This is a genomic window from Pseudomonas sp. NY15356 (genome assembly GCF_048068175.1).
GTDB classification, from domain to species: domain Bacteria; phylum Pseudomonadota; class Gammaproteobacteria; order Pseudomonadales; family Pseudomonadaceae; genus Aquipseudomonas; species Aquipseudomonas putida_K.
This window is the reverse complement of record NZ_JBLUPW010000013.1, coordinates 1-57,058: the sequence shown is the minus strand read 5'-3', so window position 1 is coordinate 57,058 and position 57,058 is coordinate 1. Positions and strand designations below refer to the sequence as shown.

The 57,058-nt window shown below is 63.7% G+C and carries 49 protein-coding genes and 2 pseudogenes (1 of these 51 cut by a window edge); 27 read left to right on the top strand and 24 right to left on the bottom strand.

Annotation, left to right across the window (positions count from 1 at the left end; all coding sequences use genetic code 11):
* The 4 genes from ACNFCI_RS12750 to ACNFCI_RS12735 all read right to left on the bottom strand — a co-directional run.
* Positions 1-685, bottom strand: partial view of a type II toxin-antitoxin system HipA family toxin gene (locus tag ACNFCI_RS12750; RefSeq protein ID WP_368829535.1) — the 5' portion only. The gene continues 584 nt to the left of window position 1, outside the view; only the first 685 of its 1,269 coding nucleotides appear in the window; it begins with the start codon at positions 683-685; its stop codon lies off the left edge, out of view.
* On the bottom strand, positions 682-1,224 hold the full coding sequence (locus tag ACNFCI_RS12745; RefSeq protein WP_368829561.1) for a helix-turn-helix domain-containing protein: 543 nt from the start codon (positions 1,222-1,224) through the stop codon (positions 682-684). Before ACNFCI_RS12745 ends, ACNFCI_RS12750 begins: the two co-directional genes overlap by 4 nt.
* A gap of 296 nt (positions 1,225-1,520) precedes the next feature.
* Positions 1,521-1,991: a cyanase gene (gene cynS / locus ACNFCI_RS12740; RefSeq protein ID WP_368829536.1), complete on the bottom strand. Its 471-nt coding sequence runs from the start codon at positions 1,989-1,991 to the stop codon at positions 1,521-1,523.
* Positions 1,992-2,020: 29 nt separating this feature from the next.
* Positions 2,021-2,680 (bottom strand): carbonic anhydrase, encoded by a 660-nt coding sequence (locus ACNFCI_RS12735; protein WP_224458109.1) that lies wholly within the window; start codon positions 2,678-2,680, stop codon positions 2,021-2,023.
* 112 nt (positions 2,681-2,792) lie between these two features.
* Here ACNFCI_RS12735 and cynR point away from each other — a divergent pair, with 112 nt between their 5' ends.
* From cynR to ACNFCI_RS12720, 3 genes and pseudogenes are all read left to right on the top strand, one after another.
* Entirely contained in the window at positions 2,793-3,683 is an 891-nt protein-coding gene (cynR, locus tag ACNFCI_RS12730) for a transcriptional regulator CynR (protein WP_368829537.1), read from the top strand.
* A gap of 308 nt (positions 3,684-3,991) precedes the next feature.
* Positions 3,992-4,219, top strand: a pseudogene (locus tag ACNFCI_RS12725) (type II toxin-antitoxin system RelE/ParE family toxin); the annotation flags it as partial.
* Between the two features lie 118 nt (positions 4,220-4,337).
* On the top strand, positions 4,338-5,354 hold the full coding sequence (locus ACNFCI_RS12720; protein ID WP_084855883.1) for a DUF4917 family protein: 1,017 nt from the start codon (positions 4,338-4,340) through the stop codon (positions 5,352-5,354).
* Between the two features lie 75 nt (positions 5,355-5,429).
* Here the strand turns inward: ACNFCI_RS12720 and ACNFCI_RS12715 are convergent, their stop codons facing one another.
* Positions 5,430-6,647, bottom strand: coding sequence for an SAM-dependent methyltransferase (locus ACNFCI_RS12715; RefSeq protein WP_368829538.1), 1,218 nt, complete (start codon positions 6,645-6,647; stop codon positions 5,430-5,432).
* Positions 6,648-6,745: 98 nt separating this feature from the next.
* Entirely contained in the window at positions 6,746-7,363 is a 618-nt protein-coding gene (locus tag ACNFCI_RS12710; protein ID WP_084855880.1) for a TPM domain-containing protein, read from the bottom strand.
* Positions 7,364-7,586: 223 nt separating this feature from the next.
* On the opposite strand from ACNFCI_RS12710, the gene bglX reads away from it, so the two are divergent.
* The 6 genes from bglX (at position 7,587) to ACNFCI_RS12680 (ending at position 16,058) form a co-directional block, all read left to right on the top strand.
* Positions 7,587-9,878, top strand: a complete 2,292-nt coding sequence (gene bglX / locus ACNFCI_RS12705; RefSeq protein WP_368829539.1) for a beta-glucosidase BglX — start codon at positions 7,587-7,589, stop codon at positions 9,876-9,878.
* A 156-nt stretch (positions 9,879-10,034) separates the two neighbouring features.
* Entirely contained in the window at positions 10,035-11,792 is a 1,758-nt protein-coding gene (locus ACNFCI_RS12700) for an ATP-binding protein (RefSeq protein WP_368829540.1), read from the top strand.
* Positions 11,786-13,120 carry a sigma-54-dependent transcriptional regulator gene (locus tag ACNFCI_RS12695; RefSeq protein ID WP_416768006.1) on the top strand — a complete coding sequence of 445 codons (1,335 nt, stop codon included), beginning with the start codon at positions 11,786-11,788 and terminating at the stop codon, positions 13,118-13,120. The genes ACNFCI_RS12700 and ACNFCI_RS12695 overlap by 7 nt, the downstream gene beginning before the upstream one ends.
* Before the next feature lie 266 nt (positions 13,121-13,386).
* On the top strand, positions 13,387-14,706 hold the full coding sequence (locus tag ACNFCI_RS12690) for an MFS transporter (RefSeq protein WP_084855875.1): 1,320 nt from the start codon (positions 13,387-13,389) through the stop codon (positions 14,704-14,706).
* 333 nt (positions 14,707-15,039) lie between these two features.
* Positions 15,040-15,327, top strand: a complete 288-nt coding sequence (locus ACNFCI_RS12685) for a hypothetical protein (RefSeq protein ID WP_084855874.1) — start codon at positions 15,040-15,042, stop codon at positions 15,325-15,327.
* 119 nt (positions 15,328-15,446) lie between these two features.
* Positions 15,447-16,058, top strand: a complete 612-nt coding sequence (locus tag ACNFCI_RS12680; RefSeq protein ID WP_084855873.1) for a flavin reductase family protein — start codon at positions 15,447-15,449, stop codon at positions 16,056-16,058.
* On the opposite strand, the gene ACNFCI_RS12675 is transcribed toward ACNFCI_RS12680, so the two are convergent.
* Both ACNFCI_RS12675 and ACNFCI_RS12670 read right to left on the bottom strand, forming a co-directional pair.
* Entirely contained in the window at positions 16,059-16,292 is a 234-nt protein-coding gene (locus tag ACNFCI_RS12675; protein WP_084855872.1) for a hypothetical protein, read from the bottom strand. It lies immediately after the preceding gene.
* A 66-nt stretch (positions 16,293-16,358) separates the two neighbouring features.
* Entirely contained in the window at positions 16,359-16,652 is a 294-nt protein-coding gene (locus tag ACNFCI_RS12670; protein ID WP_084855871.1) for a putative quinol monooxygenase, read from the bottom strand.
* A 198-nt stretch (positions 16,653-16,850) separates the two neighbouring features.
* Between ACNFCI_RS12670 and ACNFCI_RS12665 the strand changes: the two genes are divergently transcribed.
* Entirely contained in the window at positions 16,851-17,759 is a 909-nt protein-coding gene (locus ACNFCI_RS12665) for an AraC family transcriptional regulator (protein ID WP_084855870.1), read from the top strand.
* A 124-nt stretch (positions 17,760-17,883) separates the two neighbouring features.
* Here ACNFCI_RS12665 and ACNFCI_RS12660 read toward each other — a convergent pair whose 3' ends face one another.
* Positions 17,884-19,521: a 5-guanidino-2-oxopentanoate decarboxylase gene (locus tag ACNFCI_RS12660; RefSeq protein WP_368829541.1), complete on the bottom strand. Its 1,638-nt coding sequence runs from the start codon at positions 19,519-19,521 to the stop codon at positions 17,884-17,886.
* A gap of 114 nt (positions 19,522-19,635) precedes the next feature.
* Here ACNFCI_RS12660 and ACNFCI_RS12655 point away from each other — a divergent pair, with 114 nt between their 5' ends.
* Complete coding sequence (locus ACNFCI_RS12655; protein WP_084855868.1) at positions 19,636-20,511, top strand: LysR substrate-binding domain-containing protein; 876 nt, start codon at positions 19,636-19,638, stop codon at positions 20,509-20,511.
* A 69-nt stretch (positions 20,512-20,580) separates the two neighbouring features.
* Here the strand turns inward: ACNFCI_RS12655 and ACNFCI_RS12650 are convergent, their stop codons facing one another.
* Positions 20,581-21,456 (bottom strand): MBL fold metallo-hydrolase, encoded by an 876-nt coding sequence (locus ACNFCI_RS12650; protein ID WP_084855867.1) that lies wholly within the window; start codon positions 21,454-21,456, stop codon positions 20,581-20,583.
* 104 nt (positions 21,457-21,560) lie between these two features.
* Between ACNFCI_RS12650 and ACNFCI_RS12645 the strand changes: the two genes are divergently transcribed.
* Positions 21,561-22,466 carry a LysR family transcriptional regulator gene (locus ACNFCI_RS12645; RefSeq protein WP_368829542.1) on the top strand — a complete coding sequence of 302 codons (906 nt, stop codon included), beginning with the start codon at positions 21,561-21,563 and terminating at the stop codon, positions 22,464-22,466.
* Between the two features lie 56 nt (positions 22,467-22,522).
* Here the strand turns inward: ACNFCI_RS12645 and ACNFCI_RS12640 are convergent, their stop codons facing one another.
* On the bottom strand, positions 22,523-23,392 hold the full coding sequence (locus tag ACNFCI_RS12640; protein WP_084855865.1) for an isocitrate lyase/PEP mutase family protein: 870 nt from the start codon (positions 23,390-23,392) through the stop codon (positions 22,523-22,525).
* A 385-nt stretch (positions 23,393-23,777) separates the two neighbouring features.
* Between ACNFCI_RS12640 and ACNFCI_RS12635 the strand changes: the two genes are divergently transcribed.
* Positions 23,778-25,229 (top strand): MDR family MFS transporter, encoded by a 1,452-nt coding sequence (locus ACNFCI_RS12635; protein WP_368829543.1) that lies wholly within the window; start codon positions 23,778-23,780, stop codon positions 25,227-25,229.
* An 85-nt stretch (positions 25,230-25,314) separates the two neighbouring features.
* Here the strand turns inward: ACNFCI_RS12635 and ttgR are convergent, their stop codons facing one another.
* The gene (gene ttgR / locus ACNFCI_RS12630) at positions 25,315-25,947 is read right to left on the bottom strand and encodes an efflux transport transcriptional regulator TtgR (RefSeq protein WP_084855863.1); all 633 of its coding nucleotides are present in this window, start codon (positions 25,945-25,947) and stop codon (positions 25,315-25,317) included.
* A 255-nt stretch (positions 25,948-26,202) separates the two neighbouring features.
* Between ttgR and ttgA the strand changes: the two genes are divergently transcribed.
* The 4 genes from ttgA (at position 26,203) to ACNFCI_RS12610 (ending at position 32,677) form a co-directional block, all read left to right on the top strand.
* Complete coding sequence (gene ttgA / locus ACNFCI_RS12625; protein WP_084855862.1) at positions 26,203-27,357, top strand: toluene efflux RND transporter periplasmic adaptor subunit TtgA; 1,155 nt, start codon at positions 26,203-26,205, stop codon at positions 27,355-27,357.
* Positions 27,358-27,360: 3 nt separating this feature from the next.
* Positions 27,361-30,513 (top strand): multidrug efflux RND transporter permease subunit TtgB, encoded by a 3,153-nt coding sequence (ttgB, locus tag ACNFCI_RS12620; RefSeq protein WP_084855861.1) that lies wholly within the window; start codon positions 27,361-27,363, stop codon positions 30,511-30,513.
* Positions 30,510-31,964 carry an AdeC/AdeK/OprM family multidrug efflux complex outer membrane factor gene (locus tag ACNFCI_RS12615; RefSeq protein ID WP_084855860.1) on the top strand — a complete coding sequence of 485 codons (1,455 nt, stop codon included), beginning with the start codon at positions 30,510-30,512 and terminating at the stop codon, positions 31,962-31,964. The genes ttgB and ACNFCI_RS12615 overlap by 4 nt, the downstream gene beginning before the upstream one ends.
* Before the next feature lie 188 nt (positions 31,965-32,152).
* Positions 32,153-32,677 carry a DUF962 domain-containing protein gene (locus ACNFCI_RS12610; RefSeq protein WP_324812857.1) on the top strand — a complete coding sequence of 175 codons (525 nt, stop codon included), beginning with the start codon at positions 32,153-32,155 and terminating at the stop codon, positions 32,675-32,677.
* A 154-nt stretch (positions 32,678-32,831) separates the two neighbouring features.
* Here ACNFCI_RS12610 and pcaD read toward each other — a convergent pair whose 3' ends face one another.
* The 6 genes from pcaD to pcaR form a co-directional block, all read right to left on the bottom strand.
* Positions 32,832-33,623 carry a 3-oxoadipate enol-lactonase gene (gene pcaD, locus ACNFCI_RS12605; protein WP_368829544.1) on the bottom strand — a complete coding sequence of 264 codons (792 nt, stop codon included), beginning with the start codon at positions 33,621-33,623 and terminating at the stop codon, positions 32,832-32,834.
* Between the two features lie 112 nt (positions 33,624-33,735).
* Positions 33,736-35,025 (bottom strand): MFS family transporter, encoded by a 1,290-nt coding sequence (locus ACNFCI_RS12600; protein WP_324812862.1) that lies wholly within the window; start codon positions 35,023-35,025, stop codon positions 33,736-33,738.
* A gap of 81 nt (positions 35,026-35,106) precedes the next feature.
* Positions 35,107-36,318 (bottom strand): 3-oxoadipyl-CoA thiolase, encoded by a 1,212-nt coding sequence (gene pcaF, locus ACNFCI_RS12595; protein WP_368829562.1) that lies wholly within the window; start codon positions 36,316-36,318, stop codon positions 35,107-35,109.
* Positions 36,315-37,094: a CoA-transferase subunit beta gene (locus ACNFCI_RS12590; RefSeq protein ID WP_084855855.1), complete on the bottom strand. Its 780-nt coding sequence runs from the start codon at positions 37,092-37,094 to the stop codon at positions 36,315-36,317. The genes pcaF and ACNFCI_RS12590 overlap by 4 nt, the downstream gene beginning before the upstream one ends.
* A complete protein-coding gene (locus ACNFCI_RS12585) occupies positions 37,091-37,951 on the bottom strand; it encodes a CoA transferase subunit A (protein ID WP_084855854.1) in 861 nt (286 codons plus the stop codon). Before ACNFCI_RS12585 ends, ACNFCI_RS12590 begins: the two co-directional genes overlap by 4 nt.
* 164 nt (positions 37,952-38,115) lie before the next feature.
* Positions 38,116-38,985, bottom strand: a complete 870-nt coding sequence (pcaR, locus tag ACNFCI_RS12580) for a pca regulon transcriptional regulator PcaR (RefSeq protein ID WP_084855853.1) — start codon at positions 38,983-38,985, stop codon at positions 38,116-38,118.
* A gap of 562 nt (positions 38,986-39,547) precedes the next feature.
* On the opposite strand from pcaR, the gene ACNFCI_RS12575 reads away from it, so the two are divergent.
* Positions 39,548-39,748 carry a hypothetical protein gene (locus ACNFCI_RS12575; RefSeq protein WP_084856120.1) on the top strand — a complete coding sequence of 67 codons (201 nt, stop codon included), beginning with the start codon at positions 39,548-39,550 and terminating at the stop codon, positions 39,746-39,748.
* 317 nt (positions 39,749-40,065) lie between these two features.
* The gene (locus ACNFCI_RS12570; RefSeq protein ID WP_084855852.1) at positions 40,066-41,538 is read left to right on the top strand and encodes an inorganic phosphate transporter; all 1,473 of its coding nucleotides are present in this window, start codon (positions 40,066-40,068) and stop codon (positions 41,536-41,538) included.
* A gap of 110 nt (positions 41,539-41,648) precedes the next feature.
* Here ACNFCI_RS12570 and ACNFCI_RS12565 read toward each other — a convergent pair whose 3' ends face one another.
* Positions 41,649-43,124 carry a helicase HerA-like domain-containing protein gene (locus tag ACNFCI_RS12565; RefSeq protein ID WP_324812873.1) on the bottom strand — a complete coding sequence of 492 codons (1,476 nt, stop codon included), beginning with the start codon at positions 43,122-43,124 and terminating at the stop codon, positions 41,649-41,651.
* A gap of 167 nt (positions 43,125-43,291) precedes the next feature.
* Between ACNFCI_RS12565 and ACNFCI_RS12560 the strand changes: the two are divergent.
* The 5 genes and pseudogenes from ACNFCI_RS12560 to ACNFCI_RS12540 all read left to right on the top strand — a co-directional run.
* Positions 43,292-44,308 (top strand): annotated as a pseudogene (locus ACNFCI_RS12560) (cache domain-containing protein); the annotation flags it as partial.
* Positions 44,309-44,401: 93 nt separating this feature from the next.
* Positions 44,402-45,166, top strand: a complete 765-nt coding sequence (locus ACNFCI_RS12555) for a methyl-accepting chemotaxis protein (protein ID WP_416768010.1) — start codon at positions 44,402-44,404, stop codon at positions 45,164-45,166.
* Between the two features lie 316 nt (positions 45,167-45,482).
* Positions 45,483-46,604, top strand: a complete 1,122-nt coding sequence (locus ACNFCI_RS12550) for a glycosyltransferase family 4 protein (protein WP_084855849.1) — start codon at positions 45,483-45,485, stop codon at positions 46,602-46,604.
* The gene (locus tag ACNFCI_RS12545; RefSeq protein ID WP_084855848.1) at positions 46,597-47,361 is read left to right on the top strand and encodes a DUF2334 domain-containing protein; all 765 of its coding nucleotides are present in this window, start codon (positions 46,597-46,599) and stop codon (positions 47,359-47,361) included. Before ACNFCI_RS12550 ends, ACNFCI_RS12545 begins: the two co-directional genes overlap by 8 nt.
* Positions 47,358-48,350, top strand: coding sequence for a lysylphosphatidylglycerol synthase transmembrane domain-containing protein (locus ACNFCI_RS12540; RefSeq protein ID WP_368829546.1), 993 nt, complete (start codon positions 47,358-47,360; stop codon positions 48,348-48,350). The genes ACNFCI_RS12545 and ACNFCI_RS12540 overlap by 4 nt, the downstream gene beginning before the upstream one ends.
* 65 nt (positions 48,351-48,415) lie before the next feature.
* Here the strand turns inward: ACNFCI_RS12540 and purU are convergent, their stop codons facing one another.
* A complete protein-coding gene (purU, locus tag ACNFCI_RS12535; protein ID WP_084855846.1) occupies positions 48,416-49,267 on the bottom strand; it encodes a formyltetrahydrofolate deformylase in 852 nt (283 codons plus the stop codon).
* Between the two features lie 305 nt (positions 49,268-49,572).
* Between purU and mvaT the strand changes: the two genes are divergently transcribed.
* Positions 49,573-49,950 carry a histone-like nucleoid-structuring protein MvaT gene (gene mvaT / locus ACNFCI_RS12530; RefSeq protein WP_084855845.1) on the top strand — a complete coding sequence of 126 codons (378 nt, stop codon included), beginning with the start codon at positions 49,573-49,575 and terminating at the stop codon, positions 49,948-49,950.
* Between the two features lie 67 nt (positions 49,951-50,017).
* Here mvaT and sbcB read toward each other — a convergent pair whose 3' ends face one another.
* From sbcB to ACNFCI_RS12515, 3 genes are all read right to left on the bottom strand, one after another.
* A complete protein-coding gene (sbcB, locus tag ACNFCI_RS12525) occupies positions 50,018-51,448 on the bottom strand; it encodes an exodeoxyribonuclease I (protein ID WP_324817788.1) in 1,431 nt (476 codons plus the stop codon).
* Between the two features lie 88 nt (positions 51,449-51,536).
* On the bottom strand, positions 51,537-51,896 hold the full coding sequence (locus tag ACNFCI_RS12520) for a PilZ domain-containing protein (protein ID WP_084855843.1): 360 nt from the start codon (positions 51,894-51,896) through the stop codon (positions 51,537-51,539).
* A gap of 117 nt (positions 51,897-52,013) precedes the next feature.
* On the bottom strand, positions 52,014-52,400 hold the full coding sequence (locus tag ACNFCI_RS12515) for a tol-pal system YbgF family protein (protein ID WP_368829547.1): 387 nt from the start codon (positions 52,398-52,400) through the stop codon (positions 52,014-52,016).
* Between the two features lie 182 nt (positions 52,401-52,582).
* Here ACNFCI_RS12515 and pyk point away from each other — a divergent pair, with 182 nt between their 5' ends.
* Positions 52,583-54,037, top strand: a complete 1,455-nt coding sequence (gene pyk, locus ACNFCI_RS12510) for a pyruvate kinase (RefSeq protein WP_084855841.1) — start codon at positions 52,583-52,585, stop codon at positions 54,035-54,037.
* 136 nt (positions 54,038-54,173) lie between these two features.
* On the opposite strand, the gene ACNFCI_RS12505 is transcribed toward pyk, so the two are convergent.
* On the bottom strand, positions 54,174-55,094 hold the full coding sequence (locus ACNFCI_RS12505; protein WP_324817783.1) for an iron-sulfur-binding ferredoxin reductase: 921 nt from the start codon (positions 55,092-55,094) through the stop codon (positions 54,174-54,176).
* Between the two features lie 365 nt (positions 55,095-55,459).
* On the opposite strand from ACNFCI_RS12505, the gene ACNFCI_RS12500 reads away from it, so the two are divergent.
* The gene (locus ACNFCI_RS12500) at positions 55,460-56,983 is read left to right on the top strand and encodes a fumarate hydratase (protein ID WP_084855838.1); all 1,524 of its coding nucleotides are present in this window, start codon (positions 55,460-55,462) and stop codon (positions 56,981-56,983) included.
* Positions 56,984-57,058: the final 75 nt, after the last annotated feature.

Sequence of the window (57,058 nt, the reverse complement as noted above, 5' to 3'; positions counted from 1 at the left end):
AACCGTTGGCCAAGGCATTGACCACCATTTCCCATCCACCGACATCATAGCTATCCCGTGTGCTTGGGAATTTGGCGATGTACAGGCGCCCCGCGTCGTCCGCGACGCTCGCTTTGGGCCTGGCACCGCCAAGCGAACCGCCTGGCGCGATGAGCATACGCAGCCAGTCCTGCCCTTGAGCAGCGACGTTGTCGGGATCCTGTTCAAGCGCACGACTGGCCTGTTCCAGAGCACGGATTTCAGTAAAAGGCGGAGCCGCGACGTTGATTCGGTTGTCGAGAAAATCCCCGGCATCCTCCAGTCGGTACCGTAGCGCGCCCACTCGATACATATCGTGTACCCCGAGCAGGTAATCCGACTCGTAGAGTCTTGTATCCACGGGCACCAGGCCCGCCCGCTTGTCACGCTCAAATCGCCTATCCATCAGCAGGCGTCCCCAGCGGTCGGGACTGGAGTCATCGAAGACCCCGAACTTGTCCCTGGGTGGGGTGGGGTACTGCGGACCGCCGAAAGGTTGAATGCTCGGGTCCAACTGAAGCCCGGCCAGATCAGGATCTGCCAGCGCAGCATCGTCGTATTCGAACTCGAATCGCTCTGTCGCTCTGGTCCTGCGGCTGTGCAAGAAACCAAGGCGTCGGGGGCCAGACAGTCCATCCCAGTCCGCATATACGGCAATCATGCTCATGATGGCGCATTCCCTTTGCGTTTCGGCTTGCGAAGCATAGAGGTCAAACTGTCGGTGCTCACCACATCGGTGAGCAATTCCGTTTTTTCGTCACGGGCATGCTTCCATGCATCTTCAGCCGTCGACTTGTCGCCCTTCACGTCCGCTTTTTTTGTCTTAGGTGAAGAGGAACTGCGCGGCGCTCGGGCTATTGGAGCCGGATTGCGAGCGCCCCCCTGGGCAGCCTTTGGGCGGCTATGTACAGCGTCGCTTCTTATCAAACGAGCGTCCTGAAGTTGTCGACCCAAGTCATCCGCCACCGCAAGCTTTGCGAGATCGTCGGCCAATCCAAGCACCTGCATGACGGACAGGTAGGCACCAATCGTGACGCCCGATCCACCAGCTTCCAGCGAGCGCAGAGTCATGGGGGACATGCCCGCCCGTTCAGCGACTTGTTTGGCGGTCAACTTTCGGCGCAGGCGCGCAAGCTTCAGCCGCTCACCGAATTCGATGAGAAGATTGTTCGTCGCCGGCAAGAGTGGGGCTGTCTTCTTCGCCATGGCTAATATTCCATCTCTTTTCGCAGAAAACAGCCAGAATATTAGCATCTCAAGCATCCAATCACCTAATCCCGTACGCTTCTGGCCGGAGCGAAGCAGGGTTAATAGTGCCAATATTTCATGATTTTCATCAAAGAAAAGCTAGAATATTTACATCCACTTGTGAGCTGAGCCAGCGCTCGTTAACGTTTTTGAGCGGATAGCTGCGTGGGCCTTGGCAAGAAACCAAATCGAACACACGCCAAACGGCCCGGCCGACGCATTACGTCGACCGGGCCGTTTCACTTATCGCCGGGTCAGAACGGCTTGGTCGGCAGGTACTTGCCGTCCAGGGTGATCACGGCGCGGGAGCCGCCTTCTGGATCCTCGACCTTCTTGAGGTCCAGCTTGAAGTTGATGGCGCTGATGATGCCGTCGCCGAACTTCTCGTGCACCAGCGCCTTGAGGGTGGTGCCGTAGACCTGCAGCATTTCGTAGAAACGGTAGATGGTCGGGTCGGTGGGGACGCGGTGCTCGATGCTGCCGCGCAGCGGGATGGTCTGCAGCAGGGCCACGCCATCGGCGTCCAGGCCCAGCTTGTCGCCGACCAGGCGGGCAGCGTCGGCCGGCAAGGCGTGCTGGCCGAGCAGCGCCGCGGTGACGAAGGCCTCGGAGAGGCCGGTGCCTTCGGTGATCTGCGCGAACGACAGGTCCTTGCGGGCCTTGGCCAGGAGGATGACGTCGGTCAGGGCCAGGCGTGCGTTCTGGCTGACTTGGGACTGGATCATGGTGCTATCTCCGTGGTGGATTGAAGGGTTCACCCTGCTCGCTGGAGCAGGTGCGAAACGGCGCGGACGTCGGGGTTGTCCGCAAGGGAAAGGAAGGTGCCGGTACGACCATCGAAGGCATCGATGCGCCCGCTTTCGATGTCGTAGACCCAACCGTGCAGGGTCACGCGCCCCTCTTCGAGGGCCAGGCGTACCGACGGATGCGTCTGGATATTGGCCAATTGGGCGATCACGTTCTCGCGCACCATGGCTTCGACCTTGGCGTGCGGCCCGGCATGTTGGCGGGCCTCGTTGACCACCCGGGCCGATTCGGCGTAGCGCAACCAGCCGGCCACGGCAGGCATGTGGTCCAGGCACGTACAGGTGGCGATGGCGGTCATGGCGCCGCAATCGGAATGCCCACAGATCACGATGTCGGACACCCGCAGGGCCGCGACCGCATACTCCACCGAAGCCGAGACGCCGCCAGGCTCAGGGCCATAGGACGGCACGATGTTGCCGGCGTTACGGATGACGAACAGGTCGCCTGGCTCGCGTTGCGTGACCAGCTCCGGTACCAGCCGGCTGTCGGAGCAGGAGATGAACAGCGCGCGCGGGCTTTGTCGGGTGGCCAGGTTCCTGAACAGGCCGGCGCGCTTTGGAAAGGCGTCCCGTTGGAATTTCAGGAAGCCGTCGATGATGTCCTTCATTGCTCTAACCTCTGTCTCGCGATGCGATGGAGCAAAGGTTACGCAGTGGTTCCAATAAGGTAAAAGTCTCATTTATGATGAACCGCATCAGATAAACTTATGCGGCTTCATCATGCTCGCTCGACATATCCACTACTTCCTGGCCGTGGCACAACACCATAGCTTCACCCGCGCGGCGGCGGCGCTGCATGTCTCGCAACCGGCCCTGTCGCAGCAGGTCAGGCAACTGGAAGAGAGTCTCGGCGCACAGCTGTTCGACCGCTCGGGGCGCACCACACGCCTGACCGACGCCGGCGAGGTGTACCTGCGCTACGCCCGCAAGGCCGCCCAGGAACTCGAAGAAGGCAAGCGCGCCATCCATGATGTCGCCGACCTGAGCCGGGGGGCGCTGCGGGTGGCCGTGACGCCGACCTTCACCACCTACCTGATCGGCCCGCTGGTGCAGGCCTTCCATCGCCGCTACCCCAACATCACCCTGACCTTGCGTGAAATCGCCCAGGAACGCATGGAAGCATTGTTGCTGGCCGATGAGCTGGATGTGGGGATCGCATTCGATCAGGTACATGCCCAGGACATCGAGGCGCAGTTGCTGCTGGTCGAGAGCCTGGCATTGGTGGTCGGCGACGCACACCCCTTGGCTGGGCAGCGTCATATCTCGCGAGAGGCGCTGGGCGCAGAATCCCTGGTGCTGCTGAGCGGCGAATTCGCCACCCGCGAGCAGATCGACCGCTACCTGCGCCAGCAGGGTGTACGCCCACGGGTGGCGATGGAGGCCAATGCCATTGGGGCGGTGATCGAGGTGGTACGCCGCACGACGCTGTCGACCCTGCTGCCGGCCAACCTCGCCAGCGCCCATACCGACCTCACCGCCCTGGACCTGGAGCCGCTGCGCCTGCAACGCACAGCCGTGCTCCTGCAGCGCAAAGGCGCCTACCAGACAGCCGCCGCGCGTGCCTTCATCGAGGTGGCGAAGCAGGTGGCAATGGCGTTGCAGAAGGCTTGAGCCCCGGCGACAGAAAAAAGGGCATGCCCGCACTCGACGAAGCATGCCCAAACACGGTGCCCGGTATTGCGCTGTGGGGCCGGGGCAGCTGCGGACTTCGAGAACGCCATGCGTAGCGTTGCCATACGGAGCACATGCAGCAAGCACAATTCCTATGGGAGCGGGTTTTCCGCATCCGTGAGGAAATGACCTACGTACTTACAGGAGCGCTTCTTATTCAGAGGGATGACGCAAGACAGATAATCTTCTCCTCTCCATCCCTGTAGCGCTGACATGCCAGGCACTACGCCAATGACGTATGCCATGCTATGCTTTTCATCGAAACGCCAGTGTTCACCAAACGCGCAAAAAGCCTGCTCGATGACGAGGCCTATCGTGCGTTGCAATTGAAACTAATGGGCACGCCCGAAGCAGGTGACCTCATCGAGGGTACAGGCGGATTACGCAAGATTCGTGTCGCAGCAAAAGGCCATGGAACACGTGGCGGAGCCAGGGTTATCTATTACCACTTCGTATCCGCCTCGCAACTGGCCATGTGCTCAAAGCCTTGTCCCATTGAGCTACCGGGCCGGACGGCTGCACGGAGGCTGTCCCGCACAACCTGCCCGGCATGCTAAAGTCCCCGCGTTTCCCGCCCAGCCCAATGGACTCATCATGCCCGCTCTCGATGCCCACTTGCCCGCCTGGCAGGTGCTCAACGACCGCCACCCCTGTTCTGCCCTGCTGCTGGGCAACGGCGCCAGCCGCGCCTTGTGGAAGCCGTTCGGCTACTTCTCGTTGTTCGAGGAGGCGCAACGGGTCCGTCACAAGGCGCTCGGCGTAAGCGACCAGGCGCTGTTCAAGGCCCTGGGTACCGAGCTGTTCGAGCCGGTACTGAGCACCCTCAACACCACCGTGCGTGCCAATGCCGCATTGGCGATCAATTCCACCGCACCGCTGAACCGCTACTACTCGATCAAGGAAGCCCTGATCCACGCCATACGCGCGGTACACGTGCCTTGGGCGCGGGTGCCGGGCGATACGCTGGCGACGATCAACCAGGCCCTGCGCGACTATCGCAACGTCTACACCAGCAACTATGACCTGGTGCTGCCGTGGGCCCTGCAGCAAGCGCCCGAAGGCTTCGCCGCGCTGTTCGACGAACAGGGCTTCTTCGATGTGCGCCGCACCTCAGGCGAAGGTACCCGGGTCGTCCACCTGCACGGTGGCCTGCACCTGCTCAAGCTGCCCGACGGCACCACGCGCCAGCGCAGCGCCGAATGCACGGAGCTGCTCGATGGCTTTGCCGTGAACATTCCCGGCGAGGTGCCGCTGTTCGTCAACGAGGGCCGCAGCGACGAAAAACTGCGAGCCATCCGCGCGTCTGACTATCTGTCATGGGGGTTGGGCCAACTGGCCAGGGAACGCGAGGGCCTGTGCCTGTTCGGCCAACACCTGGACGCCAGCGACCAGCACCTGCTCGATGCCATCCGCCAGGCGCGGCCACGGCATTTATCGATCGCCATCCGGCCGTTGAGCGAAGCGTCGGTCATCAACCAGAAGCAGCATTTCGTTCAGCGGTTTGCCGACATGCCGGAAACGGCGCTGCATTTCTTCGATGCCAGCAGCCATCCCCTGGGTAGTTCTGAACTGGCGATCGAGGTGCCGGTGGAGCGTGCTCGCCAGCGCTGAGTGCGCATGGGGCCGCTACGCGCCCCTATCGCGGGACAAGCCCGCTCCCACAGGACTGCAGAGCAGGCCCAGCCGTCACGCCGCAATCAACCCATCCTGGCGTAACAATGTCTCCAGGCAATGCTCCTGCACGCCGTAGAACGCCTTGAGCTGCCCGATCTTCTCCAGCAGCGCGCGGTTGTCCACCGGCTGCCGGCGCTTGACCGCCAGGATCATCTTGTTCTTGTTGGTGTGCTCCAACGAAATGAACTCGAACACCTTGGTTTCGTACCCGCAAGCTTCCAGATAGAGCGCGCGCAGGCTGTCGGTGAGCATCTCGGCCTGCTGGCCGAGGTGCAGGCCATACTGCAGCATCGGCTGCAGCAGCCCCGGGCTGTGCAACTGCGGGCGGATCTGCTTGTGGCAGCACGGCGAGCACATGATGATCGCGGCGTTGCAGCGGATGCCGGTATGGATGGCGTAGTCGGTGGCGATGTCGCAAGCGTGCAGGGCAATCATCACTTCGATGGCCTCCGGCACCACACTGCGCACATCGCCGCACTGGAAGTCGAGGCCCGGGTGCTCCAGGCGCGCGGCGGCGGCATTGCACAGATCGACCATGTCCTGGCGCAGTTCGACGCCGGTCACCTGGGCGTCACGGGCCAAGGTGTTGCGCAGGTAGTCGTGCATGGCGAAGGTCAGGTAGCCCTTGCCAGAACCGAAGTCCGCCACCCGCAGCAGCTGGTCCGCAGCCAGCGGCGCGCTGGCCAGGGCATGGTCGAATACCTCGATGAACTTGTTGATCTGCTTCCATTTGCGCGACATCGACGGAATCAGCGCGCCTTGGGCATCGGTCACCCCCAGGTCGCGCAGGAAGGGTCGCGACAGCTCCAGGTAGCGCTTCTTCTCCCGGTCGTGGGCAGCGCCTGCCTGTTCACGGGCCGGCTGGGCGACATGGCGCTGGAGCATTGGCTTGCCTTTCTTGCTGAAGCCCAGCTGCACCTCGCCCTCGGCGCTGAACAGGTGGGCATTGCGAAAGCTTTCCGGCAGCAGATCGGCTACCAGTGCCTGGGCCTGATCCAACGGCAGGTTGCGAGTGATGTCGCGGGTCTGGTGACGGTAGACCAGCGACAGGCACGGCTGGCCCTTGACCACCACGGGCTTGGCGATGATGCGCTGCAAGGTCTGGTCGGCGCCGACATGGCGCGCCAGCACCAGCTTGGCCAAGCTGCCCCTGTGCAGGGCATCGGCCAGAAGGCCAAGGAACTGGGCACGCGCATCCGGCGCGGTGGTGGCGGAAGGTGTGGCGGACATGGGAATCGGGTGCCTCGAAATGCGGGAAGCGCAACGCGCAATGGCGGGCATTCTACGTCGATGCCTGGCCTGCGCGAAGGGTTTCTCGATAGACGCGGCTAGTCGAGAATCACCAGGCGATTGGGCAGTTCGTTGCGCGCGAAAGTCGGCGGCACATGTTCACTGAACAATTCGCCGCACGCCTCGATGCACTCGACGAAGCCTTGCAGGGTCTGCCCCTGGCGCACCTGCTCGGTGAAGCGCGCGACGAGCGCCTCGCGGGCCTGCTCCGGTAGATGGCGGGCGATGCCTTCGTCCACCAGGATCTCCACGTGGCGCTCCGCTTCGCTGACGAAGATCAGCACCCCCGTCGCGCCGGCGGTGCGTTGCAGGTTCAGCTCCAGAAACTGCTGCCGGGCCAGGCCCGACGCACGGCGCTGGCGCAACAGGCGCGGCACCAGGCAGCTGGCCAAGCGTGGGTTACGCAGCAAAAGACAGAGGATGACGAAGGTAACCATCTGCGCCACCAGCAAGGTGCGGATATCCGGCCAGCCCAAGGCCAGGCGTGCGAGGCCAGGTATCGCCAGGGCCAACAATGCGGCCCACAACAAAGGCAGGTAGGCGTAGTCGTCGGCGCGACGCGCCAGCACGGTCACCAGCTCCGCATCGGTGCGCTGCTCGGCGCGGGCGATGGCCTCGGCGATCTGGCGCTGTTCATATTCGTTGAAAACAGTCATGCCCAGGGTCTCTCGGTCGTTCTTATAGTTGTTGTCCCGGCAGCCGGTCGGCGGGAGTGTATCTCATGACACGCCCCAGATGAGGCATAATCCGCCGCTGCATTGGACACTGCAGGGCGGATCGGCCAAGAAACGCCCGGCGAACCCTACAAGAACAGCCGCCAAAGAACTCGGCCACGCGCGTATCACCGTGGATACGGCACAGGCCTCGACAACGGAATTCATGATGAAACTGTGTTTGCTGGGCCTGGCCATGGGCCTTGCCAGTCAGGCGGCCCTGGCCGCTCCCTCCGCACCACCCCTGCAGGACAAGCAGGCATTCATCGAACACCTGATCGGCCAGATGACCGAAGCCGAGAAGATCGGCCAGCTTCGCCTTATCAGCATCGGGCCGGAAATGCCCCGCGAGAAGATCCGCGAGGAGATCGCCGCCGGGCGCATCGGCGGCACCTTCAACTCGCGCACGGCACCGGAGAACCGGCCGATGCAGGACGCTGCCATGCGCAGCCGCCTGAAGATCCCGATGTTCTTCGCCTACGACACCATCCACGGCGAGCGCACGATCTTCCCGATCGGCCTGGGCCTGGCGGCGACCTGGGACATGGACGCCATCGCCAAGGTTGGCCGTACCTCGGCGATCGAGGCCGCGGCCGACTCCCTGGACATGACCTTCGGGCCGATGGTCGACATCGCCCGCGACCCGCGCTGGGGCCGTACCAGCGAAGGCTTCGGCGAGGATACCTACCTCACCTCGAAGATCGGCCAGGTGATGGTCAAGGCGTTCCAGGGCTCGAGCCCAGCCAACCCCGACAGCATCATGGCCATCGTCAAGCACTTCGCCCTGTACGGTGCGGTGGAAGGCGGGCGCGACTACAACACGGTCGATATGAGCCTGCCGAAGATGTACAACGACTACCTGCCGCCCTACCGCGCCAGCCTCGAGGCGGGCGCAGGCGGGGTAATGGTGGCGCTGAACTCCATAAATGGCGTGCCGGCCACCTCCAACACCTGGCTGATGAACGACCTGCTGCGCAAGGAGTGGGGGTTCAAGGGCGTGACCATCAGCGACCACGGCGCCATCCAGGAGCTGATCCGCCATGGCGTGGCCCAGGATGGCCGCGAGGCCGCGAAGCTGGCGATCAAGGCCGGCATCGACATGAGCATGAACGACACGCTCTATGGCGAAGAGCTGCCGGGCCTGCTGAAGTCCGGCGAAGTGACCCAGGCCGAGCTGGACCAGGCGGTGCGCGAAGTGCTCGGTGCCAAGTACGACATGGGTCTGTTCAAGGACCCGTACGTGCGCATCGGCAAGCCCGAGAGCGACGTTGCCGACTACTACGCCGAAAACCGCCTGCACCGCGAGGCAGCCCGCGACGTGGCGCGCCGCAGCCTGGTGCTGCTGGAGAACCGTGACCAGACCCTGCCGCTGAAGAAGGCCGGCACCATCGCCCTGGTCGGCCCGCTGGCCGATGCTCCGATCGACATGATGGGCAGCTGGGCTGCCGACGGCAAACCGGAGCACTCGGTGACCGTGCGCGAAGGTCTGCGCCGCGCCCTCGCGGGCAAGGCCAAGCTGGTCTACGCCAAGGGTTCGAACGTGACCGGCGACAAGGCCATGTTCGACTACCTGAACTTCCTCAACTTCGCCGCGCCCGAGATCGTCGACGACCCACGCCCCGCCGCCGTACTGATCGACGAGGCGGTGAAGGCCGCCAGGCAGTCCGACGTGGTGGTGGCCGTGGTCGGGGAATCGCGTGGTATGTCCCACGAGTCTTCCAGCCGCACCACCCTGGAAATTCCCAAGGTACAGCGCGACCTGATCAAGGCGCTGAAGGCCACCGGCAAACCCCTGGTGCTGGTGCTGATGAATGGTCGCCCGCTGTCCCTGGCCTGGGAACGCGAGCAGGCGGACGCCCTGCTCGAGACCTGGTTCAGCGGCACCGAAGGCGGCAATGCCATCGCCGATGTGCTGTTCGGCGACTACAACCCGTCCGGCAAGCTGGCCATCACCTTCCCGCGCTCGGTCGGGCAGATCCCGATGTACTACAACCATCTGCGCATCGGTCGGCCCTATACGCCGGGCAAGCCGGGCAACTACACCTCGCAATACTTCGAGGAGCCCAACGGTCCGCTCTACCCGTTCGGCTATGGCCTGAGCTACAGCAGCTTCGAACTTTCGGGTCTGACCCTGGGCAGCCAGCAGCTCAAGCGTGGCGGTACGCTCGAGGCCAAGGTAACGGTGAAGAACACCGGTAAACGCGACGGCGAGACGGTAGTGCAGCTGTACCTGCAGGATGTCAGCGCGTCCATGAGTCGCCCGGTCAAGGAGCTGAAGAACTTCCAGAAACTGATGCTCAAGGCCGGTGAGTCGCGGACCTTGACCTTCCGCATCAGCGAGGATGACCTGAAGTTCTACAATGGCCAGTTGCAACGCGTCGCAGAGCCTGGGCAGTTCAACGTCCAGGTCGGCCTGGACTCCGAGGCGGTGCAGCAGCAGAGCTTCGAGTTGCTGTAGGCGATTACCCAGCCCCCTTGGGCTGGGCGATCATACAGAGCACAAAACCCGTAAACCCACAGGCCTCGCACAATCAGCCAGGCCTGTGTTGTCCCGCGATGAGGCCAGCACCGACAATCATCGATCGAATACCCGCACAGGCCAAGGACCCGCCTCATGCTTTTTTCCCTCCGAACCCTGCGCCTGGCCATGATCGTCCTGGTGATCCTCGTCGGCACCGCGCTCAGCGCCGGTTGGGCGATGCACCAGGCCAAGCGCCAGGCCATGGCGACCGACGCCCGCCGGGCCAGCCAGCAGCTGACCCTGTACGCCAATGCCCTGCACACCCTGATCGAACGCTACCGCGCCCTGCCGGCCGTCCTGGCGCTGGACCCGGAGCTGATCGCCGCCCTGCGCGGCCCAGTCAGCGCGCACGTGCAGGAGGCCCTCAACCGCAAGCTCGAGCGCATCAACGGCGCCGCCAACTCCTCGACCCTCGAGCTGCTCGACCGTACTGGCCTCGCCATCGCCGCCAGCAACTGGCGCCTGCCGACCACCTACGTGGGCTCCAACTACGGCTTTCGCCCCTACTTCAAGCAGACCCGCACCCACGGCAGCGGCCGCTTCTATGCGGTCGGCGTCACCAGCGGCGTGCCGGGATACTTCCTGGCCAGCGCGGTCAACGACGAGCATGGGCGTTTCCTCGGGGCGATGGTGGTCAAGCTGGAATTCCCCGAGCTCGAGCGCGAATGGCGCCAGGGCAGTGACATCCTGCTGGTCAGCGACGCCCGCGGCATCACCTTCATTGCCAACCAGGACGGCTGGCGCTACCGCGAACTGCAACCGATTTCCAGCGCCGACCGCGCCGAACTGGCCGAAACCCGGCAGTATGACAAGCAGCCTCTGGTGCCCCTGCAACACCAGGTGCTGAGCCACTTCGACGACAACAGCCGGCTGAGCCGTGTAGAGGGCCCGGAAGGCACCGCCGACTATTTGTGGGAAAGCCTGCCGCTGGACGCCGAAGGCTGGACCCTGCACCTGCTGCGCAAACCCCAGGTCAGTGCTGACGGGCGCAACGCCGCCCTGGCCGCCGCGGCCATCTGGCTGACCTTGGTGTTCGCCGCACTCTTCGTCAGCCAGCGCTTGCGCCTGGACCGCTTGCGCAAGCGCAGCCGCGACGACCTCAAGCGCCTGGTGGAGGAACGCACCCGTGAGCTGCGTACCGCCCAGGAGGGCCTGGTGCAATCGACCAAACTGGCAGCGCTGGGGCAGATGTCGGCGGCCCTGGCCCATGAAATCAACCAACCCCTGACCACCCAGCGCATGCAACTGGAAACCCTGCGCCTGCTGCTCGACCATGGCCGTATCGACGAGGCCCGTCGCGCCCTGGAGCCCCTCGAGCAGATGCTCAAGCGCATGGCAGCGCTGACCGGGCACCTGAAGACTTTCGCCCGCAACAGCCCGGGCGGCCTGCGCGAGCGCCTGGACCTGGCGACCGTGGTCGATCAGGCCCTGCACCTGCTCGAAGCGCGCATCCGCGACGAGGGCGTCGAGGTCGCGCAGTACCTGGCGCGCCCGGCCTGGGTCCGCGGCGACGCGATCCGCCTCGAGCAGGTGCTGATCAACCTGCTGCGCAATGCCCTCGACGCCATGGCCGATAAACGCTACAAACGCCTGGAGATCCGCATAGAAGCCGACAACGGCCATTGGCGGCTGAGCGTGCTCGACTCCGGCGGCGGCATCCCCAAGGCGGACCTGATCAAGGTCTTCGACCCCTTCTTCACCACCAAGCCGGTGGGTGAAGGACTTGGTCTGGGCCTGGCGATCTCCTATGGCATCGTCCAGGAGGCCGGCGGCCAGTTGCAGGCCGAGAACCTACCGGGCGGTGCCCGCCTGAGCTTCACCCTGCCCCGCGACCAGGAGCCTGTATGTTGAATTCGGTGATCGTCGTCGATGACGAAGCCAGTATCCGTACCGCAGTGGAACAGTGGCTGAGCCTGAGCGGCTTCAGCGTCCAGCTGTTCGCCCGTGCCGAGGAGTGCCTGGCGCACTTGCCGGCGCATTTCCCTGGGGTGGTCGTCAGCGATGTACGCATGCCGGGCATCGATGGCCTGCAGCTGCTCGAGCGGCTGCAGGCACAGGACCCGGACCTGCCGGTGATCCTGCTCACCGGCCACGGCGATGTGCCCATGGCGGTCGAAGCCATGCGCAGCGGTGCCTACGACTTCCTGGAAAAACCCTTCACCCCGCAGACCCTGCTGGGCAGCCTGCGCCGCGCGCTGGAAAAGCGCCAACTGGTACTGGAGAACCGACGCCTGCATCAACAGGCCGACCTCAAGTCGCGCCTGGAAGGCACCTTGCTGGGCATGTCCCAGGGCCTGCAGCACTTGCGCCGCCAAGTCCTGGACCTGGCCAACCTGCCGGTGAACGTGCTGATCCGCGGTGAAACCGGCAGCGGCAAGGAACGCGTCGCCCGTTGCCTGCACGACTTCGGCCCGCGTGCCGACAAACCGTTCGTGGCCCTCAATTGCGCAGCGATCCCCGAGTCGCTGTTCGAGGCCGAGCTGTTCGGCCACGAAAGCGGCGCCTTCACCGGCGCCCAGGGCAAGCGTATCGGCAAGCTGGAATACGCCAATGGCGGCACGGTATTTCTGGACGAAATCGAAAGCATGCCCCTGGCCCAGCAGGCCAAGTTGCTGCGCGTGATCCAGGAGCAGAAGCTGGAGCGCCTCGGCGCCAACCAGAGCATCAGCGTTGATCTGCGGATCATCGCCGCGACCAAGCCGGACCTCTTGGAAGAGGCTCGGGCCGGGCGGTTCCGCGAAGACCTGGCCTACCGCCTGAACGTCGCCGAGCTGCGCCTGGCCCCCTTGCGCGAGCGGCGCGAAGACATCCCCTTGCTGTTCGAGCATTTCGCCCGAGCTGCGGCCGAACGCCTGGGCCGCACCGCGCCGCCCCTTGCGGGCGTGCAACTGGCGCGGCTGCTGGCCCATGACTGGCCGGGCAATGTCCGCGAGCTGGCCAATGCCGCCGAGCGCCATGCCCTGGGGCTGGACGCGCCCAACGTCGAAGCAGCGTCGGACGGACAATCCCTGGCCGGGCAGATGGAGGCGTTCGAAGCCCAGTGCCTGCGCGCAGCACTGCGCCAGCACAAGGGTGAAATCAAAGCGGTGATGGAAACCCTGCAACTGCCAGGGCGTACCTTGAACGAGAAGATGCAGCGGCACGGGTTGGTGCGGGAGGATTTTCTCGAGCGCGAATAGGCGGATTCTTGCCTATTGCTCGAGATGGATGAGCAAGATCTTGCTTATTTGCCCTGATGAATTGGGGCTGCCGCGCAGCCCATCGCGGGGCAAGCCCGCTCCTACAAGGGGGGCGTGAATGCCTGAGTTTCGGGGCTTTGAGCCGCGATAGGCTGCGTAGCGCCCCTTTCTGGACCGCCTCGCCCCTATTTGGCACACCTTCTGCAATCGCCTTCTCAAGCCGCGCCCAGGCGCGCTCCACAAAAACAACGAGAAGGTATCCCCTGATGGATAACGCCAGCACCCTGCCCACCGGGGCGGCCACCGTGCCCGCCGCGGAAAAAACCACCGCCAGCCGCCTCAAGTCGATCTTCAGTGGTTCCATCGGCAACATGGTCGAATGGTACGACTGGTATGTCTACGCCGCGTTCTCGCTGTACTTCGCCAAGGCCTTCTTCCCGGCTGGCGACACCACCGCACAATTGCTCAACACTGCTGCCATCTTCGCCGTGGGCTTTCTCATGCGCCCGATCGGTGGCTGGTTGATGGGCCTGTATGCCGACCGCAAGGGCCGCAAGGCCGCGCTGATGGCCTCGGTGCTGCTGATGTGCGCCGGCTCCCTGGTCATCGCCCTGACCCCGGGCTACGAGACCATCGGCGTCGCCGCGCCGATCCTGCTGGTACTGGCGCGCCTGATGCAGGGCCTGTCGGTAGGTGGTGAGTACGGCACCTCCGCCACCTACCTCAGCGAAATGGCCAGCAAGGACCGTCGTGGGTTCTTCTCCAGCTTCCAGTACGTGACACTGATCTCCGGCCAGCTCATCGCGCTGGCGGTGCTGATAATCCTACAGCAGACCCTCACCACCGAGCAGCTGTATGCCTGGGGCTGGCGCGTGCCCTTCGTGATCGGCGCGCTGTGCGCGGTGGTCGCCCTGTACCTGCGTCGTGGCATGGAAGAGACCAGCTCCTTCACCAAGAAGGAGAAATCCAAGGAAAGCCTGATGCGTACCCTGCTGCGCCATCCCAAGGAGCTGATGACCGTGGTCGGCCTGACCATGGGCGGCACCCTGGCCTTCTACACCTACACCACCTACATGCAGAAGTACCTGGTCAACACCGTGGGCATGAGCATCAGCGACTCGACCACCATCTCGGCGGCCACGCTGTTCCTGTTCATGTGCTTGCAGCCGGTGATCGGCGGGCTGTCCGACAAGATCGGTCGCCGCCCGATCCTGATCGCCTTCGGTGTGCTGGGCACCCTATTCACCGTGCCGATCCTGAGCACCCTGCACACCGTGCAGACCTGGTGGGGCGCCTTCTTCCTGATCATGGCGGCGCTGATCATCGTCAGCGGCTATACCTCGATCAACGCCGTGGTCAAGGCCGAGCTGTTCCCCACCGAGATCCGCGCCCTGGGCGTCGGCCTGCCCTACGCATTGACCGTGTCGATCTTCGGCGGTACTGCCGAGTACGTCGCCCTGTGGTTCAAGAGCCATGGCATGGAGACCGGCTTCTACTGGTACGTCACCGCCTGCATCGCCTGTTCGCTGCTGGTGTACGCCACCATGAAGGACACCGCCAAGCACTCGCGGATCGTGACTGACTGATCCCCAGTAAGTACCGCAGCAAAAAAGGGCGCCCCATCTGACGGGGCGCCCTTTTTTTATCCCTCTGTCCCGCGATGCAGGGCGAAGCCCCGGAAGGTTTCATTTAACCCGGCATTAATTCCCGCGCGGCACGCTTGAAGGGTCAAAAACGTTTCACTTGGGTTCAAGGCGGGCCGTGACCGGGCCTGACTGGAAGCAGGCTGCTCATGCGCCTTAACACATCTAAAAAAACGATTATTAAGCTCGGATATTTGCGCTTTTTAATCGATTTAATCGGAGTAGCATTGAATCCATAGAAACAAACAACCCCACGATTCCACTGGAGCAACGACCATGAAAAGCAAACTGATCCTGACCCTGGCTCTGTCGGCACTGGCTACCGGTGCATTCGCCGAAGACGGTTTCGACCGCACCAACGCCCACAGCTTCAACGCCGTCCCTACCCAGTCGGCCACTTATGCAGAAGATGGTTTCGACCGCACCGGCGCACAGCGCTTCGCTGAAGACGGCTTCGACCGCACTGGCGGCCAACGCTTCGCTGAAGACGGCTTCGACCGCACTGGCGCACAGCGTTTCGCGGAAAACGGCTTCGACCGCACCAACGCCCACCGCTTCAGCTGATCACTGTAAATGCGTACCCAGCCCGGCTTCGGCCGGGCTCGATCATTTCCAGCCAGGCCAAGCCTTGGCACACTAGGCGCCTCGTCCACACACAGGAAAGGCCCACAGGCCTTGCGCAGATGTATTACTACGAACCCGCCAAAGGCCACGGCCTGCCCCACGACCCCTTCAATGCCATCGTCGGCCCACGGCCCATCGGCTGGATCTCCTCACAGGATGCCGAAGGTCGCCTGAACCTCGCGCCCTACAGCTTCTTCAATGCCTTCAACTACATTCCCCCGATCATCGGTTTCTGCAGCGTCGGGCGCAAAGACAGCCTGAACAATATCGAACAGACCGGCGAATTCGTCTGGAACCTGGCGACCCGCCCGCTGGCCGAGCAGATGAACCAGAGCTGCGCGGCCGTGGCTGCGGATGTGGATGAGTTCGTGCTCAGCGGCCTGACCCCGAACGCTTCGCGTGTGGTCCAAGTGCCGCGCGTAGCCGAAAGCCCGGTGGCCTTCGAATGCAAGGTGAGTCAAATCGTCCAGCTCAAACGCGCCGACCAGGCACCGGTGCCCAGCTGGTTGATTCTAGGTGAGGTGGTCGCGGTGCATATCGCCGAGCATCTGCTCAAGGATGGCATCTACGACACTGCGGCAGCCGAGCCGATCCTGCGCGGCGGCGGCCCGGCGGACTATTTCGAGCTGGGCAACCTGTTCAAGATGGCCCGGCCCCAGGTCAACGGCTGATCACCAGAGCAACTCGCCTTCCTCGCCGACGCCCTGCAGGCGTGCAAGCTCGGCACAGGCGGCCTCATCGGCCGCCACCGCGCTCTTGAACACCTGACCCTCGAGCACCTTGTGAAAGCGCGGCGCGCCAGCGGCGCCCAGCCCCTTCACGGCGATTGCCGCGCTATAGCCGCCACCTTCGACGGGAACCATCGCCGAAACCGCTTCGAAACGAGGAAACTCTCTACGTGCCATCGTGCAAATCCGTGGTGTGAACAAAGGGCGGCATTCTACCCCACCCATCACGGTGACGACGGGACATCAGGCGAAGGTGTGCAGGTCCAGGCTGCTGACCACCTGGGCCTGCACCAGCTCACCGAAGACATCCAGGGTGGGTGACGCGAAATAGCCGCTCATCGCCTGCTGGTCGCGCCAGCTGCCGCTGAGCAGCCAGAGGTCGCCATCGGCCTGGGATTGCTGCACGACGAAGCTCAGGCAACCCGGCGCCCGCAACGAAGGTTCCAGCAGATCACGAAGGCGCGCGCCCAGCTCTGCCGAGCGACCATTGCTGGCGCGGATGAAAGCCAGGTGTGTGACCGGTTGTGGCAGGGTCATGATCGATCTCCATGAACGAGGGGCAATGAAACCAGGCTGCCAAGGTTAGGCGCTCGCCCTCGCGCGTGGTTAGGCGATTACTGCCGCCCGATTGCCTGATCCTGCCGCGCGACAGGATCAGGCAATCGAGGTGCAGCTTTCGACTAGCGCCTACCCTTGCCCAAACCTATGCTGCGTCGGTCAGAAGAGGAACCGCCCATGCCCATCGACCCCGCATTGGAAGCGCAGCGCCAGGAACTGGCCGGCTTGATCCTGCGCCATGCCGGCGAGCCTCATGGCCCGCCCTCGGCCATCGACGACCTGTACCCCACGGCCTATCGCGAGAATATCCGCTCGATGCCGACCCTGGCCCAGCCCGCCCTGTGCATCCTGGCCCAAGGCAGCAAGAGCCTGTTCCTGGGCGATGAGCAATACGCCTACGACCCGCTGCACTACATGGTAGTGTCGGTGACCCTGCCGATCAGCGCCGTACGCCTGGATGCCAGTCCGGAAAACCCCACCCTGGGCCTGCGCCTGGATATCGACCCGACCCAGATCAGCCAGCTGATCGCCGAAAGCGGGCCGATGCTGGTACCCAATTTGCCTTCTGGCCGAGGCCTGTACGTGGAAAAGAGCGACCCGCAGCTGCTCGATGCCTTGATTCGCCTGATGCGCCTGCTCGATACGCCCCGGGATATCTCAGTCATGGCGCCGCTGATCCGCCGCGAGATCCTGTATCGATTGCTGCGCGGCCCCCAGGGCCATCGCCTGTACGAAATCGCCCTGGCCAACAGCCAGACCCACCGCGTGAGCCAGGCCATCACCTGGCTGAAGCATCACTACCACTTGCCCTTGCGCATCGAGGAGCTGGCGCGGGAGGTCAACCTGAGCACCTCGACGCTGCACCACAGGTTCAAGGCCGTGACTTCGATGAGCCCCTTGCAGTACCAGAAGCAACTGCGCCTGCAGGAGGCGCGGCGGCTGATGCTCAATGACGGGCTGGAAGCAGCGGTGGCCGGGTATCGGGTGGGCTATGAAAGCCCTTCGCAGTTCAGCCGTGAATACAGCCGGTTGTATGGCGCACCGCCGATCCGTGATGTGGCGCGGTTACGCGGCAACACGGGCTGACCCCGAATCTTGCAGGCCCCGTGGGATATTTACCCAGCCCTTCGGGCTGCGCTGTCTCGCAGAGAACAGGCGGCCAATGCTGCCTCTGTGGGAGCGGGTTCACCCGCTCCCACAAGATGGCACCTCAGCCCGCGACTGCCGCCTGCCACTGGGCCTGGTCGACCTGGATCAACGTCGGCCCCCGGCGCTCCACCGCCTGCTTCAAAGCGGCCTGCAACTGCACCACATCTCCTACCTGCTGCGCCGCAGCGCCCAAGGCCTGGGCCACTGCGATGAAGTCCGGCGTATGGATATCCACACCCACCGGCTCGATGGCCCGGTTGACCATGTACTTCTTGATTTCTTCGTACCCCTGGTTGTTCCACAGCAGCACGATCAGCGGCACCTGTGCTTCCACTGCGCTGGCCAGCTCAGGCAGGGTGAACTGCAAGCCGCCATCACCGATCAGGCACACCGTCGGAGCACGTTCATCGGCACGCTCCGCGCTGCCAAGCCAGGCGCCCATGGCCGCAGGCAAGGCGTAGCCTAGGGTGCCGTAGCCGGTCGAGGCGTTGAACCAGTGCCGCGGCTTGTCCATATCCAGGGTCAGGTTGCCGGTGTACACCGGCTGGGTGGAGTCGCCTACCAGGATCGCGTCGGGCAGTGCCGCCAGGATTCCAGTGAGCAGCCGCGTCTGGCTCAAGGTCGGCTGGTCCCAGCCCGCCGCCAGGTTCTGGCGCAGGCGAGCCACACGACCGACGCCCCAATCGCTGCTTCGAGCAGGCTCAGGCAACGCTTGCAGGGCGACGAGCAGCGCCTGGGCCGCTTGCTCGGCATCGGCCACCAGGGCCAGCTCCGGCAGATAGTTGCGCACGGTCTGGTCTGGGTCGATATCAATGCGCAACAGGCTGCCAGGAATCTCGAAGCCACCTTTGAAGGTCACGTCGTAGTCGGTCTCAGCCAGCTCGGTACCGATGGCCAGCACCACGTCAGCCTCGGCGACCAGGGCTCGGGTGGCCGGCAGCGACTGGGTCGAGCCGATCTGCAGCGGGTGGCTGGACGCCAGCAGGCCCTTGGCGTTGATCGTCAGCGCCACCGGGGCCTGCAAGTGCTCGGCGAGCGCCGCCAGGGCCGGGCCTGCCGCCAGGGCGCCGCCGCCTGCCAGGATCAATGGCCGTCGGGCCTGGGCCAGGCGTTCGGCCATGAGCGCCACCATGCAGGGCGAGGCGCCTGCACGTGTGGTACGCACCGGGCGGCTGGGCAGAAGATGCTCGGCCGGCTCGACCAACACGTCCAGCGGGATCTCGATATGCACCGGACGCGGCCGGGCACCGTCGAACACGGCAAAGGCCCGGGCCAGGGCCTGCGGCAGGTCGTCGGCACTCATCAGGGTATGGGAGAAGGCTGCCACGCCGCCGACCAGCGCGCCCTGGTTGGGCAGCTCGTGCAGCTTGCCGCGCCCACCACCGAGCTGGTCGCGCGACTGCACGCTAGAGATCACCAGCATGGGAATCGAGTCAGCATAGGCTTGGCCCATGGCAGTGGTGATGTTGGTCATCCCGGGGCCGGTGATGATGAAACACACCCCCGGCTTGCCTCGGGTACGAGCATAACCATCGGCCATGAACCCGGCGCCCTGCTCGTGGCGCGGCGTGATGTGCCGGATCGAGGAGCCCGCCAGGCCGCGGTAGAGCTCCACGGTATGCACACCGGGAATCCCGAAGACGTGGTCCACGCCGTAGCCTTCGAGGAGTTTGACCAATACTTCGCCACAGGTTGCCATTGTGAATCACCCTGGTTCTTGTTGAGTTCAGGTGCCCATGGAAGCAAGGCGCAGCTATCGCCACAATGCAAAAAAACACATACTAGCCATGTTCCTGGATCATGGCTCACGACAATGAAACGCCTGCCGCCCCTCCCTGCCCTGCATACCTTCCTGGTCACCGCCCAGCACTGCAATTTCACCCGTGCGGCGCAGCAACTGCACATTACCCAAGGCGCGGTGAGCCGGCAGATCGCCGGCCTCGAGGAGCACCTCGGCTATCCGTTGTTCCTGCGCCAGGCCCGTGGCCTGAGCCTGACCCGCGAAGGCCAGGACTGGCTGCCCCGGGTCCAGCAGGTGTTCGCGTTGATCGAGCAAGGCGTGCGTGAAGTCGGCGGACGCAGCACTACGCTGCAGTTGAAGGCGCCGACATGCGTGATGCGCTGGCTGCTGCCACGGCTGATGGAATGGCAGGCCCTGCGCCCGGATGTGCCGGTGGAACTGACTACCACTGTCCAGCACGGCGTGGATTTCCGGCGAGAAGGCTTCGATGCCGCAGTGGTCTACGGCGCGCCGCCTGACACTGGCCTGCAGGTGCGTAAGCTGTTCGACGAACAATTGACCCCGGTATGTGCGCCGTCGTTGCTGGAGGGGCCTGTGCCCCTGGCCCACGTGCAGGACCTGGGACGACACATGCTGCTGCACCCTTCCCGGGACGAACATGACTGGCAGCTCTGGCTGCAGGCCACGGGAACCGAGATCGTGCCGCACGGCCCTCGTCAACATTTCGAGACCCTGGACATGGCCATGGCCATGGCAGCCCAGGGCACCGGCGTGGCGATCGGCGACTGGGCCCTGGTCGGCGATGACCTGCGCAGTGGCAGGCTGTGCATGCCGTTCGAGCTGAAGGTGCTGACCGGCAAGGGGTATTACCTGGTCAGCCCTTCGAAGCACATGCCGGCAGGGTTGGGCGAACTGATGGACTGGCTCGAAGCGCGGGCCTGTCAGTGAAATGCAGGGTTGGTCTTGAGTAGGTGGGGGCTGTGAGATCGAGCGCCGCAATTGCCTAGGCAGACCCGATCACCACGCCATTTCCCCCTTGGCCACCTTGGCACTGAGTTCCAGCGAGCTGCCATCGGCAAGACCGGGGTAGCGTCGCTCCATTGCCTTGACCAGCGCAGCGGCATCGGTGGCCTTGGCCGTTTCGGCATCGAAGGCTCGGATGTAGCCGGCCGTGAAACGTACCGCCTCCAGCGAGCGGCTGCTCTGGCCCAAGTAATGGCCAGGGATCACGGTACGAGGCCCGAGCTGCTCGATACGTTCGAGGGTCTTGAGCCAGTCGGCATGGGACTGGGCGGTCTGGGTGTCGGCCATCCACACATGGATGTGCTCCGCCACGACCACGCCACCGACCACTGCCTTGATCGAAGGAACCCATACGAAGCTGCGCTCTGGCTGCGGGCCGTCCAGGCCCACGACTTCCAGCGCCTGGCCTTCCAGCTCCAGCTGGTCGCCGTCCAGGACCTGCGGCACGACCAGGTGCTCGGGCTTGTCGGTACCCATCTTCGGCCCCCAGTAGGCCAGCTTGGCCTCCATGGTCTTGCGAATATGCGCCACGGTAGGCGCCGAGGCGACCACCCGAGCCTGGGGAAACGCACGGACCAGGGTGTCGAGGCCGAAGTAATAGTCCGGATCGCCATGGCTGATGTAGATGGTGGTCAACCGCTTGCCGCTGGCGCGCAGGCGCTGGACCAACTGCTCGGCCTGGGCCTTGCCGAACTGGGCGTCGACCAGCACGGCATCGTGCTCACCGCTGACGATCACCGAGCTGACCGGGAAGATGGCCTCGTGGCCTGGGTTGTAGACCTCAAGGTGCAGCGGCTCAGCGGCAAGTACCTGGCCGACCAGTGCCAGGCTGGCCAGCGCCAGGCCACGTAGGGTGGTGATCAACGACATCGTTTTGTTCCTGTGAGCGAGAAAGTGAACAACAGCTTAGTTGCCAGATTCGTCACAAAAAATGCGATGCTTGGACATAGTTTGTTTCTGAAATCGAGCAGATCATGGACCGTCTCAACGCCATGCGCGTCTTCGTCACCGTCATCGACCTGGGCAGCCAGTCGGCCGCAGCCGATCACCTGCAACTCTCGCGGCCGGTGGTATCACGCTATCTGGCCGAGCTGGAAGAGTGGGTCGGCGCCCGCTTGATGCAGCGCACCACGCGCAGGCTCAGCCTTACCGCCGCCGGCCAGGAAACCCTGCCCCGCTGTCGCCAGTTGCTGGAACTGGCCGGCGATCTGCAGGCCGCCGTGCGACAGCCTGACGAAGCACCGCGCGGTGAGCTGCGTATCAGTGTCAGCACCTCGTTCGGCCAGGCCCAGTTGGTGGATGCAGTGGCTGACTATGTGAAGCGTTACCCGGGGGTGAAGGTCGAGCTGCAGATGCTCGATCGCACGGTCAACCTGGTGGACGAGCGCATCGACCTGGCGATTCGCACCAGCAACGACCTGGACCCGAACCTGATCGCCCGCCGCCTGACCGTGTGCCGCTCGGTGGTGTGCGCCGCCCCGGCCTACCTGCGCGAACATGGCGTGCCCGAACAGGTCGAGGCGTTGAGCCGGCACAATTGCCTGACCCATGCCTATTTCGGGCACAGCCTGTGGCAGTTCGAGGTGAATGGGCAAAACGTGGCCGTGCCGGTGCAGGGCAACATCAGCGCCAACGAGGCCATGACCTTGCAGAAGGCTGCCCTGGCGGGTGCCGGGGTCGCCATGCTACCGACCTACCAGGCCGCACCGGCCTTGCGCAGTGGCGAGCTGGTGCGCCTGCTGCCCCAGGCGCGCCCCCGGGAGCTGAGCCTCAATGCGGTGTACACCTCGCGCAAGCACATGCCCGCAACCCTGCGCAGCATGCTGGACTTCCTGGCGCAGCGGTTCCAGGACGAACCGGAGTGGGACAAGGCGTTCTGATCAGCCGGCGCTGTACCGAGCCGGCGATCGGGCCGCAACGGGCCCGCCCTGGCCTGTCACTCCTCGACGCTCATGTATTCCTTGGCCCAGCGGATGTATTCCTCCGGCTGGGTATAGGTGTGCGAAAGCTCGGTGGCGCTGAGGTTCTCGGACTTGTTCTGTTGCCCACGCTGCAGGCGCAGGCAGTCGTAGGTGGCCTTGATCGCGGCGAAGTAGGCCGCATGGCCATCGACCACGATGCGTACGCCGAGGCTCGCCAGGCGCGCGTCGTCGCGCAGGTTCGGGTTGCCATAGCTCACCAGCATCAGCGGCACGCTCAGGTGTTCGGCGATCTGCTCGAGCTGGTCGAAATCCTTCACCCCCACCATGCAGATACCGTCGGCGCCCGCCTTCTGGTAGCTCTGGGTGCGTACGATGATTTCCTCGGTGGTCAGCACGCCAGCGTTGGTCCGGGCAATGATCGACAGCGCCGAATCGACCCGCGCCTCGATGGCCGCACGAATCTTGCCCACGCCCTCCTCCACCGGGATCAGGTCGGTCGATTTACGCCCGAACTGCGCCGGCAGCAGCGTGTCTTCGATGGTCAGCGCGGCAACGCCGGCGCGTTCCAGCTCGATCACCGTACGCATGACATTGAGCGCGTTGCCGTAGCCATGGTCGGCATCGGCGATCACCGGCAACTGGGCGACACGGCCGATACGGGTGGCCTGCTCGACGAATTCGCTCAGGGTGATCAGGGCGAAGTCCGGCGCGGCCAGGACCTGCAGCGAGGCAACCGAACCTCCGAGGATACCGACTTCGAAGCCGAGGTCCGCGGCAATACGTGCCGACATGGGGTCGAAAACCGAAGCGGTGTGATAGCACGAACCGGACGCAAGCAGTTCACGGAAGGCAAAACGCAGATCGTGGTGGGAAGCCTTGGGCATGATCACTCCGCAATAACAGGAAAATTTGAACGGGCTGACTACCGACCCCTGAATCGGGTCTACCTGACCTGTTCCAACCGTCGCCATCAGGGCGGTCATGCTCGACATGCAGGCAGAGGAATAGAAGGTGTGGGATACAACGACAGGAAACGGAACCGGAAAATCTTGCACCATGCTGGTGCAGGCCCCGTATTTCAGCCGCTGCGGTGAAGTCACGATATCACGCAGCCATGCACTACTGGATGAACGCGCCAATGCCGATCTTGCATAGGGGATGCACATAGTACATAGGAAGCTACCTAACTCAGCTACAATGCGGGCTCGGCCAGCCCCTTGCCGCGCGGCGCTGGCGCCCCTTCGACAATGACTTCGACAAGGTTACTTCGTGACTGCCGCCCTGCCCCCCACTGTCCTGCGCAGTGTCCTCACCGCCTTGATGCTGACGATCTTCCTCGGAGCCCTGGACCAGACCATCGTCGCAGTGTCGATGCCGGCGATTTCGGCGCAGTTCAACGACGTCGGCCTGCTGGCCTGGGTGATTTCCGGCTACATGGTGGCCATGACCGTGGCCGTGCCGATCTACGGCAAGCTTGGCGATCTGTACGGGCGCCGTCGCATGATCCTGGCCGGCACCGCACTGTTCACCCTGGCCTCGGTGGCCTGCGCCCTGGCCCAGGACATGCAGCAACTGGTGCTGGCGCGCGTGCTCCAGGGAGTCGGCGCGGGCGGTATGGTCTCGGTAAGCCAGGCGATCATCGGCGACTTCGTCCCGCCCCGCGAACGGGGCCGCTACCAAGGGTATTTCAGCAGCATGTACGCCCTGGCCAGTGTCGCTGGCCCCGTGCTCGGTGGGTGGCTGACCGAATACCTGTCGTGGCGCTGGGTGTTCTGGATCAACCTGCCGCTGGGCCTGTTCGCCTTGTGGGCGATCCGTCGCGCCCTCGGCGGGATGCCCGTACGTCGGCGCGAGGCGCAGGTGGACTACTTGGGCGCGTTGTTGCTGATCCTGGGCCTTGGCAGCCTGCTGCTGGGCATCACCCTGGTCGGCCAGGGGCACCCGTGGGCATCGTCGCCAGTGCTGGCCCTGCTGGCCTGCGCCCTGCTCGGCCTGTTGTTGTTCATTGCCCATGAACGACGCTGCCAGGAGCCACTGCTGCCGCTCACACTGTTCGGCAACCGCGCTGCCGTGCTGTGCTGGTGTGCGATCTTCTTCGCCAGTTTTCAGTCGATTTCCCTGACCATGCTGATGCCGTTGCGCTACCAGAGTATCACCGGCGCCGGTGCCGACAGCGCAGCGCTGTACCTGCTGCCGTTGGCCATGGGTTTGCCGTTGGGGGCCTTCACCGGCGGTCGACTGACCAGCCGCACCGGTCGCTACCGGCCACAAATCCTGGTCGGCTTCGTGCTGATGCCACTGGCGATTCTCGGCATGGCCCTGACGCCTCCCCAGTCGGCCCTGCTCGGCGCCTTGTTCATGTTGCTGACCGGCATTGCCTGCGGCTTGCAATTCCCCACCTCGCTGGTCGGCACCCAGAGCGCGGTCGAACTCAAGGACATCGGCGTGGCCACCAGTACCACCAACCTGTTCCGTGCTTTGGGCGGGGCGATGGGTGTGGCGTGCATGTCCAGCCTGTTGCTGGCCTTGTTGCACCAGGGCGGTTTCGAGGCGCTTGGCAATCCGCTGCTGGGCAGCCTAAAGGCTGGAGAGCCAGACCCGATCACCCAGGCGCGGTTGATGGAAACCTTCCGCCTGTTGTTGATGATCAGTGCCGGGGTCTCGTTGCTGGGGCTGGTTGCGGCAATGGCCATGCCTGATCGGCAGTTGCGGGGGCGGTGAGCGGTTGGGGGCGCTGTGCGCCCAAACGTATTAACGCCCCCTTAATGCAGTAGGGAAACACTTCATCACAATCATTAACAAAGTCTCATTTGCGTAACGAAGGGCTCAAGCGCAGCATATCCAACCCTGTGTCGACCCATTTCTCCACATCGCGCAGCAGGTCGAAGCTGTCCGGCAACAGCAACCAGCGCCCGATCAGGCCGTCGACATAGGCGAACATGGCGACCGCGGCACGCTCCACGTCCAAGTCGCCCGGCAACTGCCCGCGACGCACGGCATTGGCCATGGCCAGCGCAATACCCTGGTGGCAATCCAGTACTGCGCTCTGGCGTTGCTGGCGGATCTCGCACATGTCATCGGTGAACTCGCACTTGTGGTGCAGGATTTCATTGATACGCCGGGTCCTGGCATCGAGCACCAGCTCGTTGAGCACCTGCAGCAACAATGTGCGAATGCAGCCCAGCGGGTCGAGCTCGTCCTCGCTTTCGCTGGCACGGGCCAGGTGGTCATGGGTTTCATGCAGGCTGTCCAGCAGTGCCTGCACCAGTTCGGCCTTGTTGTTGAAATGCCAGTAGATCGCCCCGCGGGTCACGCCCGCGAGCTGCGCGATGTCGGCCAGGGTGGTTCGCGCAACCCCGCGCTTGTAGAAGGCCTTTTCCGCTGCCTCGATGATCTGGGCACGGGTTTCCTGGGCTTCTTCTTTGGTTCGACGGACCATGGCAGCTCAACCTCATCATGGCCCGCGTGCGCGTACGGCACGCGGTAGTTCAGGCCGGAGCAGCCTATTGAAGGCTCGCCCCGGGATTAATCGACGGATCCGCTGCGGCGTTGTGCACCCGCCTGCGGTATTTACAAACAAGCATGAATGTAAGTATATTCGTTAGTAAGCTATTTATCCACCGGATAGCACCTTTTCTGAAAGCACTTCCATTATTCTTGAGCGTCTCCCTGCTCTAGCGACCCGAGGATCCTCATGCAATTCAAGCCAGCCGTCACCGCCCTGGTTTCCGCCGTCGCCCTGGCAACCCTGCTAAGTGGCTGTAAGAAAGAAGAAGCAGCGCCCGCAGCGCAGGCTCCTCTGGTCGGCGTCGTTACCCTCCAACCGCAGGCCTATACCTTGACCTCGGAACTGCCGGGGCGTACCACCGCCTTCCGCGTGGCCGAGGTCCGCCCGCAGGTCAATGGCATCATCCTCAAGCGCCTGTTCAAGGAAGGCACCGAGGTCAAGGAAGGTCAGCAGCTGTACCAGATCGACCCGTCCGTCTACGAAGCCAACCTGGCCAACGCCAAGGCCAACCTGCAGGCCACCCGCTCGCTGGCCGAGCGCTACAAGCAACTGATCGACGAGCAGGCTGTCTCCAAACAGGAATACGACGACGCCAATGCCAAACGATTGCAGGCCGAGGCTTCGCTCAAGAGCGCGCAGATCGACCTGCGCTACACCAAGGTCCTGGCCCCGATCAGTGGCCGCATCGGCCGCTCCGCGGTGACCGAGGGCGCATTGGTGAGCAATGGCCAGAGCAACGCCATGGCCACCATCCAGCAGCTCGACCCGATCTATGTCGACGTCACCCAGTCCACCGCGGAGCTGCTCAAGCTGCGCCGTGACCTGGAGAGCGGCCAGCTGCAGAAGGCCGGCGACAACGCCGCCACGGTGCAGCTGGTGCTCGAGGATGGCAGCCTGTTCAAGCAGCAGGGCCGCCTGGAGTTCTCCGAAGTCGCGGTCGACGAGACCACCGGCTCGGTCACCCTGCGCGCGATCTTCCCCAACCCCGACCACACCCTGCTGCCGGGCATGTTCGTCCATGCCCGCCTGAAGGCCGGGGTCAACGCCAACGCCATCCTGGCACCCCAGCAGGGCGTGACCCGTGACCTCAAGGGCACGCCGACCGCACTGGTGGTGAACAAGGAAAACAAGGTCGAACTGCGCCAGCTCAAGGCCAGCCGTACCCTGGGCAGCGACTGGCTGATCGAGGAAGGCCTGAACCCGGGCGACCGCCTGATCACCGAAGGCCTGCAGTTCGTGCGGCCAGGGGTCGAGGTCAAGGTCAGCGAAGCCACCAACGTCAAGAAGCCGGCCGGCCCAGCCCAGGCCAGCGCGGCGAAAGCAGACGCCAAAGCGGAGTAAACCATGTCGAAGTTCTTTATCGATCGCCCGATCTTCGCCTGGGTGATCGCACTGGTGATCATGCTGGTCGGCGCCTTGTCGATCCTGAAGCTGCCGATCAACCAGTACCCGAGCATTGCCCCCCCGGCCATCGCCATCGCCGTGACCTACCCGGGCGCCTCGGCGCAGACCGTGCAGGACACCGTGGTGCAGGTCATCGAGCAGCAGCTCAACGGTATCGACAACCTGCGGTACGTGTCCTCGGAGAGCAACTCCGACGGCAGCATGACCATCACCGCCACCTTCGAGCAGGGCACCAACCCTGACACCGCGCAGGTCCAGGTGCAGAACAAGCTGAACCTGGCCACCCCGTTGCTGCCGCAGGAAGTGCAGCAGCAAGGTATCCGTGTGACCAAGGCGGTGAAGAACTTCCTGTTGGTGATCGGCCTGGTGTCCGAAGACGGCAGCATGACCAAGGACGACCTGTCCAACTACATCGTCTCGAACATGCAGGACCCGATCTCGCGGACCGCAGGTGTAGGTGACTTCCAGGTCTTCGGTGCCCAGTACGCCATGCGTATCTGGCTCGATCCGGCCAAGCTGAACAAGTTCCAGCTGACCCCGGTCGACGTGCGCACCGCCGTCAGCGCGCAGAACGTGCAGGTCTCCTCCGGCCAGCTCGGCGGCCTGCCGGCGATGCCTGGTACCCAGCTCAACGCCACCATCATCGGCAAGACCCGCCTGCAGACCGCCGAGCAATTCGAAAATATCCTGCTCAAGGTCAACAGCGACGGCTCCCAGGTGCGCCTGGGCGATGTCGCCAAGGTCGGCCTGGGTGGCGAGAACTACGCCATCAGCGCGCAGTACAACGGCTTCCCGGCCTCGGGCCTGGCGATCAAGCTGGCCACCGGCGCCAACGCCCTGGATACCGCCAAGGCGCTGCGCAAGACCATCAGCGACCTGGAGCCGTTCTTCCCGCCAGGCGTGAAGGCGGTGTTCCCGTATGACACCACCCCGGTGGTCACCGAATCCATCAGCGGCGTGATCCACACCCTGATCGAGGCGGTGGTGCTGGTGTTCCTGGTGATGTACCTGTTCCTGCAGAACTTCCGCGCCACCATCATCACCACCATGACCGTGCCGGTGGTGTTGCTGGGTACCTTCGGCATCCTGGCCGCGGCGGGCTTCAGCATCAACACCCTGACCATGTTCGCCATGGTCCTGGCCATCGGCCTGCTGGTGGACGATGCCATCGTCGTGGTGGAGAACGTCGAGCGGGTGATGTCCGAGGAGGGCCTGCCGCCCAAGGAGGCGACCAAGCGCTCGATGGAGCAGATCCAGGGCGCCCTGGTGGGTATCGCCCTGGTGCTGTCGGCGGTCCTGCTGCCAATGGCCTTCTTCGGCGGCTCCACCGGTGTGATCTACCGGCAGTTCTCGATCACCATCGTCTCGGCCATGGGCCTGTCGGTGCTGGTCGCGCTGATCTTCACCCCAGCCCTGTGCGCCACCATGCTCAAGCCGCTGAAAAAGGGCGAGCACCACGTGGCCAAGCGTGGCTTCTTCGGCTGGTTCAACCGCAACTTCGACCGCAGCGTGCAAGGCTATGAGCGTAGCGTTGGCACCATCCTGCGTAACAAGGCACCGTTCCTGCTGGCCTACGCGCTGATCGTGGTCGGCATGATCTGGCTGTTCATGCGCATCCCCACCGCGTTCCTTCCGGAAGAAGACCAAGGCGTTCTGTTCGCCCAGGTGCAGACTCCGGCGGGCTCCAGTGCCGAGCGCACCCAGGTGGTGGTCGACCAGATGCGCGAGTACCTGCTCAAGGACGAAGCCGATACCGTGTCGTCGGTGTTCACCGTCAACGGCTTCAACTTCGCCGGTCGTGGCCAGAGCTCGGGTATGGCATTCATCATGCTCAAGCCGTGGGAAGAACGTTCGGCCGAGAACAGCGTGTTCAACCTCGCCGCCCGCGCCCAGCAGCACTTCTTCAGCTTCCGCGACGCGATGGTGTTCGCCTTCGCACCGCCTGCGGTACTCGAACTGGGTAACGCCACCGGCTTCGACGTGTTCCTCCAGGACCGCGCCGGCGTCGGCCACCAGAAGCTGATGGAAGCGCGCAACCAGTTCCTGGCCAAGGCCGCCCAGAGCAAGGTGCTCAGCGCCGTGCGCCCGAATGGCCTGAACGACGAGCCGCAGTACCAGCTGACCATCGATGACGAACGTGCCAGCGCCCTGGGCGTGACCATCGCCGACATCAACAACACCCTGTCGATCGCCCTCGGCGGCAGCTACGTCAACGATTTCATCGACCGCGGCCGGGTCAAGAAGGTGTACATCCAGGGTGAACCCAGCGCCCGGATGAGCCCGGAAGACCTGCAGAAATGGTACGTGCGCAACGGCGCCGGCGAGATGGTGCCGTTCTCCTCCTTCGCCAAGGGCGAATGGACCTACGGCTCGCCCAAGCTGTCGCGTTACAACGGCGTGGAAGCCGTCGAGATCCTCGGCGCCCCGGCGCCGGGCTACAGTACCGGTGAAGCCATGGCCGAGGTCGAGCGCATCGCCGGCGAACTGCCAGCAGGCATCGGTTATTCCTGGACCGGTATGTCCTACGAGGAGAAGCTCTCCGGCTCGCAGATGCCGGCGCTGTTCGCCCTCTCGGTACTGTTCGTGTTCCTGTGCCTGGCGGCGCTGTACGAAAGCTGGTCGATCCCGATCGCCGTGGTGCTGGTGGTGCCGCTGGGTATCATCGGTGCGCTGATCGCCACCAGCCTGCGCGGGCTCTCCAACGACGTGTACTTCCTGGTCGGCCTGCTGACCACCATTGGCCTGGCGGCGAAGAACGCGATCCTGATCGTCGAGTTCGCCAAGGAACTGCACGAGCAAGGTCGCAGCCTGTATGACGCGGCCATCGAGGCCTGCCGCATGCGTCTGCGTCCGATCATCATGACCTCGCTGGCGTTCATCCTCGGCGTGGTACCGTTGACCATCGCCAGTGGCGCAGGCTCGGGCAGCCAGCACGCCATCGGTACCGGGGTGATCGGCGGCATGATCAGTGCGACCGTGCTGGCTATCTTCTGGGTACCGCTGTTCTTCGTAGCAGTGTCGTCGTTGTTCGGCAGCAAGAAGCCAGAACCCGACGCCACCCCTGAAACTACTCGTTATGAGGCTGGGCAATGACCAAGTCTTTGTTATCCCTGGCGGTGACCGCTTTCATCCTGGGCGGCTGCTCGCTGATCCCTGACTACCAGACCCCGGAATCGCCGGTGGCTGCGCAGTGGCCGCAAGGCCCTGCGTACTCGCCGACCGAGTCGGCCAACGTGGCCGCCGCCGAGCAGGGCTGGCGCCAGTTCTTCCACGACCCGGCGCTGCAGAAGCTGATCCAGACGTCCCTGGAAAACAACCGCGACCTGCGCGTCGCGGCGCTGAACATCGACGCCTACCGGGCCCAGTACCGCATTCAGCGGGCCGACCTGTTCCCGGCGGTCTCGGCCAATGGCAGCGGCAGTCGCCAGCGGGTACCGGCGAACATGTCGCAGACCGGCGAGGCAGGCATCACCAGCCAGTACTCGGCGACCCTGGGCGTCAGTGCCTACGAGCTGGACCTGTTCGGCCGTGTACGCAGCCTGACCGAGCAGGCCCTGGAGACCTACCTCTCCAGCGAGCAGGCCCGCCGCTCCACGCAGATCAGCCTGGTGGCCAGCGTGGCCAATGCCTACTACACCTGGCAGGCCGACCAGGCCCTGCTCAAGCTGACCGAGGAAACCCTCAAGACCTACGAGGAAAGCTACAACCTGACCCGCCGTAGCAACGAAGTGGGCGTGGCCTCGGCGCTCGACCTGAGCCAGGCACGCACCGCCGTGGAAGGCGCCCGGGTCAAGCTGTCGCAATACCAGCGCCTGGTGGCCCAGGACCTGAACAGCCTGACCGTGCTGCTGGGCACCGGCGTGCCTGCCGACCTTCCAGCACCGCTCAAGCTCAGCGAAGACCAGTTGGCCGAAGTGCCGGCAGGCCTGCCGTCCGAGTTGCTGCAACGCCGCCCGGACATCCAGGAAGCCGAGCACCTGCTCAAGGCGGCCAACGCCAACATCGGCGCGGCCCGGGCGGCGTTCTTCCCGAGCATCAGCCTGACCGCCAACGCCGGCACCCTGAGCCCGGACATGGGCGGGCTGTTCAAGGGCGGCTCGGGCACCTGGCTGTTCCAGCCGCAGATCAACCTGCCGATCTTCAACGCCGGCAGCCTGAAGGCGAGCCTGGACTACTCGAAGATCCAGAAGGACATCAACGTCGCCAAGTACGAAAAGACCATCCAGACCGCCTTCCAGGAAGTCTCCGATGGCCTGGCCGCGCGCAAGACGTTTGAAGAACAGCTTCAGGCGCAGCGCGACCTGGTGGCCGCCAACCAGGACTACTACCGCCTGGCCGAGCGTCGCTATCGCATCGGCATCGACAGCAACCTGACCTTCCTCGATGCCCAGCGCAACCTGTTCAGCTCGCAACAGGCGCTGATCAGCGACCGCCTCTCGCAGCTGGTCAGCGAGGTCAACCTGTACAAGGCCCTGGGTGGTGGCTGGCTGGAGCAGACCGGCCAGGCCAACCAACAGGCCGCGGCGCAATCACCGAAAGGCTGATCGCCTTGCAGTGCATCAAGCCCACCCTCGCGGTGGGCTTTTTCGTTTTGCGGCCTGCCCATTCGCCCCAGTGATGGATGCCCATTACCTACGCACGGTTCCAGCGCCGGTGGTCGAGCGCTATGCTCATGCCATGGCGGTTAGCCCCGCTGCAGGGTGAACCTGTAGCCACACAGGGAGGAACAACAATGAAAAGCCTCGTCGACCACCTGAGCCAATACGCGGCCTACCACCGCGACCCGCGCAATATCGCCACCCACTTCATCGGCATCCCGTTGATCGTGCTGGCGGTGACCATCCTGCTCTCACGCCCCGGCTGGGACCTGGCCGGCATCTGGCTCTCCCCCGCGCTGCTCGTGGCCGCCGCATCGGTATGGTTCTACCTGCGCCTGGACCTGCGTTTCGGGCTGGTCATGGGTGCGCTGCTGGGGTTGTGCCTGTGGGTCGGCCAACTGCTGGCCATACAGGCCACCGGGCTATGGTTGAGCGCCGGGTTGGGGGCGTTCGTGGTGGGCTGGATCATCCAGTTCGTCGGGCATTATTACGAAGGCCGCAAGCCGGCGTTCGTCGACGATATCAGCGGGCTGATCATCGGCCCGCTGTTCGTGGTAGCGGAGCTGGCGTTCATGCTCGGGCTATGCCCGGCGCTCAAGCGCGCGGTAGAGGCCAACGCCGGCCCGGTGGCGGTGCGGCAGAAGAAAGCGGCGGTTTGATCCGCGTCATTGCGCCGCCCTCATCGCGGGACAAGCACCCTCCCAAAGGAACAGTGCTGCCCTCAAGGCTAATACGTGACTTGTGGGAGCCGGCTTGCCGGCGATGGGCATGCAGCGCCCCGAGGCCTTGACTGACAGGCACTCCCTCAGAGTCTCAATGAGCCAGCAGGAAATCGAGCACGCGGCGGCTGAACGGCGCACCGACCTCGACGTTGGACAAGTGCGCGGCCGGGAACTCGACATACTCGGCGCCTGCGATCCGCGCCTGCATGAAGCGGCCATGCTCAGGCGTGGTCACGGCATCCTCGGTACCGGCGACGATCAAGGTCGGCACCTGGATCTGCCCCAGTTGCTCGCGAAAATCGGCGTCACGCACGGCTGCGCAGTTGGCCGCATAGCCCTCGGCCGAGGTCTGCGCCAGCATCTGGCAGATACGCTGGGCCTGCTCGGGTCGGGCCTGAACGAAGCCCGGGGTGAACCAACGTGCGAGCGAGGCGTCGCGCAGGTCGAGCATGGCGTGTTGTCCGCCTTGGCCCACGGTCTCGATACGGGTGTTCCACACCTCGTCATCGGCGATCTTCGCGGCGGTATTGCACAACGTCAGGCTACGCAGGCGCGTGCTGGCGTTGATGCCCAGCCATTGGCCGATCAGCCCGCCCATGGACAAGCCGACGAAGTGGGCCCGTGGAATGTCCAGGGCATCGAGCAACGCCAGCACGTCACGGCCCAGCTGCTCGATGGTATAAGGCCCCTCGGTCACCAGCGACCCGCCATGGCCACGGGTGTCGTAGCGCAGTACCCGTACCCGCTCACGCCACGCCGGCACCTGCGTGTCCCACATATGCAGGTCGGTCCCCAACGAGTTGGACAACACCAGCACCGGCGCGTGTTCAGGGCCATCGAGTTGGTAGTTCAGTACGCCATCGGCCAGTTGCAGGTGCGCCACAGCGGTCTCCTTCAAACATTTGAACATTGATGGACGGCCAGCCCCGTTACCGGAGCGTGCCTCTTGTGTCCTGCCTCGCCAAACGTGAACAGCTTATTTCCGAGACAGGACACTAGTGGTCATGGTGCAGGTAGGCCGCCTCTTTCGGCAGGCGCAGGCTGAACAGGAAGGCCACCGCCATCATGGCGGTCACGTACCAGTAGAACGTGTTCTCCATGCCCAGGGTCTTCAAGCCCAAGGCCACGTATTCGGCCGAACCGCCGAATACGGCGTTGGCCACGGCATAGGCCAGGCCCACGCCCAAGGCACGCACCTGCGCCGGGAACATCTCGGCCTTCACCAGGCCGCTGATCGAGGTGTAGAAACTCACGATGCACAGCGCCAAGGTCACCAGCACGAACGCCAGGAAAGGGCTGGTCACGGTTTTCAGCGCCATCAGCAGCGGCACGGTGAACAGCGTGCCCAGGCCACCGAACAGCAGCATGGAATTGCGCCGCCCGATGCGGTCGGACAGCATGCCGAACAGCGGCTGCAAAAGCATGAACAGGAACAGGGCACCGGTCATCACGTAGCTGGCACTCTTGGCGTGCATGCCGGCCGTGTTGACCAGGAACTTCTGCATGTAGGTGGTGAAGGTATAGAAAATCAACGAACCGCCCGCGGTGTAGCCCAGCACGGTGATGAAGGCGGCAGCATGGTTGCGCAACAGCCCACCGATGGTACCGGCTTCTTTGTCCTGGCGGGTTTCGGCGCTGCTGGTCTCTTTCAGCGAGCGACGCAGCATGAGCGAGATCAAGGCGGCGACGGCACCCACCACGAAGGGGATCCGCCAACCATAGGCCCGCAGCTCCTCCTCGGTCAGCAGTTGCTGCAGGATCACCACCACCAGCACCGCCAGCAACTGGCCACCGATCAGCGTGACGTACTGGAACGAGGCGAAGAAGCCGCGCTGGCCACGCAGGGCCACCTCGCTCATGTAAGTGGCGGTGGTGCCGTATTCGCCGCCCACCGACAGGCCCTGGATCAGCCGCGCCAGCAACAACAGGGCCGGGGCCCAGGCGCCGATGCTGGAGTAGGTCGGCAGGCAGGCGATGATCAGCGAGCCACCGCACATCATCAGCACCGAAATCATCAAGGAATTCTTGCGGCCATGGCGGTCCGCCAGGCGACCGAAGATCCAGCCGCCGATCGGACGCATCAAGAAGCCTGCGGCGAACACGCCGGCAGTATTGAGCAACTGCACGGTGGGGTTGTCGGAGGGGAAGAATGCCGGGGCGAAGTAGATGGCGCAGAAGGCGTAGACATAGAAGTCGAACCATTCCACCAGATTGCCCGACGAAGCCCCGACGATGGCGAAGATGCGTTTGCTGCGTTCTTCGCCTGTGTAATAGGTAGAAGTCATGAGGTACTCACTCCAGGAAGGTCCCTGCCTGATCTAGACACACCCAGTAACAATCTCGTTCCACCGCCGCGCCTACAGGGCTTAGGCGTCTACGCGCTCGATCGCCAGGGCCAACCCCTGCCCTACCCCTACGCACATGGTCGCCAGGCCCTTGCGCCCGCCGCACTTTTCCAGTTGGTGCAACGCCGTCAGCACCAGCCGCGCGCCGCTCATGCCCAAGGGGTGCCCCAAAGCGATGGCGCCACCATTGGGATTGACCTGCGGCGCATCGTCCGCGATGCCCAGCTCACGCAACACCGCCAAGCCCTGGCTGGCGAACGCTTCGTTGAGTTCGATGACATCGAATTCACCCACCGCGATCCCCAGCCGCTCGCTCAGCTTGCGCACCGCAGGCACTGGTCCGATGCCCATCACCCGCGGCGCTACCCCGCCGCTGGCCATGCCCAGCACCCGCGCACGCGGGGTCAGGCCATGCGCGTGCACCGCCTCGGCCGAGGCCAGGATCAGCGCCGCGGCGCCATCGTTGACACCCGAGGCGTTGCCGGCAGTAACGGTCTTTTCCGGGCCGTTGACCGGTTTGAGGCGTGCCAGCGTCTGCAGGGTGGTTTCCGGGCGCAAATGCTCATCCTGCTCGACCAGGCTTTCACCCTTCTTGTGGGCAATACACACCGGCACGATTTCCTCTGCAAAGTAGCCCGCGGCTTGGGCAGCCGCGGCCTTCTGCTGGCTTCGCAGGGCGAAGGCGTCCTGGTCGGCGCGCGAGATATGGAAATCGTCGGCCACGTTGTCGGCAGTCTCAGGCATTGAGTCCACGCCGTACTCGGCCTTCATCAATGGATTGACGAAGCGCCAGCCGATGGTGGTGTCCTCGAGCTTCATGTTGCGCGAATAGGCGCTCTCGGCCTTGCCCATCACGAAAGGTGCGCGGGACATGGATTCGACCCCACCGGCAATCGCCAGCTCCATCTCGCCGCTGGCAATGGCGCGAAACGCGGTACCGATGGCATCCATGCCCGAGGCGCACAGGCGGTTCAGGGTCACGCCCGGCACGCTTTGCGGCAGGCCGGCCAACAGCAGCGCCATGCGTGCCACGTTGCGGTTGTCCTCGCCAGCCTGGTTGGCGCAGCCAAGAAACACTTCGTCCAACTGGGCCCAGTCGACCTGGGGGTTGCGCGCCATGAGCGCCTTGAGCGGCACCGCCGCCAAATCATCGGCACGCACGCTGGCCAAGGTTCCGCCGAAACGGCCGATCGGGGTGCGGATGGCATCACAGATGAATACGTCACGCATCAGACTTCTCCTACTGTCTGCCCATGGGCGACAGCGGTGCGGGCCTCCAGCTCGCGCAGGGCACCCAGCTCGATGTCGCTGGGTGCAGCGGTGGTCTGCACGCTGTCGGCGAAGCGAATCGGCCAGCCGGTGGCGGCGATGATCTGCTCGCGGGTCACGCCCGGGTGGATCGATGTCACCACGAACTCATGGGTACCGGCTTCCGGTTCCATGATGCACAGGTCGGTGATGATGCCCACCGGCCCCTCCCCTGGCAGGCCCAGGCGTTGACGCGAATCACCGCCCTCACCGTGGCCGACCGAGGTGATGAAATCGAGCTTTTCGACGAAGGCACGCGTCGACTGCTTGAGGATGATCAGCACCTGCTTGGCCGAGCCTGCAATCTCCGGGGCACCACCGGCACCTGGCAGGCGGGTCCTGGGGGCATGGTAGTCACCCACCACGGTGGTGTTGATGTTGCCGAAGCGGTCGACCTGGGCAGCACCGAGGAAGCCCACGTCGATCCGCCCACCCTGCAGCCAGTAGCGGAAGATCTCGGCGGTGGGCACCACGGTGTCGGCGGTTTCCGCCAGCTCACCATCCCCGATGGACAGCGGCAGCACGCTGGGCTTGGCGCCGATCGGGCCGGACTCGTAGATCAACACCACATCGGGCGACGAGGTCAGACGCGCCAGGTTGGCGGCCTTCGACGGCAAGCCGATGCCGACGAAGCAGACAGCCCCGTTACGCAGGCGACGGGCTGCGGCGACAGTCATCATTTCGGACGTTGAATAGCTCATTGCGCAGCCTCCGCGGTACCGGCCAGCTTGGCCTTGAATGCGTTGAAGTCGACGGTGCCTCGGATATAGGTGTCGATCCAGGCGGTGAACGACTCACGGTCGCGGGCGATCGGGTCCCAGGCCTGGTAGAAGTGGTTGTCTCGCTCGTAATAGCCATGCGCATAGGATGGATGAGCGCCACCAGGCACCAGGCACACCGCGCTCAAGGCCCAGGTCGGCAGGATGCAGGCGTTCATCGGCGCCCGCAGGTCGTCGACGATTTCCTCGACAGTGACGATGCAGCGCCTGGCCGCCAAGGCCGCCTCCTTTTGCACGCCGAGGATGCCCCATAGCAGCACGTTGCCCTTGCGGTCAGCCTTCTGCGCGTGGATCACGGTGACGTCGGGGCGCACCGACGGCACCGCCGCGAGCACCTCGCCGGTGAACGGACAGGTGACGCTCTTGATCAATGGGTTGACCTTCGGCAGGTCGGAGCCTGCGTAGGCACGCAGCACCGCGAAGGGCAGGCCTGAGGCACCCGCAACGTAGGCATTGGCCAGGTCGGCGTGGCTGTGTTCCTCGATTTCGATCGCGTGGGGCCAGCGCTTTTCCACTGCGTCTCGCAAGCGATGCAGGGAACCGACCCCCGGGTTGCCGCCCCAGGAGAAGATCAGCTTGCGCGCACAACCGGCACCGATCAGCTGGTCGTAGATCAGGTCCGGGGTCATGCGCACCAAGGTGAGGTCCTGCTTGCCCTGGCGGATGATCTCGTGGCCCGCGGCGGTCGGGATCAGGTGGGTGAAACCTTCGAGGGCGACCGTGTCGCCATCCTGGATGAATTGCTTCACCGCGTCGTGAAGGGAAAGGATTGCTGCCATTGGAGACTCCTGGTCAGGACGAGCCGGTCAGTGAGCAGCGGGCAAGAGCATCGCTGCGATGCGCTCAGATTAAGGAGGCTCGCAGGTGGCTTACAATCCGATAATCGAACTTTCGTTCGATTATCGAACTAAAAATTTGAGACGCAAACGTAGCTGCGGTAACCCTAGCCAAACAGTTGATGGCATAGGTCCCGACTGGCTGCCAGCAGGATCGGCAGGAACCGCTGCTCCAGTTCGCTGCGGGTCACCCTCCCCACGTGCGTGCTGACGTTCAGCGCCGCCAGCACCTGCCCCGAGGCGTCATAGATCGGCACGGCAATCGAACGCAAACCTTGCTCCAGTTCCTGATCGACCACGCACCAGCCCTGGGCACGCACCTGCTGGATGCAGGCGAACAGCGAATCCGGATCATGCAGGGTGCGACTGGTACGGGCCTTGAGGTCGGCACGCTCCAAGTACTCCCAAAGGCTCGCATCGTCCAGCGCCGCCAACAGGATCCGCCCCATGGACGTGCAATAAGCCGGCAAGCGGCCGCCGACCGACAAGTCGACCGAAATCAGGCGCTCCACGGTGGCCGAGCGGGCGATATAGAGAATGTCGTCGCCTTCAAGGGTCGCCATGTTGGCCGCTTCGTGCAGTTGGTCGCTGATGCGGTCCAGATACGGCTGCGCGGACACCGCCAACGGGGTCGACGACAGGTAGGCATGCCCCAAGGTCAGCACCTTGGGCAACAAGGAATAGGTACGCCCATCGGTGGTTGCGTACCCCAGCTTCATCAGCGTGTGCAAGCAACGGCGCACCGCCGCCCGGGGGATCTCGGTCCGGTGGCTGATCTGAGCGATGGTCAGGTGGCGCTTACGCTCCTGGAACGCCTGGATGACGGCCAACCCCCGGGCCAGGGAGGTCATGAAGTCCGGATCACCGGTAAAGGCCTGGATGCGCTTGGCCGGCGATGCCACGATCGGCGGTGCCAGCGCGGGCGCCGCAGGGCGCGCCGGTTCCGGGTTGGTGGTGTCCTGGGTGTCTTCGCTCATGGCTACCTCAAAAAAATCTCCGCTTTGTGCGATTATCGAACCAACGGCCGATAATCGCAATTGACCGCTGACACGTTTGCTTATACCTTTCTCCTGCCACATGTGGCTTCTTTGGAGAGACTGGTCAGGTACCCACCGTAGAAGTCCCCAGGCAACGGCCTCGCTAACCCCGAGGCCGTTTTTCCTTTTGTTGCTCTTTGTAAGAACTTTCGAAACCCTCGAGCCTCAAACTTTCAAGGCCTACCCAATTGTGAAACACGCCAGGCTTAAACTGTGCAGTGGCTTGGTGTTGTCGCCTAAAGTAGGTAGCCATTGACTTGCTGGTTGCTATAATCGAACCCGCTGGCCCGGACATTCGGCATCGCCCTCATCCGGCACCCTCATCGAGTTCCCCGCCAGCAAAGCCGCGTGCAGGGCCAAGACCTTAATCACTTTCCGGGTGCCCTGTTCCGTATTGAATATTGTCGCTACGACAACCTGTTCGCACTGGCGGCGTAGCCGTATGCATAACTTTGCATGACGAAGGCCAGCGCAAAATTTCAAATTTTATTCGGGTATGACTGTGACGAAAGAAGAACTGCGCGCGGAACTCGAGCGCCAGGCTGAACGTTACAAGGATGTTTACGGTGGTGAAGTCACCACTTATGCCGCACAACCGGAACCGGAGCGCAAACCTTGGCGCAAGCGTGCCACGGTCCAGGACCAGGCGTTCGCCCAGGAACTGGAAAAAATGGAAAAGGAACTGCGCAGCGAAGAAAGCTGACCCAGCGCTTCATGCCATCACGCATGCCTTGCCGTCAGGCAAGACGGGCGTAGGCTTTTTTACCGAAAAGCCAGGAACGAAACGGAATTACACAAATTTAATACAAGCGTTTGAATCATTCAGCGCATGCAGAATTTGCGATTTTTCCATTTGTTTCGCAGGATTTAGCTGCTTTTAGCCACTGAAGTCCTGCAGAAGCTCGCCTTGCGTTGCGCTTCGTGGCAGTCGGCAGGGTCGTCATCGGTTCGTCGCGGGGGCATCGATTGCCAAGGTTTTCTGGCATAATCGCGCCCCCCTATGACCGCCAGACAACCTTCATGATCGAATTATTCAGCGGACTGGATGCGTGGGTGCTGGTGAGCTTGCTGCTCGCTTTGACCTTCGTGCTCGCATTCGAGTTCATCAATGGCTTTCATGACACCGCCAACGCGGTAGCCACTGTCATCTATACCAAAGCCATGCCGCCGCACCTGGCCGTGTTCTTCTCCGGCGTGTTCAACTTCCTCGGGGTTCTGCTGGGCGGTGTCGGGGTGGCCTATGCCATCGTCCACCTGCTGCCGGTCGAGCTGCTGATCAATGTGAACACCGGCCACGGCCTGGCCATGGTCTTCTCGTTGCTGGCCGCGGCCATCACCTGGAACCTGGGCACCTGGTACTTCGGTATCCCGGCGTCCAGCTCCCACACCCTGATCGGCTCGATCCTCGGCGTGGGCCTGGCCAACGCGCTGCTCAACGACATCCCACTGGGCGATGGCGTCAACTGGCAGAAGGCGATCGACATCGCGCTGTCGCTGGTGGTCTCGCCGATGGCCGGCTTCGCCGTCGCAGCCCTGGTGCTGATCGGCCTGAAGTGGTGGCGTCCGCTGTCGAAGATGCACAAGACCCCCGAGCAGCGTCGCAAGCTCGATGACAAGAAGCACCCGCCCTTCTGGAACCGCCTGGTACTGGTGATCTCTGCCATGGGCGTGAGCTTCGTGCACGGTTCCAACGATGGCCAGAAAGGCATCGGCCTGATCATGCTGGTGCTGATCGGCATCGTTCCGGCGAAGTTCGTCCTCGATCTGAACAGCACCACCTACCAGATCGAGCGCACCCGCGACGCCACCTTGCACATGAGCCAGTTCTACGAGCGCAACGCAGCCACCCTGGGCGAGTTCCTGGCGCTGGGCAAAGCCAAGTCGTCCGACCTGCCCGAGCAGTTCAGCTGCAACCCGCAGCAGACCGAGCCGACCATCGCCGCCCTGCAATCATCGCTCAAGGGCGTGACCGATTACCGCGACCTGAGCGCCGAGAAACGTGTCGAAGTGCGTCGCTACCTGCTCTGCCTGGACGACACCGCGAAGAAGGTCGGCAAGCTGCCAGGCCTGGAAAGCCGTGAAAAGGCCGACTTGGAAAAGCTGCGCAAAGACCTGACCGCCACCACCGAATACGCCCCGTTCTGGGTGATCGTGGCCGTCGCCCTGGCCCTGGGCCTGGGCACCATGGTCGGCTGGAAGCGCGTGGTCCTGACCGTTGGCGAGAAGATCGGCAAGCAAGGCATGACCTACGCCCAAGGTATGTCGGCACAGATCACTGCAGCCTGCGCCATTGGCATGGCCAATATCTTCAGCCTGCCGGTGTCGACCACCCACGTATTGTCGTCGGGCGTGGCGGGCACCATGGTCGCCAACAAGAGCGGCCTGCAAGGCGGCACGGTGAAAACCATCCTGCTGGCTTGGGTACTGACCCTGCCAGCTTCGATGAGCCTGGCCGCCGGCCTGTTCTGGCTGGCCTCCAAGGCGATCAGCTGAGCGATACCGCTGTAGTGGAAAAGGCGCCCTTCGAGGCGCCTTTTTCGTTCCTGCTCACATCCGTGACGCAGCCATCGCGGGACAAGCCCGCCCCCACAGGGCCCTGCTCGCTACCGCCGCTTGCCCCCCAGCAACGACCCCATCAACCCCCGCACCAATTGCCGGCCGAGCTGATTGGCCGCCTGACGTACCGCCGACTTGATGGCCTGCCCCGCGGCACTCTGCAGGAACTCGCCGGCCTTGTCGGCAAAGCTTTCCTCGTCAGCCTGCGGCTGCGGGGCCGGCTCTACCGGCTCGCCCTTGCGTGCCGTGAGCATTTCATAGGCCGACTCCCGGTCGATCGGCTTGTCATAGCGCCCGGCCAAAGGTGACCCCGCAATCAAGGCTCTGCGCTCGACCTCCGTCAACGGGCCGATCCTCGACTGCGGCGGGGCGACCAGCACCCGCTGGACCATTTCCGGCGTGCCCTTGTCCTGCAGGGTGCCCACCAACGCCTCGCCGATCCCAAGCTCGGTGAGTACGCTGAGCGCATCGAAGGCCGGGTTCGGCCGGAAGCCATCGGCCACTGCCCGCAGCGACTTCTGCTCCTTGGCGGTAAAGGCGCGCAGCCCATGCTGGATACGCAAGCCCAACTGCGCCAATACCGCATCCGGCAGGTCACCCGGCGACTGGGTGACGAAATACACGCCCACGCCCTTGGAGCGGATCAGCCGCACGACCTGTTCCAGACGATCCTGCAGCGCTTTCGGCGTGCCATTGAACAGCAGGTGGGCTTCGTCGAAAAACAACGCCAGCACCGGCTTGTCGGCATCGCCACGCTCGGGCAACTGTTCGAACAATTCGGCCAGCAGCCACAGCAGGAAAGTCGCGTATACCTTGGGCGCTTCATGCACCAGGCGGCTGGCATCGAGCAGGTGGATGCGCCCGCGGCCATCACCGTCCGGGCGCAGCAGGTCTTCCAACTGCAAGGCCGGTTCGCCGAACAAGGCCTCGGCCCCCTGCTGCTCCAGGGTCGAGAGGCGGCGCAGCAAGGCCTGGGTGGAGCCGGTGGTCATCAGCGCGGCATCGTCACCCAGCAGTTGCGGGTTGTCCTTCAGGTGCCCGAGCAGGGCCTTGAGGTCCTTGAGGTCAAGCAACAGCAGCCCCTCGCGGTCTGCCACCTTGAACGCGGCGTACAGCGCCGCCTGCTGGCTGTCGGTCAGCTCCAGCAGGTTACCCAGCAGCAAGGGCCCCATTTCGCTGAGGGTGGTGCGCAACGGGTGGCCCGACTGGCCGGCGACATCCCACAGGGTGACGGGGTAGGCCTGGGGCTTATGGCCCAGCCAGGGCATGCCGGCAATACGTTCGGCCACCTTGCCCTGTGGCGCACCGGCCGCGCCCAGACCGCACAGGTCACCCTTCACGTCGGCGGCGAACACCGCCACGCCGGCGTCGCTGAAGGCCTCGGCCAGGTGCTGCAGGGTCACGGTCTTGCCCGTTCCCGTGGCACCGGCCACCAAGCCGTGGCGGTTGGCCAGGCGCATGGCCTGGCCTACGGGCTGGCCATCCATGCCCGCCCCTACAACGATTTGCGAAGAATCCGACATCTTCTTTCATCCTCTATTCAAGCTTTGCCGCGTTACGGCCGATACCCCAGGGTGATGTTTCACCTCGAAAGACAGGAACAACCCGAAAAGGACCTGCGGGCATTGTTGCACTGTTTTCAAGCTGCCTTCGTGCGAACGACCCGATAAAAACCTTAGCGGACCACGCCATGAACAAAAGCCTTCGTTTCAGCCACAAGATACTCTTGGCGGCCTCATTGATCGTGATAGTCGCCTTCAGCCTGTTCACGCTCTATAACGATTACCTCCAGCGTAATGCGATTCGCGACGACCTGGAGAGTTACCTGGCGGAAATGGGCGAGTCGACATCGACCAATATTCGCAACTTGTTCGACGGCCGTATCAAGTTGGTGGAGAACCTGGCACAGAACATCGCACATAATCCCGCCAATGCCGAAACTTTCATGGGGCAACCGGCCCTGCTTTCGAGTTTCCTCACCGTTTACCTGGGCAAGGTGGACGGCGGCTTCAGCGTCCGCCCGGACTCGAAGATGCCTGATGGCTACGACCCGCGGGTACGCCCCTGGTACAAGGACGGTATGAGCGCCAGCGGCGCCATGCTGACCGAGCCCTATATCGACCTGACCACCAACAAGATGGTCATCGGTATCCTCAGCAAGGTGTCGGCCAACGTCGGCGTAGTCGGTGGTGACCTGGCCCTCGATGGCCTGGTGGAAATCATCAATTCGCTGGACTTCGGCGGCATGGGCTACGCCTTCCTGGTCAACGACCAGGGCAAGATCCTGGTGCACCCTGATAAAGAGCTGGTGATGAAGTCGCTCACCGACCTGTTCCCCGAGGGTACCCCGACGCTTTCCGGCGAACTGACCGAAGTCCAGGCCAATGGCCAGGCCCGCCTGCTGACTTTCACGCCGATCAAGGGCCTGCCTTCGGCCAACTGGTATATCGGCCTGTCGGTGGACAAGGACAAAGCCTTCTCCATGCTCAGCACCTTCCGAACCTCGGCGATCATCGCCACGCTGGTGGCGGTGGTCATCATCATCGCCTTGCTGGGCCTGCTGATCCGTGTGCTGATGCAACCGCTGCATACGATGACCCGTGCCATGGAGGACATCGCCGAGGGCGAAGGCGACCTGACCAAGCGCCTGCAGATCCACCAGCACGACGAATTCGGCATCCTCGGCACTGCGTTCAACCGTTTCGTGGAGCGCATCCATGGCTCGATCCGCGAAGTATCCTCGGCCACCGAGCAGGTCAATGAAGTAGCCCTGCGGGTGATCAGCGCCTCCAACTCGTCGATGGCCAACTCCGACGAGCAGTCCAACCGCACCAGCAGCGTCGCCGCCGCCATCAACGAACTGGGCGCCGCCGCCCAGGAAATCGCCGGCAATGCGGCCCAGGCCTCCCAGCACGCGACCTCCGCGCGGCTGCTGGCCGAGGAAGGCCAACAGGTGGTGGAACGCAACATCGAGGCAATGAACCGTCTCTCGGACCTGATCGTGACCTCGAGCGCGCACATCGAGACGCTCAATCACAAGACCGTTAACATCGGCCAGATCCTCGAGGTGATCACCAGCATCTCCCAGCAGACCAACCTGCTGGCGCTCAATGCCGCCATCGAAGCTGCCCGCGCCGGGGAAGCCGGCCGTGGCTTCGCCGTGGTCGCCGACGAAGTACGCAACCTCGCCCACCGTACCCAGGAATCAGCCCAGCAGGTGCAGGCCATGATCGAGGAACTGCAGGTAGGCGCCCGCGAATCGGTGGAAACCATGGGCCAGAGCCAGCGCCACAGCCAGGACAGCATGGAGATCGCCAACCAGGCCGGCGAACGCCTGGACAGCGTGACCGTGCGCATCGGTGAAATCGACGGCATGAACCAGTCGGTGGCCACCGCCACCGAGGAACAGACCGCCGTGGTCGACTCGATCAACATGGACATCAACGAGATCAACATGCTCAACCAGGAAGGCGTCGAGAACCTGCAGGCCACCCTGCGCGCCTGCGCCGACCTGGAGCAGCAGGCCAGCCGGCTCAAGCACCTGGTCGGCAGCTTCCGCATCTGATTCACCGCTCCCCTCCTGTAGGAGCGGCCTCGTGCCGCGAAAGGGGCGCAAAGCGCCCCCGTCGATCTACAGCCGATCACCGATAGCGGCCGGACCACTCCTGGCCTTGGAATCTTGGGGCTGCCTTGCAGCCCTTTCGCGGCACGAGGCCGCTCCTACAACAGACAAGACGCCGTGGCGCCTCCCGCCTGCAGGACAAGGCCCGCCCTCGCCTCGAATCCCGATCGAACAAACTATCCTTAAGGAAGGTCAACCTTTAGGCGTGTCATCACGGCCATTACCGCCAGATGACAGACCCGAAGACGATCCCGGAGGGATGCTGATCGTGCACATCGCTGACATCACCATGTTCTACGCCCCGGCCAGCGGAGGCGTACGTACCTATCTTGATGCCAAACATCGCCGACTCGACGCCAGGCCAGGCGTGCGTCACAGCCTCTTGATCCCCGGCGCCAGCGCCAGCCATGCCAACGGCATCTACCAGGTGCCGGCACCGCCCTTGCCCTTCGGCAACGGCTACCGTTTCCCGGTACGCCTGGCTCCCTGGTGCAATGTGCTGCGGCGCCTACAGCCGGACCTGATCGAAGTCGGCGACCCCTACCTCACCGCCTGGGCCGCCCTCGAGGCGCGGCGCAAGCTTGACGTCCCGGTGATTGGTTTCTATCACTCCGACCTGCCGTTGCTGGTCAGCAACCGCATGGGCAATTGGTTCACCCCCAATGTCGAGGCCTATGTCAGCAAGCTCTACGGCAACTTCGACCGGGTCCTGGCCCCCAGCCAAGTGATGGCCGACAAACTGTGCCGGCTCGGGGTCAAGGATGTGCATGTGCAACGCCTGGGCGTGGACCTGGCCACCTTCAACCCCGAACACCGCGACCCTCACCTGCGCGCCGAGCTCGGCATCCCCGACACCACCCGCCTGCTGGTGTTCGCCGGCCGCGGTTCGCGGGAGAAGAACCTGCCGGTGCTGCTCGACTGCATGACCCACCTGGGCCGCCACTACCACTTGCTGCTGGTCGGCTCCAACATGCCCGCCAACGTACCGGGCAATGTCAGCGTCATCGACCACTTCTGCCCGCCCCAGGAGGTCGCCCGGTTGTTCGCCAGCGCCGACCTGCTGGTGCATGCCGGGGACCAGGAAACCTTCGGCCTGGTCATCCTCGAGGCCATGGCCAGCGCCACGCCGGTGGTAGCGGTGCATGCCGGTGCCTTCGGCGAGATCATCACCGACCAGTGCGGGCGCCTGTGCACGCCCAACGACGGCCAGGCCATGGCCACCGCGGTGCGGGAAATCTTCGAAGCTGGTGTGCGGCGTCTCGGCGCCCAGGCCCGCCGCCACGTGGAGCAGCACTACGCCTGGGACAAGGTGGTCGATGGCTTGCTCGCCCACTACCAGGCCGTGCTGGGCCATCAGCCGCAGGTGCGTGCCCATGGTTGAAGCGGCCGCCGCGCCACGCAGCCTGATGCTGGTGCTGCACGACGTCGCGCCCGAGACCTGGCCCGACTACCAGCCCTTCGTCCAGGCCGTGGACCAGCTCGGTGGGGTGCCCATGACCTGGCTGGTGGTACCGGACTTTCACCACCGCAATGCGTTGGCGCGCTCACCGACCTTCTGCCGGCTGCTCGAGCGACGCCTGGCACAGGGGGACGAACTGGCCCTGCATGGCTACTTCCACACCGACGACGCTCCGGCGCCACGCAGCCCCGGCGAGTTCTTCATGCGCAGGGTGTATACCCACGAAGGCGAGTTCTATGGGCTGGACGAAGCCGATGCCTTGCTGCGCCTGGAGGCCGGGCTGGAAGTATTCCATCGCCATGCCTGGCCTGTGGCCGGCTTCGTCGCCCCGGCCTGGCTGATGAGCGAAGGCACGCGCCAGGCCCTGCGCCGTCTACCGCTGCGCTATACCAGCACACCACGGCACCTCTACCGACTGCCGGAATTCACCGCCATCGACGCCCCCGGCCTGGTGTGGAGCGCCCGCAGTGCCTGGCGCCGTGGGCTATCACGGATGGTCTGCGATTGGCAATGCCAGCGATGGCGCGAAGCCGACACCCTGCGCCTGGGGCTGCACCCGGTGGACATGCGCCATCGATCCTCCCGTGACTATTGGCTGCGTACCTTGTACACATTGCTCGAGCAAGGCCGTCAACCGCTGACCAAGTCTGCCTGGCTGGCACGCCAGGCTGTCGCATGAACCGCTTCGGCTGGCTGGGGCTGGCGCTGCTGGTGGCAGTGCTGGTCCCGACCCTGCTGGGCGGTGGTGACCTGCTGCCACGCCTGAAATCCTTCGCCCCCGGGCTGATGGCGATACTGCTGGGCATGATTCTGGTGTGCTGGATGATCAATGCCCTGCGCCTGCGCCTGCTGCTCGGCCAGCAGGGCGCCAGGCTCGGCCGGGTCCGCAGCCTGGGCGTAATCATGGCCACCGAATTCGCCATCTGCACCACCCCGGGCGGCAGTGGCGGGCCGCTGACGCTCATGGCGTTGCTGGCCCGCGAGCGTATCGGCCCGGCGCGCAGCGGCGCCGTGTTCGCCATGGACCAGCTCAATGACTTGGTGTTTTTCTTCTGCGCCATGCTGGCCATTGCCGGCTACGCCCTGTTCCATAGCCTGGGGCACACCCAGGAAAGCATGCTGTTGGGCAGCGCCTTGCTGCTGTGCTCGGCTCTGGCAGGGATCGTCGCGCTGCTGCGCTATCGCCGCGCGGTGATGCGTTTCAACGGGCGATTGTTGTATCGGTTGGGCATGTCATGCCGGCGACGGCGACGCTGGGCGCGCAAGCTGCTGCGGTTCCTGCACGCCCTGACGGATACTTGGCGCCTGCCCAAGCGCACCCTGGCCTTGGTCTTCACCCTGACCTGCGCCCACTGGAGCCTGCGCTACAGCGTGCTGTACCTGGTATTGCGAGGTTTGGGCGTGGAGTTGTCGTGGATCCCCAGTTTCCTGGTGCAGATCCTTTCGCTCAGTGCAGGGCAGTTCAGCCTGTTGCCCGGCGGAGCGGGTGCAGCCGAGCTGACCTCGGCCAGCCTGCTCGCGCCCCTGGTGGGCAGTTCGACGGCCGCCGCAGCGATCCTGATCTGGCGCGCGGTGACCTACTACTTCTATTTGATCGCGGGCGGGCCGGTGTTCGTCTGCCTGTTGGCGCGTCCATTGCTGGAGCGCTGGCGTCGTCAGACGCGCTGAGCGGCATAGGCCGCTGTGCGGCCCGCATCGACAAGATTTCGCGCCCCGAGCCGCAGCGATAGCGATCAGTCGAACACTACGGTCTTGTTGCCATGCACCAGCACGCGGTCTTCCAGGTGATAGCGCAGGCCGCGGGCCAGCACCATCTTTTCCACGTCACGACCGAACCGCACCATGTCCTCGATGCTGTCGGCATGGCTCACACGCACCACGTCCTGCTCGATGATGGGGCCTGCGTCCAGCTCCTCGGTGACATAGTGGCAGGTGGCGCCGATCAGTTTCACGCCACGCAGGGCCGCCTGGTGGTAAGGCTTGGCACCGACGAAGGACGGCAGGAAGCTGTGGTGGATGTTGATCACCTTTTCGGCGTATTCCTGGCACAGCTGCGGTGGCAGGATTTGCATGTAGCGGGCCAGTACCACTACGTCGGCACCGTGTTCCTCGACCAGACGCGACACTTCGGCGAATGCCGGTTGCTTGTCCTTCGGGTCCACCGGGACATGGAAGAATGGAATGCCGTGCCACTCGACCATGCTGCGCAGGTCATTGTGGTTGGAGATCACGCATGGGATGTCGCAATCGAGCTCATCGGTGTGCCAGCGATGCAGCAGGTCGGCCAGGCAGTGGGACTCACGGCTGGCCATCAGGACAACGCGCTTCTTCTGGGCCGAATCGGTGATTCGCCAAGTCATGGAGAACTCTTCGGCGATCGGCGCGAACGCCTCGCGGAAGGCCTCGATGCCAAAGGGCAGGGATTCGGCGCGGATCTCATGGCGCATGAAGAACCAACCACTCTGCTCATCGGAGTGGTGGCTGGCTTCGTTGATCCAGCCGTTGTACAAGGCCAGGAAATTACTGACTTTCGCCACGATGCCGACACGGTCGGGGCAGGCAATCACCAGTCGATAGGTGCGCATGAAGGAGACTCCGGAAACTTCGCAAAGGCGCACATTCTAGCGGCCCTCCGGAAAAAACGCAGTATCGATTGTCCCGACCCCGGGATGCCCTGCCGCTTGTACCGCCGGCAAACGCTATCGTGGGCAATATCTGTAGGAAAGGATGAATTTGCCAGCCGATATGTAAAAATTTCTTAACTCAAAGCCTGCTTTGTCGCACAACAATTAACAGTTCATTGTCTTTTTAATTGTTTACTTGCGAGTTTGGCCTGTCTATTATTGCCCCGAACTGTTATCCCTCGAACATGCTACTCAAGGAACACTCCATGTCCCTGATCAACGAATACCGCGCCACCGAAGAAGCTATCAAGGAACTTCAGGCCCGCCTGGCCAACCTGTCTCAAGATGACAAGCTGAAGAAAGAGCTGGAATTCGAAGGCAAACTGCGCGCACTGATGGGTGAATACTCCAAGTCCCTGCGCGACGTGATCGCCCTGTTGGATCCAGAATCCAAGCTGAGCAAAGCACCGCGCGGTGCCGTCAAGGCCACCGGCACCAAACGTGCCCGTAAAGTCAAGCAATACAAGAACCCGCACAACGGTGAAGTGATCGAAACCAAAGGCGGCAACCACAAGACCCTGAAAGAGTGGAAAGCCAAGTGGGGCGGTGATGTGGTTGAAAGCTGGGCAACCCTGTTGGATTAAAGGGTTGCCTGTGCAATACCCATGAAAAACGCCGGCCTATTGCCGGCGTTTTTTTATGGGCTCGACCCTACAACTGATACTGCGCTTTCAATTGCTGAACATAGGCTCGCCATGCGTCCAGCACTTGTCGCCCTGCCTCGTCAGCCGCACCCCAGGCGCTCTGGCACGCCTGTTCGAAGTCACCCAACGTATTCGGCGCGCCCAAGCGCGGGTCACTCAAGCGCTGCTGGCAGAACCGATGCCAACGTTGCTGTTCTTCTGCAGTCAAGGTGTCGGTAAAGTTCCTGGCACGGTAACGGAACAACAATTCCGGCATTCGTGGGTCGTCGAACATCCAATGCCCCTGCCCCAATTGGCGAGGGTCAAGGCTACGGACCTGTTCGCATAATCGACGATCCCGATCGCCCAGGAAACCGTCATACAGTTGCTGCTCCGGATCTTCGCTGGGGGCAAACTCGTCGCCTGTGTAAATAGCGTCCAGCTTGCCCTGCCAAAGGTGTTGCTGATTGGCCAAATGTTCGCCGCGCTGTTGCAGGAGGGCCATATCCAGCCCCAGCCGTTGCTGGTCGGCAGGCCGTAATACCGACAACGGAGCGAGGACCGGACAACGGTTGATCTGCACCAACTTCAGAGGAACAGGTAATTGTCCGTCAGACAATTCGTCACGCCGGGTATACAAACATTTTCGTAATGTTTCGGCACTGTCCTGCAACAGCGGCGCGCTGTCCAGGTGCAGGTCACATACAATCAACGCATTGCGATTACGCGGATGCCAGGCCAACGGCAATACAACCCCCAGGTAACTACGCTCTGCCGAAAAACGCCCCGACACATGCACCAGGGGCTGCAGAAGGCGAATGTGTTCCATGACCTTGTGTTTGCTGCGTAGGTTGAACAGCCAGTCATACAAGCGGGGTTGTTTTTCACGAATCAGGCGCGCCAGGGCGATGGTTGCCCGCACGTCGGACAGCGCCTCGTGCGCCTGCCCATGGTCGATACCGTTGGCCTTGCTGAGCAGCTCCAGACGCAGGCTGGTGCGCCCGTCTTGTTGCGGCCAGACGATGCCCTCCGGGCGCAACGCATAGGCGGTGCGCACCACATCGATCAAGTCCCAGCGGCTGTTGCCGCCCTGCCATTCGCGTGCATACGGGTCGAAGAAATTGCGATAGAGGCTGTAGCGGGTGACCTCGTCGTCGAAACGCAAGGTGTTGTAGCCGGCACCGCAGGTACCGGGGCGTGCCAGCTGCTCATGCACACGGGTCATGAATTCGGCTTCGCCCAGGCCGTTGGCGGCCAGCTGCGCGGGCGTGATGCCCGTCACCAGGCATGCCGCCGGGTGCGGCAGGATATCGTCACTGGGCCGGCAATACAGGTTGAAGGGCGCTTCGATCTCATTGAGCTCGAGGTCGGTGCGCACGCCGGCGACCTGCAGCGGGCGGTCGCAACGGGGGTTGATGCCGGTGGTTTCGTAGTCGTGCCAGAAGATGCTGGAGCTCACGGGGTCTTCCTGTAACAAGGTCGACAGAGTCTAGCGGCCTGGCCGGTCAATTCGAATACCGATTTCGATGCAGCGCATTGCGTGCGCCTTATGCGGAGGCGTTCAGGGGGCGAAAACTGAAGTAGTCACGCAGCGCCCGGACAAAGTCCTCGTACTCGCGCGGCGGCTGCAGCAACATGAACCCTGCATCGTAGTGGCCGGGCGTCTGATCTTCACGGCACCAGAGGCAACTGGCTGTCAGGTCGATGCACTGGCTAGCTGCGCCAGCGAGCGGCAGGCGCAACTGCAGCTCGAAGTCCGGCCCCACCAGCACCGGCAACTGGCTGATCAGCATCATGCCATCTTCCGAGGCATTGCCCAGGAAACCGATCGGCTGGTCGGTATAGCGGTTGTAGACCTTGAGCATGCAAGGCAGTTGATGCCGCTCTATATGACGTTGGATAAACATGGGGCGCGGTCCGTACCTGATGCCAGGAAGACAAGGTACTGGCGATGAACGTTACAACCCTTAACAGATTAGCTCAGCGCAGGTGGCTGTTTCGGTGATAGCAAGAACACCTTGGTATTAACGCCAAGGTGTAGCTGCCGCCGGGCTCGCGAGTGCCGCCTCGCCTGGGCGGTAATGGCCCAGCTGCTCGAGGGTCTGCAAACGCGCCTTGGCCCGGTAGGCATACTCGTTGTGTGGGTAGCGCTGGATCAGGTACTGATAGGTCTGCGCCGCATCCACATAGAGTTTCTGGCGCTCCAGGCATTGGCCGCGCAGCATCGAGACCTCGGGATGGATGAATGGCCGGGCCCGGCTGGTGCGGTCGACCTGGGACAGCTCCAGCATCACACGCTGGCAATCGCCACGGTCGTAGGCGCGGTAGGCATTGTTCAGGTGATGGTCCATGGACCAGCGGGTACAACCGACGACACTGGCCGCCACGGCCAAAATGATCAGGGCACGCATGGGGAATCTCCTTTGATGAGCAGGGTATCGGCCGGGCGCGGCAAATCTTCACACGTGCATGCAAGCATACCCCGGTCCGTTCAAATGCCAGCCTGCCGAACCCGGAGGTAGTGCAACGGAACAATGACTACAGCGATATTCAGGAGTAGCCTTTCGCTGCGCTTCACTATAGGAGTCTGTGCATGACCATCCGCCGTACCAAAATCGTCGCCACCCTTGGCCCCGCCAGCAACTCGCCGCAAGTGATCGAACAGCTGATCCTCGCCGGCCTGGACGTGGCACGCCTGAACTTCTCCCACGGCACCCCTGACGAGCACAAGGCCCGCGCCCGCCTGATCCGCGAGATCGCCGCCAAGAACGGCCGCCATGTGGCGCTGCTGGGCGACCTGCAGGGTCCGAAGATCCGCATCGCCAAGTTCACCAACAAGCGCATCGAACTGAAGATCGGTGACAAGTTCACCTTCTCCACCGTCCACCCGCTGACCGAAGGCAACCAGGACATCGTCGGTATCGATTATCCCGACCTGGTCAAGGACTGCGGCGTCGGTGACGAACTGCTGCTCGACGACGGCCGCGTGGTCATGCGCGTCGAGACCGCCACGGCCGATGCTTTGCACTGCGTGGTGATCGTCGGCGGCCCGCTGTCCGACCACAAGGGCATCAACCGCAAAGGTGGCGGCCTGACCGCGCCGGCCCTGACCGAAAAAGACAAGGCCGACATCAAGCTGGCCGCGGAAATGGACCTGGACTACCTGGCCGTGTCCTTCCCGCGCGATGCCAAGGACATGGAATACGCCCGCAAGCTGCGCGACGAAGCCGGCGGCACCGCCTGGCTCGTGTCCAAGATCGAGCGCGCCGAAGCCGTGGCCGACGATGAGACCCTCGATGGCCTGATCGCCGCTTCCGACGCCGTGATGGTCGCCCGTGGTGACCTGGGCGTGGAAATCGGCGACGCCGAGCTGATCGCCATCCAGAAGAAGATCATCCAGCACGCCCGCCGCAACAACAAGGCGGTGATCGTCGCGACCCAGATGATGGAGTCGATGATCCAGAACCCGATGCCGACCCGTGCCGAGGTTTCCGACGTGGCCAACGCCGTGCTGGACAACACCGACGCAGTGATGCTCTCGGCCGAAAGCGCCGCCGGCGCCTACCCGATCGAAGCAGTCCAGGCCATGGCACGCATCTGCCAGGGTGCCGAGAAGCATCCGACCAGCCAGAAGTCCAGCCACCGCCTGCACACCACTTTCGAACGCTGCGACGAAAGCATTGCCCTGGCGGCCATGTACACGGCCAACCACTTCCCGGGGGTCAAGGCGATCATCTCGCTTACCGAGAGTGGCTACACCCCGCTGATCATGTCGCGCCTGCGCTCGCATGTGCCGATCTTCGCCATGTCGCCGCACCGCGCCACCCAGGCGCGCGCCTCGCTGTTCCGTGGCGTGTACCCCATCGCCTTCGACCCGGCTTCACTGCCGGCGGACAAGGTCAGCCAGGCAGCCGTCGACGAGCTGCTCAAGCGCGGCCTGGTGGAGCAAGGCGACTGGGTGATCCTGACCAAGGGCGACAGCTACCACACCATCGGTGGCACCAACGGCATGAAGATCCTGCATGTGGGTGACCCGCTGGTTGGCTGATAGCCCCGAGGGCCGCTTTGCGGCCCTTTCGCGGCGCAAGGCCGCTCCTACAGGTATCGCGCAGGCCGGGGTCTTGCGCTGCCCCTGTAGGAGCGGCCTTGTGCCACGAAAGGAGGGCGAAGCCCTCCCCGTCCACTCAGGCATGCTCGACAAACACATCAGAGAACATCTGGTTCCTCGGCACCCCGGCAATGAACAGCCGCCGAGCAAAGCGCTCGACACTCCCCGGCGCTCCGCACACCAACGCCACCGTTTGCCGCGAGGACGGCCGCAATCCCGCCAGCGTTTCATCCAACTGCTCCGCCAGCACCAGCTCGACATTCACGCCTTCCAGGTGCATCAGCGGCTCAGCCAGATAGTGCCCAAGGCTATCGCACGCCACATGTACCACCCTGATCTCCCCTTGATGCCCCTGCCGTAACGCCTCTCGCAAAATGCCCCATAACGGCGCCAGCCCCGTACCTGCCGCCAGCAGCCAGAGCGGTCGCTCCTGCCAGCCCGGGTCATAGTGCAACGCCCCACCCCTGAGTTCACCCAAGCTCAACACATCGCCGACCTGCAGCAGGCGGGCCTGGCCACAAAAAGCACCCGGGTGCCGGCAATCGATATGAAACTCGAGAAAATCATCTTCTCCCGGCACGCTCGCCAAGGAATATGGCCGGGCCACCGTTCCAAGCCACAGCACCAGGTGCTGCCCTGCCTGGTAGCGCAGCGGCCGCTCGGGGCGCAGGCGCAAGCGCAGCACGTCACCGAACCAGGCCAGGTCACACACCGTTGCGGCCTGGCCATCGCTGCGCGGGTCGAACACCGCCACGCGCAGGTCGCCCTGCACCTGGCACTGGCAGGCCAGGCACCAGCCCTGCTCACGCTGCGCCGGGCTCAGGGCATCGGGCATGGCCTCGAGCGGGTGACCATCCAGGCAGCGCACCAGGCAGGCATGACAACTGCCGGCGCGGCAGCTGTAGGGCACCGTGACGCCGGCCTCGTTCAAGGCATCGAGCAGGTTGCTGGCGACCGGCACCGTCCAGCGGCGGTCGCCGACACAGAGTTCGGGCATGGTCAGAAAATCTCGTTCAGTTCAAAAATCACCTGAGGCTGCATCGCGGGCAAGCCTGCTCCCACAGGTATGGCGGTGTCTCTAAAACAACGCAGGACAGGTGGGAGCCGGCTTGCCGGCGATGGCCGCGCAGCGGCCCTCATGCAACAGGATCGCACGTTCGCAGCAAAAAGAATGCCCGCCCCGTGCCGACCTTGGTCCAGACCACGCGCAGGTGTGCCGGGCACGGATGCGCGCTATACTGCCGCGCCCTTTTGCGTCGGCCACTGCCTGCCGGCGCGCCTTGCAAGGTGTTTCGACGCGCTGGTCGGCTGTGTCGGAAATGCCTTTACGAAATGTTCCCGTCTTTAAGAGGAGCGCGCTGCATGACCGTGATCAAGCAAGACGACCTGATTCAGAGCGTTGCCGACGCCCTGCAATTCATCTCGTACTACCACCCCGTCGATTTCATCCAGGCGATGCACGAGGCCTACCTGCGTGAAGAGTCGCCCGCCGCACGCGACTCCATCGCCCAGATCCTGATCAACTCGCGCATGTGCGCCACCGGCCACCGCCCGATCTGCCAGGACACCGGCATCGTCACCGTGTTCGTGCGCGTGGGCATGGACGTGCGCTGGGACGGCGCCACCATGAGCGTCGACGACATGATCAACGAAGGTGTACGCCGCGCCTACAACCTGCCTGAAAACGTCCTGCGCGCCTCGATCCTGGCGGACCCCGCCGGTGCCCGCAAGAACACCAAGGACAACACCCCGGCCGTCATCCACTACTCCATCGTTCCCGGCGACAAGGTCGAAGTCGACGTCGCGGCCAAGGGCGGCGGCTCGGAGAACAAGTCGAAGATGGCCATGCTCAACCCATCCGACTCGATCGTCGACTGGGTCCTGAAGACCGTGCCGACCATGGGCGCTGGCTGGTGCCCACCGGGCATGCTGGGCATCGGTATCGGCGGCACCGCCGAGAAGGCGGCCGTGATGGCCAAGGAAGTGTTGATGGAGTCCATCGACATCCATGAGCTCAAGGCCCGCGGCCCGCAGAACCGTATCGAAGAGCTGCGCCTGGAGCTGTTCGAGAAGGTCAACCAGCTGGGCATCGGCGCCCAGGGCCTGGGCGGTCTGACCACCGTGCTCGACGTCAAGATCATGGACTACCCGACCCACGCCGCGTCGCTGCCGGTCTGCATGATCCCTAACTGCGCCGCCACCCGCCACGCCCACTTCGTGCTGGACGGCTCCGGCCCTGCCGAGCTGGAAGCGCCGTCGCTGGATGCGTACCCGGAAATCGTCTGGGAAGCCGGCCCGAGCGCCCGTCGCGTCAACCTCGACACAATCACCCCGGAAGAAGTGGCCAGCTGGAAGCCGGGCGAGACCCTGCTGCTCAACGGCAAGATGCTCACCGGCCGCGATGCCGCGCACAAGCGCATGGTCGAAATGCTCAACCGTGGCGAAGAACTGCCGGTCGACCTCAAGGGCCGCTTCATCTACTACGTCGGCCCGGTCGACCCGGTCGGTGACGAAGTGGTAGGCCCTGCCGGCCCGACCACCGCCACCCGCATGGACAAGTTCACCCGCCAGATCCTCGAGCAGACCGGCCTGCTGGGCATGATCGGCAAGTCCGAGCGTGGCCCGACCGCCATCGAGGCGATCAAGGACAACAAGGCCGTGTACCTGATGGCCGTCGGCGGCGCCGCCTACCTGGTGGCCCAGGCGATCCGCAAGTCCCAGGTCCTGGCGTTCGCCGAACTGGGCATGGAGGCGATCTACGAGTTCGAGGTCAAGGACATGCCGGTCACCGTCGCGGTGGACAGCAACGGCGAGTCGGTGCACATCACCGGCCCTGCCCTGTGGCAGAGCAAGATCGCCCAGAGCCTGGCGGTTGAAGTGAAGTAACCCTCGGGGCCGCTTTGCGGCCCTTTCGCGGCACAAGGCCGCTCCTACAGAAATCACACGTCTCCTGTAGGAGCG

Coding starts and splice junctions, on each gene's coding strand:
- ACNFCI_RS12700 (WP_368829540.1), top strand. CDS start 10,035: ATGCTTTTTTCCCTCCGAACCCTGCGCCTGGCCATGATCGTCCTGGTG.
- ACNFCI_RS12570 (WP_084855852.1), top strand. CDS start 40,066: ATGATCGAATTATTCAGCGGACTGGATGCGTGGGTGCTGGTGAGCTTG.
- purU (WP_084855846.1), bottom strand. CDS start 49,267: ATGCGCACCTATCGACTGGTGATTGCCTGCCCCGACCGTGTCGGCATC.
- ACNFCI_RS12520 (WP_084855843.1), bottom strand. CDS start 51,896: ATGTTTATCCAACGTCATATAGAGCGGCATCAACTGCCTTGCATGCTC.
- ACNFCI_RS12710 (WP_084855880.1), bottom strand. CDS start 7,363: ATGACTGTTTTCAACGAATATGAACAGCGCCAGATCGCCGAGGCCATC.
- pcaR (WP_084855853.1), bottom strand. CDS start 38,985: ATGAGCGAAGACACCCAGGACACCACCAACCCGGAACCGGCGCGCCCT.
- ACNFCI_RS12590 (WP_084855855.1), bottom strand. CDS start 37,094: ATGAGCTATTCAACGTCCGAAATGATGACTGTCGCCGCAGCCCGTCGC.
- ACNFCI_RS12645 (WP_368829542.1), top strand. CDS start 21,561: ATGGACCGTCTCAACGCCATGCGCGTCTTCGTCACCGTCATCGACCTG.
- ACNFCI_RS12615 (WP_084855860.1), top strand. CDS start 30,510: ATGACCAAGTCTTTGTTATCCCTGGCGGTGACCGCTTTCATCCTGGGC.
- pyk (WP_084855841.1), top strand. CDS start 52,583: ATGACCATCCGCCGTACCAAAATCGTCGCCACCCTTGGCCCCGCCAGC.
- ttgR (WP_084855863.1), bottom strand. CDS start 25,947: ATGGTCCGTCGAACCAAAGAAGAAGCCCAGGAAACCCGTGCCCAGATC.
- ACNFCI_RS12500 (WP_084855838.1), top strand. CDS start 55,460: ATGACCGTGATCAAGCAAGACGACCTGATTCAGAGCGTTGCCGACGCC.
- cynR (WP_368829537.1), top strand. CDS start 2,793: ATGCTCGCTCGACATATCCACTACTTCCTGGCCGTGGCACAACACCAT.
- ACNFCI_RS12540 (WP_368829546.1), top strand. CDS start 47,358: ATGAACCGCTTCGGCTGGCTGGGGCTGGCGCTGCTGGTGGCAGTGCTG.
- ACNFCI_RS12610 (WP_324812857.1), top strand. CDS start 32,153: ATGAAAAGCCTCGTCGACCACCTGAGCCAATACGCGGCCTACCACCGC.
- ttgB (WP_084855861.1), top strand. CDS start 27,361: ATGTCGAAGTTCTTTATCGATCGCCCGATCTTCGCCTGGGTGATCGCA.
- ACNFCI_RS12505 (WP_324817783.1), bottom strand. CDS start 55,094: ATGCCCGAACTCTGTGTCGGCGACCGCCGCTGGACGGTGCCGGTCGCC.
- ACNFCI_RS12665 (WP_084855870.1), top strand. CDS start 16,851: ATGCCCATCGACCCCGCATTGGAAGCGCAGCGCCAGGAACTGGCCGGC.
- ACNFCI_RS12660 (WP_368829541.1), bottom strand. CDS start 19,521: ATGGCAACCTGTGGCGAAGTATTGGTCAAACTCCTCGAAGGCTACGGC.
- ACNFCI_RS12720 (WP_084855883.1), top strand. CDS start 4,338: ATGCCCGCTCTCGATGCCCACTTGCCCGCCTGGCAGGTGCTCAACGAC.
- bglX (WP_368829539.1), top strand. CDS start 7,587: ATGATGAAACTGTGTTTGCTGGGCCTGGCCATGGGCCTTGCCAGTCAG.
- ACNFCI_RS12550 (WP_084855849.1), top strand. CDS start 45,483: ATGCTGATCGTGCACATCGCTGACATCACCATGTTCTACGCCCCGGCC.
- ACNFCI_RS12600 (WP_324812862.1), bottom strand. CDS start 35,025: ATGACTTCTACCTATTACACAGGCGAAGAACGCAGCAAACGCATCTTC.
- ACNFCI_RS12675 (WP_084855872.1), bottom strand. CDS start 16,292: ATGGCACGTAGAGAGTTTCCTCGTTTCGAAGCGGTTTCGGCGATGGTT.
- ACNFCI_RS12640 (WP_084855865.1), bottom strand. CDS start 23,392: ATGCCCAAGGCTTCCCACCACGATCTGCGTTTTGCCTTCCGTGAACTG.
- ACNFCI_RS12555 (WP_416768010.1), top strand. CDS start 44,402: ATGGCCAACTCCGACGAGCAGTCCAACCGCACCAGCAGCGTCGCCGCC.
- cynS (WP_368829536.1), bottom strand. CDS start 1,991: ATGATCCAGTCCCAAGTCAGCCAGAACGCACGCCTGGCCCTGACCGAC.
- ACNFCI_RS12735 (WP_224458109.1), bottom strand. CDS start 2,680: ATGAAGGACATCATCGACGGCTTCCTGAAATTCCAACGGGACGCCTTT.
- ACNFCI_RS12685 (WP_084855874.1), top strand. CDS start 15,040: ATGAAAAGCAAACTGATCCTGACCCTGGCTCTGTCGGCACTGGCTACC.
- ACNFCI_RS12650 (WP_084855867.1), bottom strand. CDS start 21,456: ATGTCGTTGATCACCACCCTACGTGGCCTGGCGCTGGCCAGCCTGGCA.
- ACNFCI_RS12690 (WP_084855875.1), top strand. CDS start 13,387: ATGGATAACGCCAGCACCCTGCCCACCGGGGCGGCCACCGTGCCCGCC.
- ACNFCI_RS12715 (WP_368829538.1), bottom strand. CDS start 6,647: ATGTCCGCCACACCTTCCGCCACCACCGCGCCGGATGCGCGTGCCCAG.
- ACNFCI_RS12585 (WP_084855854.1), bottom strand. CDS start 37,951: ATGGCAGCAATCCTTTCCCTTCACGACGCGGTGAAGCAATTCATCCAG.
- ACNFCI_RS12670 (WP_084855871.1), bottom strand. CDS start 16,652: ATGACCCTGCCACAACCGGTCACACACCTGGCTTTCATCCGCGCCAGC.
- mvaT (WP_084855845.1), top strand. CDS start 49,573: ATGTCCCTGATCAACGAATACCGCGCCACCGAAGAAGCTATCAAGGAA.
- ACNFCI_RS12655 (WP_084855868.1), top strand. CDS start 19,636: ATGAAACGCCTGCCGCCCCTCCCTGCCCTGCATACCTTCCTGGTCACC.
- ACNFCI_RS12565 (WP_324812873.1), bottom strand. CDS start 43,124: ATGTCGGATTCTTCGCAAATCGTTGTAGGGGCGGGCATGGATGGCCAG.
- ACNFCI_RS12515 (WP_368829547.1), bottom strand. CDS start 52,400: ATGCGTGCCCTGATCATTTTGGCCGTGGCGGCCAGTGTCGTCGGTTGT.
- ACNFCI_RS12545 (WP_084855848.1), top strand. CDS start 46,597: ATGGTTGAAGCGGCCGCCGCGCCACGCAGCCTGATGCTGGTGCTGCAC.
- ttgA (WP_084855862.1), top strand. CDS start 26,203: ATGCAATTCAAGCCAGCCGTCACCGCCCTGGTTTCCGCCGTCGCCCTG.
- ACNFCI_RS12680 (WP_084855873.1), top strand. CDS start 15,447: ATGTATTACTACGAACCCGCCAAAGGCCACGGCCTGCCCCACGACCCC.
- ACNFCI_RS12745 (WP_368829561.1), bottom strand. CDS start 1,224: ATGGCGAAGAAGACAGCCCCACTCTTGCCGGCGACGAACAATCTTCTC.
- ACNFCI_RS12695 (WP_416768006.1), top strand. CDS start 11,786: ATGTTGAATTCGGTGATCGTCGTCGATGACGAAGCCAGTATCCGTACC.